This window comes from Curvivirga sp., assembly GCF_965219885.1.
Lineage (GTDB): Bacteria > Pseudomonadota > Alphaproteobacteria > UBA8366 > Aestuariispiraceae > Curvivirga.
Genome location: NZ_CBDCOT010000008.1, coordinates 115,344 through 173,014, shown reverse-complemented (window position 1 = coordinate 173,014; position 57,671 = coordinate 115,344). Strand labels below are relative to the sequence as shown.

General features: G+C 41.6%; 53 protein-coding genes (1 of these 53 only partly in view). 39 read left to right on the top strand and 14 right to left on the bottom strand.

All coding sequences use genetic code 11. The features are described from left to right. Positions 1-129: 129 nt before the first annotated feature. The 17 genes from ACOQOA_RS03425 to lpxB all read left to right on the top strand — a co-directional run bounded on the left by ACOQOA_RS03425 (position 130) and on the right by lpxB (position 19,188). On the top strand, positions 130-810 hold the full coding sequence (locus tag ACOQOA_RS03425; protein WP_420547252.1) for an ABC transporter ATP-binding protein: 681 nt from the start codon (positions 130-132) through the stop codon (positions 808-810). A 43-nt stretch (positions 811-853) separates the two neighbouring features. Continuing rightward, positions 854-4,348: a DNA polymerase III subunit alpha gene (dnaE, locus tag ACOQOA_RS03420; protein ID WP_420547251.1), complete on the top strand. Its 3,495-nt coding sequence runs from the start codon at positions 854-856 to the stop codon at positions 4,346-4,348. A gap of 223 nt (positions 4,349-4,571) precedes the next feature. Then, positions 4,572-5,351 carry a 30S ribosomal protein S2 gene (gene rpsB / locus ACOQOA_RS03415; protein WP_420547250.1) on the top strand — a complete coding sequence of 260 codons (780 nt, stop codon included), beginning with the start codon at positions 4,572-4,574 and terminating at the stop codon, positions 5,349-5,351. Between the two features lie 137 nt (positions 5,352-5,488). After that, positions 5,489-6,409, top strand: coding sequence for a translation elongation factor Ts (gene tsf, locus ACOQOA_RS03410; RefSeq protein ID WP_420547249.1), 921 nt, complete (start codon positions 5,489-5,491; stop codon positions 6,407-6,409). Between the two features lie 167 nt (positions 6,410-6,576). Further along, positions 6,577-7,308 carry a UMP kinase gene (gene pyrH / locus ACOQOA_RS03405; RefSeq protein ID WP_420547248.1) on the top strand — a complete coding sequence of 244 codons (732 nt, stop codon included), beginning with the start codon at positions 6,577-6,579 and terminating at the stop codon, positions 7,306-7,308. 91 nt (positions 7,309-7,399) lie between these two features. Then, the gene (gene frr, locus ACOQOA_RS03400) at positions 7,400-7,954 is read left to right on the top strand and encodes a ribosome recycling factor (RefSeq protein ID WP_155153544.1); all 555 of its coding nucleotides are present in this window, start codon (positions 7,400-7,402) and stop codon (positions 7,952-7,954) included. 25 nt (positions 7,955-7,979) lie between these two features. After that, entirely contained in the window at positions 7,980-8,711 is a 732-nt protein-coding gene (locus ACOQOA_RS03395) for an isoprenyl transferase (protein ID WP_420547247.1), read from the top strand. Continuing rightward, complete coding sequence (locus tag ACOQOA_RS03390) at positions 8,683-9,495, top strand: phosphatidate cytidylyltransferase (RefSeq protein ID WP_420547246.1); 813 nt, start codon at positions 8,683-8,685, stop codon at positions 9,493-9,495. The genes ACOQOA_RS03395 and ACOQOA_RS03390 overlap by 29 nt, the downstream gene beginning before the upstream one ends. 18 nt (positions 9,496-9,513) lie before the next feature. Next, positions 9,514-10,674: a 1-deoxy-D-xylulose-5-phosphate reductoisomerase gene (locus tag ACOQOA_RS03385; protein ID WP_420547245.1), complete on the top strand. Its 1,161-nt coding sequence runs from the start codon at positions 9,514-9,516 to the stop codon at positions 10,672-10,674. A 42-nt stretch (positions 10,675-10,716) separates the two neighbouring features. After that, entirely contained in the window at positions 10,717-11,841 is a 1,125-nt protein-coding gene (rseP, locus tag ACOQOA_RS03380; protein WP_420547244.1) for an RIP metalloprotease RseP, read from the top strand. Between the two features lie 111 nt (positions 11,842-11,952). Next, positions 11,953-14,307 carry an outer membrane protein assembly factor BamA gene (gene bamA / locus ACOQOA_RS03375; RefSeq protein WP_420547243.1) on the top strand — a complete coding sequence of 785 codons (2,355 nt, stop codon included), beginning with the start codon at positions 11,953-11,955 and terminating at the stop codon, positions 14,305-14,307. An 18-nt stretch (positions 14,308-14,325) separates the two neighbouring features. Then, positions 14,326-14,895 (top strand): OmpH family outer membrane protein, encoded by a 570-nt coding sequence (locus ACOQOA_RS03370; RefSeq protein ID WP_420547242.1) that lies wholly within the window; start codon positions 14,326-14,328, stop codon positions 14,893-14,895. Then, positions 14,895-15,908 carry a UDP-3-O-(3-hydroxymyristoyl)glucosamine N-acyltransferase gene (gene lpxD / locus ACOQOA_RS03365; protein ID WP_420547241.1) on the top strand — a complete coding sequence of 338 codons (1,014 nt, stop codon included), beginning with the start codon at positions 14,895-14,897 and terminating at the stop codon, positions 15,906-15,908. Before ACOQOA_RS03370 ends, lpxD begins: the two co-directional genes overlap by 1 nt. A 3-nt stretch (positions 15,909-15,911) precedes the next feature. Next, entirely contained in the window at positions 15,912-16,376 is a 465-nt protein-coding gene (fabZ, locus tag ACOQOA_RS03360; RefSeq protein ID WP_420547240.1) for a 3-hydroxyacyl-ACP dehydratase FabZ, read from the top strand. A gap of 1 nt (position 16,377) precedes the next feature. Continuing rightward, positions 16,378-17,178 carry an acyl-ACP--UDP-N-acetylglucosamine O-acyltransferase gene (gene lpxA, locus ACOQOA_RS03355; RefSeq protein WP_420547239.1) on the top strand — a complete coding sequence of 267 codons (801 nt, stop codon included), beginning with the start codon at positions 16,378-16,380 and terminating at the stop codon, positions 17,176-17,178. A gap of 3 nt (positions 17,179-17,181) precedes the next feature. After that, complete coding sequence (locus ACOQOA_RS03350) at positions 17,182-18,024, top strand: LpxI family protein (RefSeq protein WP_420547238.1); 843 nt, start codon at positions 17,182-17,184, stop codon at positions 18,022-18,024. Between the two features lie 3 nt (positions 18,025-18,027). Then, entirely contained in the window at positions 18,028-19,188 is a 1,161-nt protein-coding gene (gene lpxB, locus ACOQOA_RS03345; protein WP_420547237.1) for a lipid-A-disaccharide synthase, read from the top strand. A gap of 4 nt (positions 19,189-19,192) precedes the next feature. Here lpxB and ACOQOA_RS03340 read toward each other — a convergent pair whose 3' ends face one another. From ACOQOA_RS03340 to gltX, 3 genes are all read right to left on the bottom strand, one after another. Further along, positions 19,193-20,500, bottom strand: a complete 1,308-nt coding sequence (locus tag ACOQOA_RS03340) for an NAD(P)/FAD-dependent oxidoreductase (protein ID WP_420547236.1) — start codon at positions 20,498-20,500, stop codon at positions 19,193-19,195. A 95-nt stretch (positions 20,501-20,595) separates the two neighbouring features. Beyond that, positions 20,596-21,903 (bottom strand): citrate synthase, encoded by a 1,308-nt coding sequence (gltA, locus tag ACOQOA_RS03335; protein ID WP_420547235.1) that lies wholly within the window; start codon positions 21,901-21,903, stop codon positions 20,596-20,598. A 195-nt stretch (positions 21,904-22,098) separates the two neighbouring features. Further along, entirely contained in the window at positions 22,099-23,484 is a 1,386-nt protein-coding gene (gene gltX, locus ACOQOA_RS03330; protein WP_420547234.1) for a glutamate--tRNA ligase, read from the bottom strand. A gap of 165 nt (positions 23,485-23,649) precedes the next feature. Here gltX and ACOQOA_RS03325 point away from each other — a divergent pair, with 165 nt between their 5' ends. After that, on the top strand, positions 23,650-25,842 hold the full coding sequence (locus ACOQOA_RS03325) for a ComEC/Rec2 family competence protein (protein WP_420547233.1): 2,193 nt from the start codon (positions 23,650-23,652) through the stop codon (positions 25,840-25,842). 16 nt (positions 25,843-25,858) lie between these two features. On the opposite strand, the gene lexA is transcribed toward ACOQOA_RS03325, so the two are convergent. The 6 genes from lexA to ACOQOA_RS03295 form a co-directional block, all read right to left on the bottom strand. Beyond that, on the bottom strand, positions 25,859-26,554 hold the full coding sequence (gene lexA / locus ACOQOA_RS03320; protein WP_420547232.1) for a transcriptional repressor LexA: 696 nt from the start codon (positions 26,552-26,554) through the stop codon (positions 25,859-25,861). A 204-nt stretch (positions 26,555-26,758) separates the two neighbouring features. After that, a complete protein-coding gene (gene glp, locus ACOQOA_RS03315) occupies positions 26,759-27,976 on the bottom strand; it encodes a gephyrin-like molybdotransferase Glp (protein ID WP_420547231.1) in 1,218 nt (405 codons plus the stop codon). Positions 27,977-27,991: 15 nt separating this feature from the next. Next, positions 27,992-28,468 (bottom strand): cyclic pyranopterin monophosphate synthase MoaC, encoded by a 477-nt coding sequence (gene moaC, locus ACOQOA_RS03310; protein WP_420547230.1) that lies wholly within the window; start codon positions 28,466-28,468, stop codon positions 27,992-27,994. Between the two features lie 10 nt (positions 28,469-28,478). After that, positions 28,479-29,276, bottom strand: a complete 798-nt coding sequence (trpC, locus tag ACOQOA_RS03305; protein WP_420547229.1) for an indole-3-glycerol phosphate synthase TrpC — start codon at positions 29,274-29,276, stop codon at positions 28,479-28,481. Continuing rightward, a complete protein-coding gene (gene trpD / locus ACOQOA_RS03300) occupies positions 29,276-30,298 on the bottom strand; it encodes an anthranilate phosphoribosyltransferase (RefSeq protein ID WP_420547228.1) in 1,023 nt (340 codons plus the stop codon). Before trpD ends, trpC begins: the two co-directional genes overlap by 1 nt. 37 nt (positions 30,299-30,335) lie before the next feature. Next, the gene (locus ACOQOA_RS03295; RefSeq protein ID WP_420547227.1) at positions 30,336-30,908 is read right to left on the bottom strand and encodes an anthranilate synthase component II; all 573 of its coding nucleotides are present in this window, start codon (positions 30,906-30,908) and stop codon (positions 30,336-30,338) included. A gap of 183 nt (positions 30,909-31,091) precedes the next feature. Between ACOQOA_RS03295 and ACOQOA_RS03290 the strand changes: the two genes are divergently transcribed. After that, positions 31,092-32,132, top strand: coding sequence for a divergent polysaccharide deacetylase family protein (locus ACOQOA_RS03290; RefSeq protein ID WP_420547226.1), 1,041 nt, complete (start codon positions 31,092-31,094; stop codon positions 32,130-32,132). 20 nt (positions 32,133-32,152) lie between these two features. Here the strand turns inward: ACOQOA_RS03290 and trpE are convergent, their stop codons facing one another. Beyond that, positions 32,153-33,664 (bottom strand): anthranilate synthase component I, encoded by a 1,512-nt coding sequence (gene trpE, locus ACOQOA_RS03285; protein ID WP_420547225.1) that lies wholly within the window; start codon positions 33,662-33,664, stop codon positions 32,153-32,155. A gap of 29 nt (positions 33,665-33,693) precedes the next feature. Further along, complete coding sequence (locus ACOQOA_RS03280; RefSeq protein ID WP_420547224.1) at positions 33,694-35,574, bottom strand: SurA N-terminal domain-containing protein; 1,881 nt, start codon at positions 35,572-35,574, stop codon at positions 33,694-33,696. Positions 35,575-35,861: 287 nt separating this feature from the next. On the opposite strand from ACOQOA_RS03280, the gene tpiA reads away from it, so the two are divergent. The 15 genes from tpiA (at position 35,862) to ACOQOA_RS03205 (ending at position 50,200) form a co-directional block, all read left to right on the top strand. Continuing rightward, positions 35,862-36,620: a triose-phosphate isomerase gene (gene tpiA / locus ACOQOA_RS03275; protein ID WP_420547223.1), complete on the top strand. Its 759-nt coding sequence runs from the start codon at positions 35,862-35,864 to the stop codon at positions 36,618-36,620. A 145-nt stretch (positions 36,621-36,765) separates the two neighbouring features. Beyond that, a complete protein-coding gene (secG, locus tag ACOQOA_RS03270) occupies positions 36,766-37,083 on the top strand; it encodes a preprotein translocase subunit SecG (RefSeq protein WP_420547222.1) in 318 nt (105 codons plus the stop codon). 169 nt (positions 37,084-37,252) lie between these two features. After that, positions 37,253-38,893, top strand: coding sequence for a CTP synthase (locus tag ACOQOA_RS03265; protein WP_420547221.1), 1,641 nt, complete (start codon positions 37,253-37,255; stop codon positions 38,891-38,893). A 72-nt stretch (positions 38,894-38,965) separates the two neighbouring features. Further along, positions 38,966-39,811 carry a 3-deoxy-8-phosphooctulonate synthase gene (gene kdsA / locus ACOQOA_RS03260; protein ID WP_420547220.1) on the top strand — a complete coding sequence of 282 codons (846 nt, stop codon included), beginning with the start codon at positions 38,966-38,968 and terminating at the stop codon, positions 39,809-39,811. A 45-nt stretch (positions 39,812-39,856) separates the two neighbouring features. After that, positions 39,857-41,125: a phosphopyruvate hydratase gene (eno, locus tag ACOQOA_RS03255; RefSeq protein WP_420547219.1), complete on the top strand. Its 1,269-nt coding sequence runs from the start codon at positions 39,857-39,859 to the stop codon at positions 41,123-41,125. A 143-nt stretch (positions 41,126-41,268) separates the two neighbouring features. Further along, positions 41,269-41,583, top strand: coding sequence for an FtsB family cell division protein (locus ACOQOA_RS03250; protein WP_155153442.1), 315 nt, complete (start codon positions 41,269-41,271; stop codon positions 41,581-41,583). Positions 41,584-41,888: 305 nt separating this feature from the next. Continuing rightward, complete coding sequence (pdhA, locus tag ACOQOA_RS03245) at positions 41,889-42,917, top strand: pyruvate dehydrogenase (acetyl-transferring) E1 component subunit alpha (RefSeq protein WP_155153115.1); 1,029 nt, start codon at positions 41,889-41,891, stop codon at positions 42,915-42,917. 23 nt (positions 42,918-42,940) lie between these two features. Further along, positions 42,941-44,311 carry a pyruvate dehydrogenase complex E1 component subunit beta gene (locus ACOQOA_RS03240; RefSeq protein ID WP_420547218.1) on the top strand — a complete coding sequence of 457 codons (1,371 nt, stop codon included), beginning with the start codon at positions 42,941-42,943 and terminating at the stop codon, positions 44,309-44,311. A 22-nt stretch (positions 44,312-44,333) separates the two neighbouring features. Beyond that, complete coding sequence (locus ACOQOA_RS03235) at positions 44,334-45,617, top strand: pyruvate dehydrogenase complex dihydrolipoamide acetyltransferase (RefSeq protein WP_420547217.1); 1,284 nt, start codon at positions 44,334-44,336, stop codon at positions 45,615-45,617. 13 nt (positions 45,618-45,630) lie between these two features. Then, on the top strand, positions 45,631-45,996 hold the full coding sequence (locus ACOQOA_RS03230; protein WP_420547216.1) for a cupin domain-containing protein: 366 nt from the start codon (positions 45,631-45,633) through the stop codon (positions 45,994-45,996). 33 nt (positions 45,997-46,029) lie between these two features. After that, positions 46,030-47,442, top strand: a complete 1,413-nt coding sequence (gene lpdA / locus ACOQOA_RS03225; protein WP_420547215.1) for a dihydrolipoyl dehydrogenase — start codon at positions 46,030-46,032, stop codon at positions 47,440-47,442. A 151-nt stretch (positions 47,443-47,593) separates the two neighbouring features. Then, positions 47,594-47,815, top strand: coding sequence for a hypothetical protein (locus ACOQOA_RS03220; RefSeq protein WP_420547214.1), 222 nt, complete (start codon positions 47,594-47,596; stop codon positions 47,813-47,815). A 117-nt stretch (positions 47,816-47,932) separates the two neighbouring features. Continuing rightward, positions 47,933-48,910 carry a lipoyl synthase gene (gene lipA / locus ACOQOA_RS03215; protein ID WP_420547213.1) on the top strand — a complete coding sequence of 326 codons (978 nt, stop codon included), beginning with the start codon at positions 47,933-47,935 and terminating at the stop codon, positions 48,908-48,910. Between the two features lie 33 nt (positions 48,911-48,943). Beyond that, positions 48,944-49,378, top strand: a complete 435-nt coding sequence (locus tag ACOQOA_RS03210) for a type II toxin-antitoxin system RatA family toxin (protein ID WP_420547212.1) — start codon at positions 48,944-48,946, stop codon at positions 49,376-49,378. A 93-nt stretch (positions 49,379-49,471) separates the two neighbouring features. Then, positions 49,472-50,200, top strand: a complete 729-nt coding sequence (locus ACOQOA_RS03205; RefSeq protein WP_420547211.1) for a helix-turn-helix domain-containing protein — start codon at positions 49,472-49,474, stop codon at positions 50,198-50,200. On the opposite strand, the gene ACOQOA_RS03200 is transcribed toward ACOQOA_RS03205, so the two are convergent. From ACOQOA_RS03200 to ACOQOA_RS03190, 3 genes are read right to left on the bottom strand one after another with little or no spacing between them, the layout of a single operon-like run. Beyond that, positions 50,184-50,678 carry a CinA family protein gene (locus ACOQOA_RS03200; protein WP_420547210.1) on the bottom strand — a complete coding sequence of 165 codons (495 nt, stop codon included), beginning with the start codon at positions 50,676-50,678 and terminating at the stop codon, positions 50,184-50,186. The two genes, ACOQOA_RS03205 and ACOQOA_RS03200, sit on opposite strands and share 17 nt — an antisense overlap. Next, positions 50,668-51,162, bottom strand: a complete 495-nt coding sequence (locus ACOQOA_RS03195; RefSeq protein WP_420547209.1) for a phosphatidylglycerophosphatase A — start codon at positions 51,160-51,162, stop codon at positions 50,668-50,670. Before ACOQOA_RS03195 ends, ACOQOA_RS03200 begins: the two co-directional genes overlap by 11 nt. Before the next feature lie 12 nt (positions 51,163-51,174). Continuing rightward, positions 51,175-52,353 carry a bifunctional 2-C-methyl-D-erythritol 4-phosphate cytidylyltransferase/2-C-methyl-D-erythritol 2,4-cyclodiphosphate synthase gene (locus tag ACOQOA_RS03190; protein WP_420547208.1) on the bottom strand — a complete coding sequence of 393 codons (1,179 nt, stop codon included), beginning with the start codon at positions 52,351-52,353 and terminating at the stop codon, positions 51,175-51,177. Positions 52,354-52,427: 74 nt separating this feature from the next. On the opposite strand from ACOQOA_RS03190, the gene ccsA reads away from it, so the two are divergent. The 5 genes from ccsA to ACOQOA_RS03165 all read left to right on the top strand — a co-directional run. Further along, positions 52,428-53,222 carry a cytochrome c biogenesis protein CcsA gene (gene ccsA / locus ACOQOA_RS03185; protein ID WP_420547207.1) on the top strand — a complete coding sequence of 265 codons (795 nt, stop codon included), beginning with the start codon at positions 52,428-52,430 and terminating at the stop codon, positions 53,220-53,222. Positions 53,223-53,325: 103 nt separating this feature from the next. Beyond that, entirely contained in the window at positions 53,326-54,333 is a 1,008-nt protein-coding gene (dusB, locus tag ACOQOA_RS03180) for a tRNA dihydrouridine synthase DusB (protein WP_420547206.1), read from the top strand. After that, the gene (locus ACOQOA_RS03175) at positions 54,330-55,388 is read left to right on the top strand and encodes a two-component system sensor histidine kinase NtrB (protein WP_420547205.1); all 1,059 of its coding nucleotides are present in this window, start codon (positions 54,330-54,332) and stop codon (positions 55,386-55,388) included. Before dusB ends, ACOQOA_RS03175 begins: the two co-directional genes overlap by 4 nt. Before the next feature lie 14 nt (positions 55,389-55,402). Further along, positions 55,403-56,857 (top strand): nitrogen regulation protein NR(I), encoded by a 1,455-nt coding sequence (gene ntrC / locus ACOQOA_RS03170; RefSeq protein WP_420547651.1) that lies wholly within the window; start codon positions 55,403-55,405, stop codon positions 56,855-56,857. 17 nt (positions 56,858-56,874) lie between these two features. Then, a protein-coding gene (locus ACOQOA_RS03165) for an ATP-binding protein (protein ID WP_420547204.1) crosses the window boundary here: on the top strand, positions 56,875-57,671 show its start. Its footprint extends 1,435 nt past the window's final position; only the first 797 of its 2,232 coding nucleotides appear in the window; the start codon lies at positions 56,875-56,877; its stop codon lies off the right edge, out of view.

Here is a 57,671-nt window from a genome sequence, read left to right as displayed (position 1 = left end):
ATGATCGGTTGAAAGCCGCTAGGCAAATGCATAAACTCTCCCGCAAACGGGGTAAGTTATAAAAAGCTGTCAAACTCTGGCAGCTTTTTTTATTTCGTATGAAATAAAGTTTTTAAATAGGGTTTGAGAATGTCAGAGAATAATGTTTTGGAACTGCAACAAGTTGCGCGTCATTACAATACAGGCGATGGTGATAAACTTGAAGTTCTAAAAGATATAAATCTCACGGTTGGGAGAGGGGAGCTTGTTGCACTTGTTGCCCCTAGTGGAACTGGTAAATCAACCCTGCTACATGTCGCCGGACTTCTAGAACGTCCTGATGGTGGGGATGTTAAATTAAACGGTATTAACTGTAACAATCTAAATGATAGAAAGCGTACTTTATTGCGTCGTTCTGATGTTGGGTTTGTGTATCAATTTCATCATCTTTTACCCGAATTTACAGCGTTAGAGAACGTGGTGATGCCGCAATTGATTGCAGGTATTTCCAAGAATGAAGCAAAGCGTAAGGCAATGGAGTTATTGGAGAAGGTTGGACTTTCAGATCGCGTTGATCATAGGCCTGCCAAATTGTCGGGAGGGGAGCAGCAACGTGTTGCAATCGCACGTGCAATTGCCAATTCTCCGTCTTTGTTATTAGCAGATGAACCAACAGGTAATCTTGATCCGGAAACTGCAGATATTGTCTTTAATTTATTTATCGATTTGGTACGTGATCAGGGCCTTTCGGCTTTGATTGCAACTCATAACCATGAACTTGCTCAACGCATGGACCGGATGATGGTTCTAGGCAATGGCAAGATTAATTAATCAAAAACTGACTTTTCTTATTTAACGTGATATCAAAATAATTATGAGCTGCGCCGACTTCGTACATCTTCGTTTACATTCTGCCTATTCCTTGGCGGAAGGGGCTATTCGCGTCAAAGATCTTGTATCTATGGCTGCGGATGCCGATATGCCAGCTGTGGCGATTACTGACACGAATAATGTTTTTGGTAGTTTGGAGTTTTCCCAAGCGGCCACAGGCAAAGGTGTGCAGCCTATTATTGGTGCACAGATTGGGTTGCGCAGACCTATTTTAGAGCCACAAAAAAATCCTATCACGCCACCGCCGGATCAATTAGTTCTCTTAGCTCAAAATTATGACGGTTATATGAATTTGATGGATCTGTTAAGTCGTGCCTTTATGACGACTGATGGTGGCGAAGAGCCTCAAATCCGTTGGGAAGATATTGAAGAAATCAACGCAGGCTTGATCTGTTTGACTGGGGGATTACATGGTCCAGTCGGTCGTTTATTACATGAAGAGCAAGAGGATGCAGCTAAAGACAATCTAGCTCGGTTATTTGGTATTTTCGGTGATCGTCTTTACGTGGAAATTCAGCGCCACGGTCTAGTGGCTGAAGATGCTATTGAAGATAAATTAATCGATTTCGCTTATGAAATGGATATCCCTCTTGTCGCCACAAATGAATGTTATTATGCAAAAGCTGACATGTATGAGGCGCATGACGCATTGATTTGTATCGCAGCTGGCGCCTATGTGATGGAAACAGATCGTCGTCGTCTCACAGATCAGCATTATTTTAAATCTGCCGCTGAAATGCGTGAATTGTTTGCAGATCTGCCAGAAGCAATCGATAACACACTCATTATCGCCAAACGCTGTGCTATTTGTGTTGAAGGTATTGATCCGCTTTTACCTCAATATACAAAACTAGATGGTCGTACATCAGAGGAAGCTTTACGCGATTTGTCGCGTGATGGACTTCAGGTACGTTTGGATAATGAAGTCTTCAAAGATGGAATGTCTGACGCGGAAAAAGAAGAAACCGCTAAAGAGTATTGGGATCGCCTTGAATTTGAATTGAGTATTATCAACCAGATGGGGTTCCCAGGGTATTTCCTGATCGTAGCGGACTTTATTCAATGGGCGAAAGACCATGATATCCCTGTTGGACCGGGCCGTGGTTCTGGTGCGGGTTCTGTCGTCGCCTGGGCTTTGACGGTAACGGATCTTGATCCATTGCGTTATAGTTTGCTTTTCGAACGTTTCCTTAATCCTGAACGTGTATCCATGCCCGACTTCGATATTGACTTCTGTCAGGATCGCCGAGAAGAGGTGATCCAGTATGTACAGAAAGAATATGGACGTGATCGTGTGGCACAGATTATTACCTTTGGTAAGCTGCAAGCGAAAGCGGTAGTGCGTGATGTTGGGCGCGTATTACAAATGCCTTACGGTCAAGTTGATCGCATTTCCAAGCTTATCCCCGCCAATCCTGCCAACCCTATGTCTCTGCCAGAAGCTTTGGAATCAGAAGAAGCGCTTCGTAACGAACGCGATAGTGATCCAGCAGTTGAAAGATTATTGGAAATTGGTATTCAGCTTGAAGGATTATTCCGGCATGCTTCAACCCACGCCGCAGGGGTTGTAATTGGTGATCGACCACTTCATGAGTTGGTTGCGCTTTACCGCGACCCGCGATCCGATATGCCTGTTACTCAATTCAACATGAAGTTTGTGGAACAAGCTGGTCTTGTGAAATTTGACTTCTTAGGATTGAAAACACTCACAGTTATTTCAACTGCAATTAAGTTGATTGAGAAGAACCCGTGCGGTGTCGGAACTATTGATATCTCAAAGATTTCACTTGAGGACCCTGTAACTTACGACATGTTATGTCGCGCTGATTCCACAGGCGTATTCCAGTTGGAGAGTAGCGGTATGCGGAGCGTACTTCGCGATCTGAAACCCGATAGATTGGAAGATTTGATTGCTGTTGTGGCCTTGTATCGTCCGGGACCAATGGAGAATATTCCAACTTATATTGAGCGTAAACATGGTCGTGAAGTCCCGGTATATCCACATGAGAAACTTGAACCGGTACTAGAAGAAACCTTTGGTATTCCAATCTATCAGGAACAAGTGATGCAGATGGCACAGGTTCTTGCTGGCTATACACTTGGTGGTGCGGATTTATTACGTCGTGCGATGGGTAAGAAAATCCAGGCAGAGATGGACAAGCAACGCCAGATTTTTGTTGAAGGTTCAAAAGAAAACTCTGATGTTGAGGCTGATCAAGCCAATAAAATCTTTGATATGATTAATGCGTTTGCGGGATATGGTTTCAACAAATCCCATGCGGCTGCTTATGCGCTTGTTGCATATCAAACAGCCTGGCTAAAAGCGAATTATCAGGTTGAATTTTTAGCCGCGTCCATGACGCTTGATAAAACCAATACAGATAAGTTAGCGATCTTTAAGGCAGAGTTAGAGACGCAAAAGATCGATATCTTGCCTCCGGACGTAAATATGTCTGAGGTTGATTTTTCTGTTGAATATGATGAAGAGGGGGAAGGATCTCTTCGTTATGCGCTTGCTGCAATTAAATCTGTTGGTGAGGCGGCAATGGAGGCCGTAGTTAGTGAACGTAAGGCTAACGGCAAATTCAAAAATATGTATGATTTTGTTGAGCGTGTTGACTATAAATCAATCAATAAACGTGTGATGGAAAATTTAATAAAATCAGGTGCTTTTGATAGTTTAGTTAATAATCGACGCGAAGCTTTTGATAGCATTGAAATTCTCACTCGTCATGGTCAATCTGTTCAGGAAGAGAAGGCTTCAGACCAAGTAAGTTTATTTGGCGGCGGTGGCGTTGAAACAGAGAAACCACGTATGAAACGTGTGCCGGAATGGAATACGACAGAAAAGCTTGAAAACGAACGCACAGCAATTGGTTTTTATCTCTCTGATCATCCATTAAATGCTTATAAAGAGCTTTGTGGGAAGCTCGGTGTTGTGAAATGGACAGATGTCCAGGCAGGTAATATTCGTATTTCAAAAGGTGTTCGTCTGACAGGTATCGTGGGTGCGAAACGTATAATGACCACATCCAAAGGCTCGAAAATGGCCTTTGTTTCGGTATCGGATGCAAGTGGTTCTTATGAAGTTACACTTTTCCAAGAAGTTTTAATGGCGTCTCGCGAGCTTTTGGATTCGGGATCTCCGCTATTGTTCACTGTTGAGGTTCAAAAGCGAGGGGAAGGTGAAGACGCTGAACTGCGTCTGACCGCTCAAGGTGTCTCATCGTTGGAAGATGCCGCTGCTAATGCCGCACGTGGTATGAAGATATTCATTATGGATGATAGCCCGTTAGATAATCTGGCAAAAATCTTTGCGCAGCATGGCAAACCAGGGCGAGGGCGCGTTGAGTTTAATCTTATCTATCCGGATGGTCGCGAGATTGAAATGGAAGATACTAAAACCTATCAAATTGACGGCAAATTCAGGCAGGCTGTTAAATCTGTTAGTGGCGTTACGGATGTTCAGGATTTGTAATTATCTTATCTAACTAAGAAATTGTAGAAAATATCCTGAAACCCCTTGCAAAAGCGGACTAAAAGGCGTATAAGCCGCGCCATCACACACGCGAAACCTGCGGGTGTCCTTTTGTTGTGCCAAAATAGTTGGTGATATCAGCAATGGGAACTACTCGATCCGGTGTCATTTAATTGATGCGAGTTTCGTGGAGGTTTAACCGGTAAAGACAAGGGAAAATATTATGTCCGCACCTACATTTACAATGCGTCAGCTTTTGGAAGCTGGTGTTCACTTCGGTCACAGCACACGTCGCTGGAACCCAAAAATGAAACCATTCTTGTTTGGCGCTCGTAACGGCGTTCACATCATCGATCTAGAACAAACAGTTCCATTGTTGAACCAAGCTCTTGAAGCTGTTCGCAACGTTGCTGCTGGCGGTGGTCGTGTGTTGTTCGTTGGTACAAAACGTCAAGCACAATCCATCATGGCTGATGCTGCTGGTCGTTGTGGTCAATACTACGTAAACCATCGTTGGTTGGGTGGTATGATGACAAACTGGAAAACTGTTTCCAATTCCATCAAACGCTTGAAAGACTTGGACGAAAAGTTGTCTGACGAAAGCTTGGTAATCACCAAGAAAGAACGTCTTACAATGGAACGTCAACGTAACAAACTTGAACTGTCTTTGGGCGGTATTAAGGAAATGGGTAACTTGCCAGACATTTTGTTTGTTGTTGATACAAACAAAGAGCAAATTGCAATTCAAGAAGCGAACACATTGGGTATTCCAGTTGTTGCTATTCTTGATTCTAACTCTACACCTGAAGGCGTTGATTTCCCAATTCCAGGTAACGATGATGCGATGCGTGCAATCAACTTGTACTCTGACTTAATTGTTGGTTCTGTACTTGCTGGTTTGCAACAATCCATGACGGACGCCGGCGAAGACGTTGGTGAAGCTGTTGAGCCTGTTGCTGAAGAGCTACCTGCTGAAGAAGCTACAGAAGCTGCTGCTTCCTAATCGGATTTTTCCGAAATTAATTGACAGGGGCGGCATTTATAATAAATGTCGCCCACTGTCATATTTATGAAATCAAGGACAGGTATTTCACGTCTTTGATTAAAAGTTACTACAGTAAAATCTAAAGGATTTTAAAAATGGCTATTACTGCTGCATTGGTTAAAGAGCTGCGCGACAAATCTGGCGCAGGTATGATGGACTGCAAAAAAGCTTTGTCTGAGACAGACGGTGATATTGACGCTGCTGTTGATTGGTTGCGTACAAAAGGTTTGTCCAAAGCTGCTAAAAAATCTGGTCGTGTTGCGGCTGAAGGTCTTGTTGCTGTTGTTTCTGCCGGCACAAAAGGTGCTGTTGTAGAAATCAACGCTGAGACAGACTTCGTATCCCGTAACGAAACATTCCAAGGTTTCGTTGAGGAAGTTGCGAAAATCGCTCTAGATAAAGATGCGGATCAAGAAGCTATCATGGCTGCTGATTATCCAGGTGCTGGTCGTTCTGTTCAAGATCAATTGACAGACAATATTGCGACAATCGGTGAGAACCAATCTTTCCGCCGTGCAAAAGTATTGTCCGTATCTAACGGTGTTGTGTCTTCTTATGTTCACTCCGCTTTGAAGCCCGGCTTGGGCAAAATCGGTGTGTTGGTTGCATTAGAATCTGATGCTGATGCTGCTGTTTTAGAAGGTTTAGGTAAGCAAATTGCAATGCATGTTGCTGCTGCACGCCCTGACTTCTTGGGCAAAGACGATGTTGATCCAGAAGTTTTGGATCGTGAGCGTCAAGTACAAATCGAAACAGCGCGTGAATCTGGTAAGCCAGAAAACATCATTGAGAAAATGGTCGAAGGCCGTATTCGTAAATATTACGAAGAGATTTGCTTGGTTGAGCAAACATTCGTTATGGATACAGATAAAAAAGTTGGTCAAGTTGTTGCTGATGCTGCAAAAGATGCAGGTACAGACATCAAATTGACAGGCTTTGCTCGTTTCGAATTGGGCGACGGTATCGAAAAGAAAGAAGACGACTTCGCTGCTGAAGTTGCGGCAATGGCTGGTTAATCTGCCCTTTGCGACTGGATTTGCAATAATTCCAAGTCTTGGGAATTGAGTACTAAAGACTAAAAAAGATTGTAAGCAATGCGGTCGCTACCTATAAAGGTAGCGGCCTTTTGTTTGCCCGATTGTAAGATTAAGATAAGATTTTCCATTGTCAGGAGCATGTAGACATGAGTAACGAGGCATCCGACCTAAAATACAAACGCGTTTTATTAAAAATTTCGGGGGAAGCCCTGATGGGAAGCCGCGATTTTGGTCTGGACCCAGAAACAATCAGTCGTGTGGCCGCAGAAGTAAAAGAAGCGCGCGATAAAGGGACTGAAATCTGCCTTGTTATTGGCGGGGGTAATATTTTCCGGGGTATTTCCGGTGCTGCACAAGGTATGGAGCGCACGACCGCCGATTATATGGGGATGCTAGCCACAGTGATGAATGCATTGGCGATGCAGGGCGCATTGGAAGAATTGGGTGTTTATACGCGTGTTATGTCAGCGATCCCAATGCAAACAGTTTGCGAACCATATATTCGTCGTCGTGCTGTGCGCCATATGGAAAAGGGACGAGTTGTGATCTTTGCGGCTGGTACTGGCAACCCGTTTTTTACAACCGATACCGCCGCAGCGCTTCGTGCATCAGAAATGGATTGTGATGCGATGATCAAAGGCACCAAAGTTGATGGTGTCTATGACAGTGATCCGGTGAAAAACCCTGATGCAAAACGGTATGATACATTATCTTACCGTCGTGTTCTGACCGATGATTTAAAGGTTATGGATGCATCTGCCATCACCTTGAGTCGCGATAATCAAATTCCGATCCTTGTTTTCTCTATTCATAAGCAAGGTGAATTCGCGCGCGTAATGCAAGGTGATGGCACATTCACCGTTGTAGAAGGTGATTAAGAAGTTTCTTATTGAAAAAATTGGTCCGAATCCGGTTAAAAGAATACAGAATATGTGAGCCTTATTACGAAGGGGCATTAGGAGAGAACAGATGACTGTCGATGTAAATGATTTAAAACGCCGTATGGATGGCGCTGTGGAAGCTTTAAAAACTGAATTTGCAGGCCTACGTACAGGTCGAGCCTCTGCAAACTTATTGGATCCAATTCAAGTTGACGCATATGGTAGCATGATGCCTTTAAACCAATGTGCTGCTGTTTCTGTTCCTGAAGCACGTATGCTTTCGGTTACCGTTTGGGACGGTTCGGTTATCAAAGCAGTTGAGAAGGCTATTCGCGAATCTGATTTGGGTCTAAACCCGATGACTGAAGGCAATGTAATTCGTATTCCTATTCCAGAACTTAATGAAGAACGTCGTGGTGAGTTGGTTAAAGTTGCAGGTAAATATGCTGAACAAGCACGTATAGCTATTCGTAACGTACGTCGTGATGGTATGGATGAAGCTAAAAAAGCAGAAAAAGATGGTGATATCAGTGAGGATGACTCTCGTCGTCTATCTGACCAGATTCAAAAAGTAACTGATGAGCACGTAAAATCTGTTGATGACATGCTTGTAGCTAAAGAAAAAGATATTATGCAAATTTAATAATTTGCCTCTTTTAGGTTTAGTTATGTCGGATACCCAGCTTTCAAATTGTCCAACTCATGTGGCCATTATCATGGATGGTAATGGTCGATGGGCCAAAAAACGTGGCTTACCACGTGTGGCAGGGCATAAAAAGGGCGCAGAATCTGTACGGAAGGTTATCAAGGCTTCTGCAGAGCTTGGTGTTAAGTTTTTAACACTCTATAGTTTTTCCTCTGAGAATTGGAAAAGACCAGAAGATGAAGTATCTGCCCTTATGGGGTTGCTTGGTAGATATCTGAAATCTGAAATCGTTGAATTGCATTCAAACAATATTCGTTTTCGCGTTATTGGTGACCGAGAACGTTTACCAGAGAATATTCAACGATTGATTTCGGATTCAGAACGAATGACCGAACAAAATTCAGGAATGACATTAATTCTGGCTTTAAGTTATGGGGCACGTGCAGAAATAGCGGAAGCAGCGAAGAAAATTGCAAAATCTGCAAAGCTTGGATTAATCCAGCCAGATGCAATTGATGAAGATGTATTTGCTGCACATCTGTCTACCGCGGGAATCCCTGATCCTGATTTAGTTATTAGATCAAGTGGTGAAAAACGTATTAGTAACTTCTTGCTATGGCAGTTAGCTTATTCTGAGTTTTACTTTACTGACACACTTTGGCCAAATTTTGATAAGAAAGATCTTATCGAAGCGTTTCAAGAATTTAACAAGAGAGATCGCAGATATGGAGCAATCGCCAGCGAGTCCAAATAATCGATGGGCGGATTTGCCGACACGTATTGTGTCTGCGCTTGTGATCTTGCCAGTTTCCCTAGCCTGTATTTGGGTCGGTGGGGAAGTCTTTTTAATTTTCCTTACAGTATTATCACTGTTTTGTGCATATGAATGGTGTCGTATTTCTGGATTGGGTGTATCTGTCCGCACGACCTTTGTTTTTTGGTTCGGTATTTTATTAAGCTTTTTAACCTTTGAAAGTGAATATAGTTTTTTAGGCTATATTGCGATCGCGGCATCTACAGCGATTGTTTTGGCTGGAAATTGGGATCGGGGTAAAGGTAATGCTATTATGGCTGCTATGGGTGTACCATATTTGGTCCTTGCATTTATAACCTGCTTTATTCTTCGCGACTCCTATAACGGTGTTATGCATTTAGCATGGCTGGTAGGGATGGTGGTTGCCACTGATATCGGTGCTTATGCTTCTGGCCGCACATTTGGCGGACCAAAAATTGCGCCTAAAATCAGCCCTAAAAAAACATGGGCTGGCTTAGTTGGTGGCATTATTGCCTCCGTTATCGTTACTATCTTCTTCTACGAAACAGGTAATGCATTGGTTGATGTGTTGTATAGTTATGGTATAGCTGTTCTCATCCCGATTGTTGCTCAATCAGGCGACTTTCTAGAATCTTGGATGAAACGTCGCGCAGATGTTAAAGATTCGAGTTCACTTATTCCAGGGCATGGCGGGTTCTTGGATCGTTTAGATGGTTTTTTAGCTGCATTGCCAGTGTTTACGCTAATTAAATCTTTGATTTAGTTTGTTTTAGGATTTCGCATGAAAAAATCTGTGACCATCCTTGGTGCAACAGGATCTGTTGGTACCAGCACAATGGATTTAGTTCGTCGCAATCGCGATCTCTATAAAGTAGTTGCGTTAACGGCTAATTCTAATGTCGAGGAATTAATTAAACTTGCGACCGAATTCTCGCCCCAATTCGTGGCATTGGGTGACGACAGCAAATTTAGTTTATTAAAAGAAGCACTTGCAAACACCAATATTGAAATTGCTGCAGGACGCGATGCTGTTATCCATGCAGCTAACTTGCAATCAGATTGGGTTATGTCTTCTATTATGGGAGCCGCAGGGCTTGAACCAACTCTTTGCGCCATTCGACGAGGAGCCCAAGTTGCATTTGCAAATAAAGAGACACTGGTATGTGCCGGCGATTTAATGATGAAAGAAGTTCATCGTTCAGATGCCAAATTGTTGCCCGTAGATTCTGAACATAATGCAATTTATCAAGTTTTCGAAAATCATCAAAAACAGGCTATCGACAAGATACATCTGACTGGATCTGGAGGCCCTTTTAGAACTTGGTCTACCGATGATATGACGAATGCAACACCTAAACAGGCTATAAATCATCCAAATTGGTCGATGGGAGCAAAGATTTCTGTGGATTCTGCAACCATGATGAATAAGGGTTTAGAGTTAATTGAGGCTTGTTACTTATTTGATATGCCTGAAGACAAGATCGATATTCTCGTGCATCCTCAATCTGTTATCCATTCCATGGTTGAATATCGTGACGGTTCGGTTTTAGCCCAACTTGGGTCGCCTGATATGCGTACACCTATTGCTTATTGTCTGTCCTGGCCAAATCGTATGAACGCACCCGTCGAACAATTAGATTTTATAAAGCTATCTCGTCTTGATTTTGAAGCACCTGATTATGACAAGTTTCCTTCATTGCGCTTAGCTCGTAATGCTGCATCCGAAGGTAGAGGAGCTCCCACAATTTTGAGTGCAGCAAATGAAGTGGCTGTAGATGCGTTTCTAAAAAATAAGATTGGTTTTTTGGATATAGCAACTCTGGTGGAAGAGGTGCTCACTCAATCTTCTCGATATGTTTTAAATAATATTGAAGAAGTGATAGAACTTGATCAAAATTCTCGCAGATTAGCTCAAGAACATCTCTTGAAATTTTCTGCATAAAACTTAGTTAATAGCCATATATATTTGAATTAGGGCATAAAGATGGATTCTTTTTTTTCTTCGTTAGGTTATGGTAATTTCATCATTGTATTAGGTGTTCTAATTTTTGTGCATGAAATGGGACATTATCTTGTTGCAAGGTGGTGTGGTGTTCGTATCGAAACGTTTTCTATTGGTTTTGGTAAAGAAATTTTCGGATGGACAGATAAGCAAGGAACACGATGGAAAGTCGCCCTGATTCCTCTCGGCGGATATGTAAAAATGTTCGGGGAAAAAGAAGGTGCAAATCCTGGTGATCATGCTGAAAGCCATTCAACAAACTTAAGTGATGAAGAGAAGAAAGTATCTTTTGCCTATAAAACTTTACCTCAACGAGCGGCTATTGTTGCTGCAGGACCATTAATTAATTTTGCATTTGCAATTGTTATCTTTGCCGGATTGTTCATGTTTATTGGTAAACCTGTACAATCAGACTTTATGGTTGATGGTATCGGAGATGTGGTTGTTGGGTCTGCAGCTGATATAGCCGGTTTTGAAAAAGGTGATGTCATTTTATCCGGAAACGGGGTTGAAATTAATGAATTTCGGGATCTTGTGTCAATTGTACAAGAAAGCGAAGGTTCACCCGTAACATATACAATCTCTCGTAACGGACTTAATAAGGAACTGATTGCGGAAGCTCAAGAGACGATAATCGGCGAACAAGGTGGTGAAGAAATCAAAGCATATCGGCTTGGAATTATGGGTGTATCTGCGAAAATGGTTTCTCTAGGTTTTGTGGGCTCTTTGATAGAAGCAACTACCTATACATGGGATATCACAGTCATGACATTCCAAGAAATCGGCCGATTGTTTATTGGCCAAGGAGATGTAGATAATCTTGGAGGACCAATTAAGATAGCACAAATGTCTAGCGAAGTTGGTGATCTAGGAGCATTGGCAATAGTTAACTTTATTGCATTGCTTTCCATTAATCTTGGTTTGCTAAATTTGTTGCCGATTCCCATGCTAGATGGAGGACATCTGTTGTTTTATGCAATTGAAGGTGTTTTACGTAGACCAATATCTGAAAAAGTCCAAGAGATAAGCTTAAGATTTGGCTTGGCTTTCCTATTATCTTTGATGGTATTTGTGATGGGGAACGATATTCTGAATATTACTCTTTGACTTTCTCCCTAAATAGGGTATCTATCCCTTTGGTATAAATCGCTTTATTTTGAATGAAACTGTGAGATTCTTATCGTCGATGAGATCTTGGTTGGTTAGATTTGGGTTGAAATGAAATCAATTTTGAAATCCTCCGTTTTATCTGTGTCTTTGTTATGTGGGACTGTTTTAACGACAACGCTTGCTAATGCTCAGTCGGTGCCCTTGGTTCCGCCCACCAATTCTCAAGGTGGGGATGAGGTTGTTGAAGAAAACGTGAGCGGTCCGATTCTTCAAGAGATCGTAATTTCTGGGCTTCAACGTATTGAAGAAGAAACCATTCTTACTTACTTGAGTCTGCGCGAAGGAAAGCCTTATACAGCAAATACAATCAACCAATCACTAAAAAAACTATATGCAACAGGTTTGTTTGCAGATGTATCGATTTCTCAGATTGGTCAAAATGCTTTAGAAATTAAAGTTGTTGAGAACCCAATTATTAACCGTGTGGCTTATGAAGGCAATTTACGTGTTAAAGATGAAATCTTAGAATCTGAAACTCAATTACGCCCACGCATCGTCTATACAAGAACACGGGTTCAGAATGATGTAAAACGTATATTGGATGTGTATCGCCGTCGTGGGCGTTATGCTGCTAAAGTCGTACCAAAAATTATCCAATTGGATCAAAATCGTGTCGATCTTGCTTTTGAGATTGAAGAAGGACCAGATTCTGGTGTCCATAAAATTAGCTTTGTTGGGAATGATTACTTTGATGATGATGCGCTTGCAAGCGAGTTATTAACAAGGCAAACACGCTGGTATAGCTTCTTATCCGATGCGGATACTTATGATCCTGATAAGTTAACCTTCGATCGTGAATTGCTTCGTCGTTATTATCTTAAAAGTGGTTTTGCTGACTTCCGTGTTGTATCTGCCGTTGCCGAGTTAAGTGAAGATCGCACAGGGTTCTTTATTACATTCACTGTTGAAGAGGGGGATCGTTACTCTTTCGGTGATTATGAAATCTCATCTTCTTTAAAAGGTGTTGATGTTGAATCGTTATACGAATTCGTAGATATTGATGTTGGTGATTGGTATAATGCTAACATTCTTGAAGATAATGTTGATGCAATTACTGAAGAGTTGAATCGTCAAGGATTTGCATTCGTAGATGTATATCCTGAAATTAACAGAAATACAGAAGACGATATCATCAATATTAATTTCAAAATTGCTGAAGCACCGAAAGTATATGTAGACCGTATTGAAATTCGAGGCAATGTACGTACAAAAGATGAGGTGATACGTAGAGAGTTCCGTTTAGTTGAAGGTGATGCCTTTAATACTTCAAAATTGAGACGCTCTCGTCAGCGTATAACCGACTTAGGGTATTTTAAAAACGTTGAGGTAAACAATGTTCCCGGTCAATCACCAAATCATACAGTAATTCAAGTTGATGTAGAAGAGCAATCTACAGGCGAGTTGAGCCTTGGTGGTGGTTTTTCTACGACTGCAGGGTTGTTGGCTGAGGTCGCCGTAGAAGAACGCAATCTCCTTGGTAGAGGTCAGCATTTGCGTGTCGCGACACAATTGGGACAGGACGAATCCAAGGTTGATATTTCTTTTACAGAACCATATTTCCTTGATAGAGAAGGTTTAGCGGCAGGCGTCGATTTATTCTTGGTCGAAGAAGATAACCAAGATACATCATCTTCTGACAATAGTGAAAAGGGTTTCCGTTTACGTACAGGCTATGATTTAACTCAATATTGGCGTCAGAATCTTAATCTTCGTGTGGCCAATGAGGAAGTAACAAATGTTGCTTCTGATGCGTCTATTTACGTTAAAGCTGATGAAGGGGAACGTACTGTCGTTAGTATAGGGCATACAACTGCCTATGATCGACTGAATAGTAGAATTAGCCCAACAGATGGTTATATTTTCTCTTTTAGCAATGATTTTGCTGGATTAGCTGGCGATGTAGATTATTTTAGCTCTACAGTAAAGGCTTCTAATTACGTTTCCTTTATGGAAGAAGATTTTGTGTTAGAACTATCTGCATCTGCTTCTAATATTGTTGGCCTGAATGACCAAGATGTACGTTTGAATGATCGTTTTTATGCTGGTGGTTCAAATTTCCGAGGTTTTGATAATGCAGGTGTTGGTCCAAGAGATACAGCAACGGATGATGCTTTGGGCGGGAAAAATAGATGGCTTGCAACGGCAGAGTTGGATTTCCCTATTGGTGTTCCAAGAGAATTTGGGCTAACCGCATCTGTCTTTACAGATTTTGGATCTGTATGGTCTACGGAAGAAAGTGGTACAAACGTGGCTGATGATACATCTATTCGTAGTTCCGTTGGCGTTGGATTTAACTGGGAATCTCCTCTTGGGCCTATGCGTTTCGATTTTGCACAAGCCATCCAGAAAGAAGATTATGATGATACAGAAATCTTCCGCTTCAGTTTTGGTACACGCTTCTAAGGAAAAAATGGTTTACCCATGATTAAAATCGTTAAAAATATCTTTATTGGACTTTCCCTTTATGTGCTATTTGCGTCCTCTGTCTTTGCGCAGGGAATGTCGAATCCCAAAGTTGCTGTGATTAATATTGAACGTGTTGAGAGAAGTAGTGATGCGTGGAAGTCGCTAAGCGAGCAAGTTGAAGCACAACGTCTTGCGTTTCAACAGGAAGTTAGTTCAATTCAAGCTGAATTACAGAATAAAGCTAGGGAGCTTGAAGGGCAGCGCACGATCTTATCTCCTGATGTATTTGCTCAGAAGGAACAGGCTTTTTTGCAAGAACGCGTTACTTTAGAGCGTCAAATTAATCAGCGTAAAAAGATTCTGGATCAGTCATTTGCCAAAGGTCGACAACAAATTCGTTCTGCATTGAATAAAGTTTTAGTTAAGTATTCAAACGATAATCAACTTGACTTAGTATTAAGCCGTGGGCGCACTCAAGGAGTTGTATATTTTGCAAATCTTGAAAAGCTTGATATAAGCGAAGCCATTCTTAAGTTACTGAATGCAGAAGTGTCTACTGTTGATCTAAGCACTGGACAGCAATAATGACTGGAAATCGCTTTTTCGTACCAGAAGGGCCTTTTTCTATCGACTCCTTTGCAGAAGATATAAAGGTAACTTTTTCTTCTGTGACAGATAAAATGTTTACGGATGTTGCACCATTGTCGACAGCGGAGAATGATCAAGTTAGCTTTCTTGATAATTCTAAATATGTGAAAGATTTAGAAAATACGAAAGCTGGTGCTATTATTCTAAAAGAGGAATACGCGGATAAAATTCCTAATAAATGCATAGCTCTTGTTTCTAAAAACCCTCATTTAAGTTTTGCTTTGCTATCACAAAAATTCTATCCACTTCCCGAAGTGAAAAATGCGATTTCAGAGCAAGCCTATGTCGATCCAACGGCGAAGATTAGTACTGGATGTCAAATCGACGCTGGTGCTTGGATAGGCCCAAATGTCGAGATCGGTACAGGGTGCCATATTGGGCCAAATGTCGTTATTCAAGAATCTGTTGTCATTGGTGCACATTGTCGTATCGGAAATAATGCGAGTTTGGAATGTTGTGAGATTGGTATGTTTACCAATATTCACCCTGGTGTGAGAGTTGGAACTCGAGGGTTTGGGTTCGCTATCGATCCTTCAGGTTTCGAAGATGTCCCACAAACGGGCCGTGTGATTATTGGAAATCGTGTGGAAATTGGTGCGAATAGTACTATAGATCGGGGAATGGGACCTGATACTGTTATTGGCGATGGTTGTAAAATTGATAATCTGATTCATATTGCCCATAATGTAAAGCTTGGAAGAGGTTGCGTTATGGCGGCTATGTCTGGTATTGCAGGCAGCACAGAACTTGGTGATTTTGTAGTCTGTGGTGCGCAAGCAGGTTTAAGCGGACATTTAAAAATTGGTTCTGGCGTTCAAATTGCGGCACGTGCCGGTGTGACAAAAGATCTGGAAGCAGGGAGTATCGTAGGTGGTTTCCCTGCTGAACCTATCAACACATGGCGTAAAAGACATGCCATGATAACACGATTAATGAAGAAAAAGGGGTAACCCATGTCTGAGACAGACAACGAATATTTGAAGGATATCGACGTTTTAAAAATTATGGATCGAATTCCACATCGTTATCCATTCTTGTTAGTTGATAAAATTGAAGCCATCGAACCTTATGAATGGGCTATTGGGGTGAAGGGTGTCACTGCATCTGAACCACATTTTCAAGGACACTTTCCACAAAAACCAATCATGCCGGGTGTTTTAATCGTTGAAGCGATGGCACAAACAGCTGGTGTTATGGTTGTCTCAAGTTTGGGGCAAGAATCCGAAGGAAAGTTGGTTTATTTCATGTCAATTGATGAGGCCAAATTCCGTCGTCCTGTTGTACCTGGTGATCTTTTAAAACTGCATGTTACTAAGAAACAGCAACGTGGTCCTGTGTGGAAATTCGAAGCAAAGGCAACTGTTGATGATCAGGTTGTAGCCGAAGCTAGCTTTGCTGCAATGATCCGGGACGCATAAAATGACCAACATTCATCCAACCGCTGTTATTGACTCAAATGCAGAACTGGATAGTGAGGTAACTGTCGGGCCATTTTGTGTTATTGGTCCAGATGTTAAGCTTGATAAAGGTGTGAAACTACATTCACATGTCGTTGTGGATGGAATTACATCAATTGGCGAAGGTACTGAGATCTTTCCTTTTGCTTCCATTGGTACTGTACCACAAGATTTAAAATTTGGTGGCGAGCGTGTAGAACTCGTTATTGGCAAGAATAACAAAATTCGCGAACATGCTACAATGAATCCTGGAACTGAAGGTGGCGGCTCTATCACGCGCGTGGGCGATAACGGCCTATTTATGATTGGTACTCATGTTGCGCATGATTGCATTATTGGAAATAATGTGATCCTAGCAAATAATGCTACATTAGCAGGTCATGTTGAGTTAGGTGATTTTGCGATTGTTGGTGGATTATCTGCTGTACATCAATTTGTTCGTATTGGTGAACATGCGATGATTGGGGGGATGTCTGGTGTCGAGAGTGATGTTATTCCTTACGGTTCCGTAACTGGTGAACGCGCTAATTTATCCGGTTTAAATTTGATCGGATTGAAGCGTCGCGGTTTCGCAAAAGCAGACATCCATGCGATCCGTGCAACATATAAGTTATTATTCGGTGAGGGAGAGGGCGTATTAAAAGAGCGCGTATCTCAGATTGACGAGGAATTAAAATCTGTCTCGGCTGTAAAAGATATTCTTGATTTTTTGACTGAAGAAACCTCACGAGGATTTACAACTCCCTCTAGCCAAGGCGATTAAACTATGACGACCACTCCGAAGGCGAAACTTGGTATTATCGCAGGTAGTGGTCGGTTGCCTTTGCGGCTTATAGATGCCTGCATAAAAGTAAATAGACCTTATTTTGTTATTGCTTTAGAAGGTCAGGCAAATCCTGAAGATTATCGTAATCACCCTTATGAGATCGTTCGCATTGGGGCCGCTGGTAAATCTATAAAATTATTCAAAAAACATGATGTGAAAGATATCATTATGGCTGGACCAGTAAGGCGGCCAAGTATTGCTGCTTTACGACCAGACGGAACAGCGTTGAAGTTTATGATGAAAACGGGTGCAATGAAACAGGGAGACGACGGCCTTTTGTCAGCACTCATTAAGTTTCTTGAAAAAGATCATGGCTTTAGGGTGGTTGGTGTTGAAGATATTTTACAAGATACCATGCATGGTGAGGGGGCATTGGGAAAACATCGCCCAGATAAAGATGCTTGGGATGATATTAATAAAGCAGTTAGAACCTTAAAAGTGCTTGCTTCTGCAGATGTTGGACAGGGGTTGGTAATACAAGATGGGCTGGTTCTAGCTGTAGAGGCAATTGAGGGCACCGATGCGATGATCCGTCGGGTTAAAGATTTAAAAAGACCTGGTGCATACCCGATATTGGTCAAGCTTCGCAAAGTTGGGCAAGAAACGCGAGCTGATCTACCAACAATTGGGATTGATACAATCGTAAACGCCTATAAAAGTGGTATTCGAGGGATCGCATTTGACGGTGGTGGTATGATCATCATGGACAAAAAAGATGTGATCGATAAGGCGAACGAGTTAGGTTTGTTTTTACAAGCGATAGATCAAGAGGCTATAGAGTAATTTATGCGTGAGAAGTCGCTTATTTTTATTGTTGCTGGAGAAGCATCAGGAGATGCATTAGGCGCACGCCTTATGAAATCAATGAAGCATCAGTCAGCTAATAAAGTCGAATTTATTGGTATTGGTGGTCCGATGATGACCGAAGAAGGATTAAAAAGCCTTTTTCCCATGGAAGAGTTATCACTTATGGGAGTATTTGAAATTCTTCCGCACATTCGCCAATTAAGAAAACGTGTCTTACAAGCGGCTTCGGCCGTGAATGATAAAAAACCGGATGCTGTTATAACAATTGATTCTCCTGGATTTGCGCATGCATTTATTAAACGCGTTGACGTTGAAACCATTAAAATTCATTATGTAGCACCTTCGGTTTGGGCCTGGAAACCCAAGAGAGTATTCAAGTTCAAAGAGCATTATGACCACTTACTCGCGTTATTACCTTTTGAGCCTCCTTATTTTGAAAAAGTTGGACTTCCTTGTCATTTTGTTGGGCATTCAATTCTTGAAAGCGGTGCTGATCAAGGTAATGGTCCAGATTTTCGAAGAAAGTTTAGCATCCCTGAGAAAGCAAAACTTCTTTCTGTTTTGCCCGGAAGTCGAAAAGGTGAGGTAACTAGGTTGTTACCTGTATTTGCCGAAACAGTTTCAAAGTTAGCAGAAGATATCCCTAATCTACATTGTGTCATTCCAGCTGTTCCTCACTTGCATGATCATATTATTGAATCCACAACTGAATGGCCATGCCCGGTTTTGGTAATTCCTGCGAAAGATCAGGAAATGAAATATAATTCTATGGCTGCCTCTAATGCTGCTCTCGCTGCATCAGGTACGGTCGCTTTAGAAATGGCCATGGCAGAGGTGCCGACAGTAATCGCTTATAAAATATCACCTTTAACTCATTTTTTAGTGCGTAGATTTATTAAAGTAGATTTCGGTCATCTGCTTAATATTCTGGCAAATCATATGATCGTTCCAGAGTTTATTCAGCGTCATTGTAAGGCAAAAAACCTGGTGCGTGCTTTAAATGAAATACTGGAAGATGGAAAAGGTAAACTTCAAATTATTGAATTAAAACAAGAGCTAAAAAAGCTTTCCGTAGATGGAAGTTTACCAAGCGAAGAAGCTGCAAGAGTAGTATTATCTATTCTTGATAAGGCGAAATAAGGATTTACTTTTTTGAGTTTAACTTATAACGCGTAAGCATATCTAGGCTATTTGTAAAAAACTTATAGGCTAGCACTGCAGGGATACGTAATTTTGTGCCACCAATAATATTTCTATGTTTTACTCTAGCAAGAAAATCAAATTTGTCGCTTGTACCATTAATTTTTTCAGCAATTAATTTTCCAAGTAAAGGGGCTAAGCCGACGCCATGACCGGTGAAAGCTTGTGCAAAGAAAATGTTTTCGGATAGCTGACCCACATCTGGTAAACTTTCATGATTACCACCTAATGTACCGCCCCAGATGTAATCCAGTTTCACATCTGTTAGATGAGGATAGACATATTCAAGATGTTTACGACATTCTCTTTCAAGGTTTCTAGGCTTTCTATTTGGTATTCCAATCGCGCAGCCCATTGTTAGGCGTCGATCTGGTGTTATACGGAAATAATGAACGCTTCTAGCCATATCCCATGCACATGCACCATTATTGATAACTGATTTTAAAATATGATCATCTAATGGTTCAGTCGCTGCTTGATAGTTATCAACTGGAAGAATTCTCTTAGCTAAGGTTTTGTTTAAATTTCCGATATACCCGTTACAACCGAGTACAATTTTGTCAGCGAATATTTGTCCATCGTGAAATGTAACTTGTGCTGGAATTCCATCCGAAATCGCCAATGCAGGGCTTTCTTCATATATATCGACCCCAAGTTTTTGCGCTGCTTTCGCTAAGCCTAATACGTATTTCAGTGGATTGATATGGCCAGCTCTGTGCGACAAAATAGAGCCTTTATAAATGGGGCTACCTGTTTGCCTAACTGTTTCTTCCTGATCGAGTATTTCAAATATTTGCCGCCCATAACCATTTACGATATTCGCATGTTTCACTAAATAATCCATATGAGCTGTCGTTAGTCCACATGCCATATTTCCGCTTTGGAAATCGCAATCAATTTCATATTCTTCACATAATTGATGGAACAGCTCAACAGATTCAACGGATATATCCCAGAATATTCGGGTTTTTTCGGCTGTGTATTGTTCTATTAAGTCCGGTTGCAACTTAGTCATACCATATCCGAGTTGACCGCCATTTCGTCCGGAAGCTCCCCAACCAACACGTTTTGCTTCGACAAGACATACTTTGTATCCGAGTTTAGCAAGGTGTATAGATGTGGAACACCCCATAAAACCAGCACCAACAACACAAACATCATATTTTTTTGCCCCATTTAGCCGTGAAAAAGGGACAAGCTGTTTCGTTACTGATGTATGATAAGAAACGGGATATTGGGTATTTTTAAACATAACCTTACTATTAAATATTTATTTAATAAAATCAATATCAAAAAAAACGGGACTGAGTCAAACTCAATCCCGTCTTGGTTCGTAATCGTAAAATCTTAACGATCCTTACTGTCAACAAATGGACGACGATCATGACCTTTGAACAACTGACGTGGTCGACCAATTTTCTGATTGGGATCAGTAATCATTTCATTCCATTGCGCAACCCAACCAACTGTGCGTGCCAAAGCAAATAGCACTGTGAACATACTTGTCGGGAAGCCAATTGCTTTCAAAATAATACCGGAATAGAAATCTACATTCGGGAATAATTTACGTTGTACGAAATATTCATCCTCAAGTGCGATTTTCTCCAATTCCATTGCGAGTTCTAGAAGCGGGTCATCAACGCCAAGTTCTTCGAGAACTTCATGACAAGATTGTTTCAACACACCTGCACGTGGGTCGGTGTTTTTATAAACACGATGACCAAAACCCATAAGACGGAATGGATCATTCTTATCTTTTGCGCGCGCAATGAATTCTGGAATATTATCTTTGTGACCAATCTGGTTCAGCATATTTAATACAGCTTCATTTGCACCACCATGTGCAGGTCCCCAGAGAGAAGAAATACCCGCAGCGATACACGCAAATGGGTTAGCGCCAGAAGAACCAGCAATACGCACAGTAGATGTAGATGCGTTTTGCTCATGATCGGCATGCAGGATGAAGATACGATCCATGGCACGTTCAACAGCCGGAGAGATTTTATATTCCTCTGCCGGTACAGAGAAGGTCATATTCAAGAAGTTTGCTGCATAGCTCAACTCGTTCTTCGGATATACAAAAGGTTGCCCAATTGAATATTTATATGCCATTGCCGCAATGGTCGGCATCTTCGCGATCATACGATAGGATGCAACCATACGCTGATGCGGGTCGTTAACATCTGTACTATCATGATAGAAAGAGGATAGGGCGCCTACAACGCCAACCATAATTGCCATAGGATGCGCATCACGACGGAAACCGCGATAGAAGTTCATCATCTGCTCATGCAACATAGAGTGATATGTTACAGTATGTTCAAACTCTTTTTTCTGATCCACATTTGGCAATTCGCCATTCAATAGAAGATAGCACACTTCCATAAAACTGGATTTTTCGGCTAAATCTTCAATGGAATATCCACGATGTAATAGCACGCCTTCATCGCCATCGATATAAGTGATCGCGGAATCACAGGAACCAGTAGATGTAAAACCTGGATCATATGTGAAATAGCCTGTATCCGCATATAAACGGCGGATATCAATAACATCTGGACCAACAGTACCGCTTAGTACTGGTAAGTCATAGCTTTTCCCTGTTGCGTGGTCTGTAAGTGTGACAAATTTCTTATCAGAAGTATCCTGACTCATCGTCTCGGGCCTCCTCAGCTTTGTTTATGTTCATCGCAAAAATGCGGCCAGGGATGGTCGCATTTAAAGTTTGCAATGTCGTTAGTTGCATATTTTATATAATAAAATTTTGCGCTGCACAATGGGCCAAGGCTATGAAATTGATTAAATATTTCTTAATCAATTCAAAATGTCAGGATTTCTGCAGGTTTCAGCTTATAGGCTTCTTAGACGTTCAATGGTCTCTTTTTTGCCAAATACATACATTACTTCAAACATACTTGGCGAAGAATTAGAACCTGTAAGAATTGCACGGATGGGTTGCATTACTTTTCCGAGTCCTAATTCTTTAGTTTCCGAAAATGCTTTTAAAGCGTCTTCGAGACTTTCAACGGTCCAGTTTTCTAGGCCTTCAAGCAAATTAGAAACTTCGGACATAAGTGCCGGAGTTTCTTCTTTAATAAGTTTAGCTGCCTTTGGGTTTTCTAATGGGAATGTAGGGCGTGTTGCATAAAACTTGGCTGAATCTGCAAGTTCCAAAATGTTTTTTGCACGGGATTTCAGGCCTTCCATTCCATTTAAAATCCAATCTTTTGCTTCATTAGATATTTCTCCGAGATGAGGAAGGATCAGTTCTAACAAACGTTCTTCGCTCGCTTCACGAATATAATGACCGTTGAGATTTTCTAGCTTGGCAAAGTCAAAACGTGAAGCACCTTTACCAACCGCATCAAGATCAAACCATTCGATTGCTTTGTCTTGGGGAATGATTTCTTCATCTCCATGGCTCCAGCCAAGACGAAGAAGGTAATTATTAAGGGCTTCAGGTAGATACCCCATTTCATCGCGATATGCTTCTACGCCTAAAGCTCCATGGCGTTTAGACAGTTTTGCACCATCTGGACCGTGAATAAGGGGGATATGCCCAAATGTCGGTACATCCCAGCCCATAGCTTGATATAACTGATATTGACGGAAAGCGTTGGTGAGATGGTCATCACCTCGAATAATATGAGTTACACCCATATCATGATCATCTACAACCACGGATAACATATAAGTTGGCGTACCATCTGCACGTAAAAGGACGAAGTCATCTAGTTGTTCATTTTTTATGATAACGGAGCCTTGAACGGCATCTGTTATTGTTGTTTCGCCTTCACGCGGCATTTTTATACGCACGACTGGATCCACGCCTTCAGGCGCTTCAGAAGCGGCACGATCACGCCATCGACCATCATATCCTACAGGACGACCTTCTTCTTTGGCTTTTTCACGCATTTCCGCTAATTCTTCAGGAGAGCAATAACAGTTATATGCTTTACCTTCCGCCAATAGTCGCTTTGCTACTTCTACGTGGCGATCAGCATTTTGAGTTTGAAAAACTGGCTTATCATCTGCACCTAACCCTAGCCAATCTAAGCCATCAAGGATGGCGTCAATTGCCTCATCTGTTGAGCGTTTTTTATCTGTATCCTCAATTCGTAGAAGGTATTTGCCGCCATGGTGACGTGCGAAAAGCCAGTTAAACAAGGCTGTACGGGCGCCGCCGATATGAAGAAAACCGGTTGGGGAAGGGGCAAAACGTGTGACTACAGACATAATGTTTTCCTGAAAGAAGAAGGATTTAAATGATTAAAATAATTTCTAGAGCGGGGTTTAGCATATTTATCTAGTAAAATGCAAAAGGGGAATTCTATAATCTCTAGGTCTTCCTTCATTATTTCTCTTGATGTAGTGTAAAGTTAACTAAACGGGGGAAGATAATTGTTGCAGGCAAATAAGTATATTACAGATATACTCGACTTTAGGATGTTTTCATCGCTGCATGAACATGTATCTAACGTCATTACTATTGAAATAAACCGAGTTAGTCTTTGGCGTCCAGTTTTTCTTGGGATTGGTATCTTACTTTATTTTAACGCGAATTTATCCGGTGATTTAGGTTGGAAAAGTATTTTGGTTATTTTTCCTGTGATCCTACTTATTTATTTAACTTATAAAAAATCGCATTCTCTTTTAAGATTAGGGTTATCTAGTATATTATTGATAATAATCGGTTTTTTATTGACTGAGTTTCGTAGTTATATGGTCGCTGCACCTGTTGTTCAAAAGCAAATTAAACATGTGAGTATTCAAGGAAATATACAAAACATCGAATTGTATGAGAATAAGTATCGTTTAATTATAGCAGATATTGTTAGTGAAGAATTTATATCCAATCAAACACCACATAAAATAAGAGTTTCTATTCCTTCCTCCCATATGGAGAATGATTTACAGATTGGGGATAGGATCTCCCTGAAAGTGAGCTTACGGCCGCCACCTAATCCTTCGACGCCTGGTAGTTATGATTTTGCTAGAGCCATGTGGTTCAAAGGTATTGGTGGTATAGGTTATAGCACTAGCAAAATTACCTTGTTAGAACATCAAAGAAACCAAGGTTTATGGGATGTTTTCACTTCTAAGTTAACTGGTTTTAGATATTATGTTACTCAACAATTTTTAAAACCGAGTCAGTTTCAGAATAGTAATTTACCAGGGGTAAGGGCGGCTTTAGTCACAGGTGAACGTAGCCAGATAACTTCCCATACATATGATGTTATACGTGATGCTGGATTAGCTCACTTATTAGCGATCTCAGGATTACATCTTGGCTTGATAGCTGTTTTGGTTTTTGGCGGATTGCGACTGTTATGGTCTTGTATTCCATTAATAGTATTGAATTTTAATACAAAAAAATATGCGGCTATATGTGCAATTTTTGTGTGTTTTGGATATATGCTTTTATCGGGTTTAACTATTCCAAGTCAGCGTGCATTCCTAATGTTAAGTGTGGCTTTTCTTGGAGTTGTTTTAGATCGTAATGTTATCTCATTACGTCTTGTTTCATTTGCGGCCTTGATTGTTCTGCTTATACATCCAGAAGCAATATTAACGGCTAGTTTCCAATTGTCATTTGCTGCGGTTATCGGGTTGGTTTCAGTTTATGAAGTGAGTTATATGAAAGACTTATATACTTATCTTCAACAAAATTATTTTAAAAGAATGATGGGGTATTTTCTGTTTCTATGTATAACAACCATCATAGCGACATTGGCAACGGCACCTTTATCTACCTATCATTTTGGACAATTGGCGAGTTACGGTATTTTAAGTAATTTGATTGCAGTTCCATTAATGGGGATGATTGTAATGCCCTCCGCGTTAATGGCATTTATTCTTATGCCATTTGGTTTGGAGGCTGTCGGGCTATATGGAATGGACTTTGGTCTATCTATTATTTTGGAAATAGCAATATGGGTTTCTCAGCTTGAAGGCGCTGTTATTCATATCAGCCGCTATAATCCCGCAATTTTAACTATTATTATAGTATCATGCCTTTGGTTATGTTTATGGAAAAGTATAATCCGTTTCCTGGCAATACCTTTCGCCATATTTTCATCCTTGATTCTGTATTTACCTATCGACAAAGAAATACTTATTTCGTCTCAGGAGCAATTATTCGGAGTTTATTTAAATGGATCAGATGCCTATATAACAACTTCCAACCGACATCAGTTCATCAAAGATCAATGGAAGGACCGGTGGGCTATTGATGAATTTCAACCTCTATCTGCATTAGGTAAGAAAATTGAGTATATACTTATTGGTTTTAATGAAGATATATGCACAAAGAATGGCTGTCGATTATTCTTAGATGATCATTTAGTCTTCTATACAATATCAAAATCGAACGCATTAGAAGCTTGTGACATTCCAAATAGTATCGTGATTTATCCTGTTGGTTTTATCAATTGCGACGATAAAGATGTCATAGTTATTGATCGCGGAGATATAATTAGAAACGGCGGGTATAAGATTTCGTCTGTTAATGGAGAACTTGATATTCAAAGTGTTCTTGAAGATAGATCTAACTACCCGTGGCAGCTAGTCAGAAATAAAAAAGGGAGCAGTTGAAGCTCCCTTAAAAATCTTAATATTTACGTAGCAAACCAACAAGCCGACCCTGAACATCAACCTGGTCCGGTCCGTAAATCTGTGTGCGATATTTAGCGTTGGCAGGTTCCAATTCAATTTGACCTGCATTTTTGATGAAACGCTTTAATGTCACCTCTTCATGCTCGACAAGAGCAACAACAATATCGCCATTTACAGCTGTTTCTGTGCGTTCAATGATAACTGTATCACCATCAAGGATACCTGCCTCAATCATTGAATCACCATCAACTTCCAGCGCATAATGATCACCCTTACCAAGCAAGGTCACAGGTACTTCAACAAGCATAGATTGATCGCGTAAGGCTTCAATAGGTGTGCCTGCAGCAATACGTCCATATAATTGTAACTGAACGGAGTTACCGCTGCCGCGCAACATGGACTTACGTGTCCCTAATTCTTGACGGCGAATACTTTCCACACGACGGTTACGGACAGGTAGCTCTTCAGGAGAGGTGTTTTCAGGGAGTTTAATAACTTCCAGAGCGCGAGCACGGTGGGGAAGACGGCGTAGAAAACCACGTTCTTCCAAACCTGTAATCAAACGATGAATACCGGATTTAGATTTTAGTTCAAGTGCATCTTTCATTTCATCAAAAGATGGGGACACACCAGAATCCTGAAGTCGTTCATGAATGAATAGCAATAAATCATATTGTTTGCGCGTCAGCATTTTATTTTCTCCTGACTACCAAATTCTTTACGATTTTGTTCTTTTAATGAATTGAAATGGTAATCAATTTAAATGTAAAGAATAGGTAGTTATGTAGAACAAACTGTAAACTAATACTGTTCTACTTGTGTTCGCATATACTGTCAAGCGCTTGTTGATATTTTGGTTTCGTAATGAAAAGTTGTATTTTAATATCAATCTCTTCTATAGAGAAAGTAAGCTATTTGGTAACTCTAACACTTCAACCATATCACCTTTTTTTATCGCCTTTGCGAAAGGTGGGCGAATAACTAGTGCTTGGGCTTTGGCTAATTTTGCAAGCATGGCACTATCTTGCTTTGAATATGGTGTTGCAATTAATTCACCATTGTCTCCAACATCAACGACTGAACGAAGGTAATCTTCACGTTGATCATTTTCATCAAGATCACAACCAATTTTCGCTATTTTCTTTGAATGAAAGATTTCCGCATGTAGTCCAAGCATTTTTGCAAGAGCAGGGGCAACAAACATCACTGAACAAACAAGTGTTGATACGGGATTTCCTGGTAAACCCAACATTGGCGTGCCATTTAGCTGACCAAAAATTAGTGGTTTTCCTGGGCGCATAGCAATTTTATAAAAATTAATATCTAGGCCATTTTTACCTAAAACGGATCGAATAAGATCGTGATCTCCAACGGATGCACCACCTGTCGTTATTAACAAATCAGCTGAAGCTGCACCTGCTGCCATATTTTTCAAACTTTCAGGGGTGTCCTTTGCAACGCCCAGCAAGATTGGTTTCCCGCCAAGGGTTTTGATTGCAGCAGCTAAACCCAAACTATTTGAGCTTACAACCTGATTAGGGCCGACAGGGTCACCTGGCATTACCACTTCATCACCTGTGGCAAGAATAGCAACAGTGGGTTTCTTATGGACCATGATCCATGGTCGATTCATAGCAGCAGCAAGGGCCACATCACGGGCGGTTAACAAACGCCCTTTTTGCAATAGTATATCACCTTCAGCAAAGTCGAGGCCGGCTGGGCGAATAAAACGTCCTTCCGGTTCTGATTGAAGGATAGTTACTTGCTCACCCTCACGTTCAGTATTCTCTTGTATTACGATACAATCAGCACCTTTGGGGACGGGCCCGCCTGTAAAGATACGTATAGCTTCACCGGATTTTACTTCAGCATTGTAAGAGCCACCTGCTGGCGCTTCGCCAGCAACAGAAAGGGTTGTCGGTACAGATTGAATATCAGTATGTTTAACAGCGTATCCATCCATCGCAGAAACATCCATGGGTGGCTGGGTGCGACGTGCGCTCAAATCTTCTGCTAGAACACGACCAACGGCTTCTGTTAACGGAATTTGCTCCGCGGGCATGGTTTCAATATTGTTAAGAATATTAGATTGAGCGTCTTTTACTGAGAGCATGAATATATCCGATAACTATTGAGCCGTATAATCGCCCGACTTACCGCCCGCCTTGTGAACGAGACGAATATTAGTAATTTGCATTGATTTTTCAGCGGCTTTCAACATGTCATATACAGTTAAAGCAGCTACAGAAACTGCTGTTAAGGCTTCCATCTCAACACCTGTGCGCCCTTTAAGCTTACAAGTTGCCTCAATATCAACAGCATAATCTTGCTCATTAAGCTCCAACGTGACTTTTACAGATGTTAGGGCGAGGGGATGGCATAAAGGAATAAGATCCGGTGTTTTCTTTGCCCCCATGATGCCGGCAAGTTGGGCAACTGTTAAAGGGTCTCCTTTTTTTACATCACCGACCTTAATTAAGTTTAATGTTTCTGGTGACATCGAGACCTGACCACGTGCAGTTGCAATACGTTCTGTAACCTCTTTTGGTGAAACATCCACCATTACAGCATTACCATCTTGATCAATATGCGTTAAATTTGACATATAACTTCCTTTAAGCCGCACCAAGTAAGGCTTTAGTTGCTGATGTAACATCTTCTTTTCGCATTAAAGATTCACCAACTAAGAAACAGCTTGCGCCAATTTTCGACATGCGTAAAAGATCATCATGTGAATAGAGGCCACTTTCAGCGACTAAAAGACGGCCATCATCCAATACGGTGGAAGCCAATTCTTCGGTTGTTGCTAAATCAATATCCAGAGTTTTCAAATTGCGATTGTTTACGCCCATTAATGGGGACTTTAACTTCATCGCACGTTCCAATTCCTCAGCATTATGAACTTCAATTAACACATCCATATTTAGGTCATGTGCAACTGTTTCTAGCTCCAATGCTTGACTATCAGATAAGCAGGCCATAATCAGCAATATACAATCAGCGTTGATCGCGCGGGCTTCATATATTTGATAAGGATCCAACATAAAGTCTTTGCGAAGAACGGGGAGTTGACATGCCTCGCGTGCAGATTTCAAAAAATCTTCGTGACCTTGGAAGTATGGTTGATCAGTTAAGATAGATAAACAAGTCGCACCGCCTGCTTCATACGCTTGAGCGAGTTCAGCTGGATGAAAATCTTCACGGATCAACCCTTTGGATGGGGACGCTTTCTTAATCTCGGCTATCAATCCATATTCATCACTATCTGCTTTTGCTTTTAATGCATTGTAAAAGCCACGCACAGGTAAGGCAGTTTTTGACAATTGCATCATCTCATTTTCTGAGATTTTACTTTTACAAGATGTTATATGTTTTTGTTTTTCTACACAAATATTTGCGAGTACGTCGCTCATTATTTTAATCCTGCGATTTCTACGAGTTTTGCTAAAGCAGCTTTTGCCTGACCATTGTCAATGGAGGCAGAGGCAATTGAGATACCGTTTTTCATGTCATCTGCCTTACCAGCAACAACCAAAGATGCTGCCGCGTTATATAGAACAACGTCGCGATATGCACCATTTTCACCATCTAACAATCGGGTGATCGCAGCGGCATTTTCCTCAGGCGTCCCACCACGTAGGTCTTCAAGTGTAACTTCATTCAAACCAACATCAGAAGGATGCATTTCAAACCTGTTTAATCTACCATCTTTGTATTCACAAATCTGGGATGTTCCAGTTGTGCTTAATTCATCCAAGCCATCCGCACCATGAACAACCCATGCATGTTCTGCCCCTAAATCACCAAGCGTTTGCGCCATTAGATCAATAGTATCAGCGCGATAAGTACCAATCATATAGCGTTTTACAAGAGCTGGGTTTGATAATGGGCCAAGTAAATTAAAGATTGTGGGCACGCCCATTTCAATGCGGGTTGGTCCCACGTTACGCATTGCTCCATGATGACGTTGTGCCATCAAGAAACCAATATTGGCTTCGCGCATTGCTTTTTCAACATTCTCAAAATCTGTATCTAAGTCCAAGCCAAGGCAAGCCAAAGCATCAGCTGTGCCGGATTTTGATGAAGAGGCACGATTACCATGTTTTGCGACGGTCACACCAGAACCAGCTACCACAATGGCCGTAGCGGTTGAGATATTAAGGGTGTGAGCCATATCACCACCAGTGCCTACAATGTCAATTGCACCGTCAGGAGCTGACACAATATGAGCCTTCGCACGCATGGTTTTTACTGCGCCTGTGATTTCATCTTGCGTTTCACCGCGAAGCTTTAAACCCATGAGAAAAGCGCCCATTTGTGAAGGTGTCGCATCACCAGACATCATAATATCAAAAGCTTGGGCAGCCTCATCAACATTAAGGGTCTCATTGTTCGCAATCTTTTTCACAAAATGTTTGAAATCAGGCATATCCATTTTCTGATCCGATCTCTCTATTACTATATAACGATTTTTATTGTTTCGTAATGTTAATGAAGTTTTGCAAAATTGTATGCCCACCTTCAGAGGCAATGCTTTCCGGATGAAATTGAACGCCATGCAACTCGTAATCACGATGTTGAAGCCCCATAATAACTCCATCTTCAGTCTCTGCCGTAATTTCCAGACAATCGGGCAGGGTTTCTTTTTCCACCACCAAACTATGATAGCGTGTACATGGAACACTACTATTCACGCCTTTAAATACACCTTTATTATCATGCAAAACCGTTGAAACTTTACCATGCATTGGAGGTGATAAACGGATGATCTTACCCCCGAAAGCCTGACCTATTGATTGGAGCCCAAGACAAACTCCCATTAAAGGGATTTTACCTGCAGCTGCCTTGATCAAATCCAAACAGATACCTGCACGTTCTGGATCACAGGGACCAGGAGAAATGACAATTCCATCAGGCTGAAGAGCCATAGCCTCATCAACGGTAAGGGCATCATTACGATGAACTACTGTTTCTGCACCTAAATCGCCCAGATAATGAACCAAGTTATACGTAAAGCTATCGTAATTATCGATCATCAAAAGCATGATTTTACCCTGTAAGAATAGTCAAACTCATATTTCTTAAAGGAATTTATAGCAGTCTTCATCGACCAAACAAGCTGACATCCACACAAGTGAGCTTTTTTTCTATATAATTTGCGAAATGGTTTTAGAATCGCGTAATTTTGTATTGATCTTGTTTCTATCTTTAAGGTTTAAAATTTCATCATGAAGCTACGAATGTTTTCTATCATTCTCGTAATACTCATACTCGGTGCAGCCAGCGGCTTACTCCTTGGTGAATTATTGGTTAATGATAATGAGAATGGAAGCGAACAGGCACAGATACCGACTAAAGAACAATCAAAGGTAAGCGAAGATATCCTCGAAGAGCCTATCTCCACCTATGAAGATGTTTTACCAAGTAATATTCCGGAGATTGATCACGATTTGGAAATAGCAATATTGCCCGATGAAGTTATTTTGCCAGAACCTGTCGAAGAGCCGGAACAAAAAGCATGGGAAATTAATGCCTTACCTTTTGACATGCATAAGATTGATGGTCGTCCAGCCATAGCAATTGTTATTGATGATGTTGGCGTGGCCCAGTCATGGACGAGGAAAGCAATCCAAATGCCTGCACCAATGACCATGTCCTTTATTCCTTATGGCCGCAATCTAGATGAACATGTTGCTAATGCCCGTGCGATTGGCCATGAAATTATGCTGCATTTACCAATGGAACCTAAAAATCCTGATGTAAACCCAGGTGATAATGCGCTAATGACCAGCCTTGATGGTATCGAACTGGTGGATAGAATGCTTTGGAATCTTGAGCAATTTGAAGGGTATATGGGTGTAAACAATCATATGGGGAGTAAATTCACCGCAAATGCAGAGGGTATGGGGATTGTTTTAAATGAGATGAAATTGCGGGGATTATCATTCATTGACTCCGTAACTTCTGGAGATACTGTAGGATATAAGATTGCTCAAGCCATTGGTGTTCCAACAACAACCCGCGATATCTTTCTCGATCATGTCAGAACGGAAGAAGCCATATGGAAGCAGCTAACTAAGGTTGAAACTCTGGCGCAAGAAAAAGGAACCGTATTGGCTATCGGGCACCCTCATAAAGAAACCATTAAAGTGTTGAGTGAATGGGCTCAGGACTTGGAGGCACGTGGTTTTATCATGGTACCTGCAAGTGTAATTCTTAAAATAAGAAACGGCTACCCATCTAAAGATGTTGTAGCCGTTCAAGATTAAATTAATTAATAATTCGAATCTTAATTACTGCTATTAGAAGCAAAACGAACTGCTTCTTGGGCTGCACGTACCAGTGCCTTAGATTTGTGATGACATTCCATATATTCTGATTCCGGATCAGAATCAGCAACAATACCTGCACCTGCTTGAACAAACATCTTTCCATCTTTTACAACGGCCGTGCGAAGGGCGATACAAGTGTCCATATCCCCATCTGCACCAAAATAACCAATGCAACCTGCGTAAATACCACGTTTTTCTTTTTCTAGTTCATCAATGATTTCCATTGCTCGAACTTTTGGGGCACCAGAGACGGTTCCTGCAGGAAAGCCTGCCATTAAGGCTTCCAAGGCATCCATATCGTCACGAATTTCACCTTCAACATTGGAGACGATATGCATGACGTGACTGTAATTTTCGATAAAGAATTTATCTGTTACGTTTACTGAGCCAATCTTTGAAACACGCCCTACATCGTTACGACCCAAATCCAATAACATCAAATGTTCAGCACATTCTTTTTCATCAGCTAATAAATCTGCTGCTAATGCTTTGTCTTCAGCAGGTGTCGCACCGCGCGGACGTGTACCAGCAATTGGGCGAATAGTTACTTTGTCATCCCTTACACGTACCAAAATTTCAGGGCTCGACCCAACAATGGAGAAATCTTTGAAATTTAAATAGAAAAGGAAAGGGGATGGATTTGTGCGACGCAAAGCGCGATATAAAGCGAAAGGCGGCAATTCAAACGGTGTTTCAAAACGTTGGCTTAAAACTACCTGAAAAATATCGCCAGCCAAAATATACTCTTTGGCCTTGGCAACCATATCAAAGAATTCTTCACGACTAGTATTAGAAGCAGCTTCAGGTAAATCCATATCTTTACTGATTGCATAGTTACCATGAGGGATAGCACGTGTGAAATCACCGCGAATTTCTTCTAGACGCTCATGTGCTAGCTCATAGGCAGCATTCGCAGAAATACCATCTTCCGGCCGCACGGGGGTAACAACTGTCACCATATCTTCAATGCTATCGAAAACTGCCATTACGGTTGGACGTACAAAAATACCATCCGGGGTATTCATACTATCAGGATTTACATCGGGTAGCTTTTCAACCAAGCGAACAGAATCATATGACATGTAACCTACCAGACCAGCTGCCATCGGTGGAAGGTTTTCCGGTAATTCAATACGAGACTCTTCTGCAAGAGAATCTAATGATTCTAATGTTGGTTTTTCTTCAGGGAGGAAACTATGAGCATCGATCCGGGCTTTACGATTGATTTCTGCTTTGTTTCCAAAACAACGCCAGATGATATCAGGTTTCATACCGATAAAGGAATAGCGGCCACGAATCGCACCACCTTCAACAGATTCAAGGAGGAAACTGTTCGGGCGGCTTTCTGCTAGTTTTAAAAAAGCAGAAACTGGTGTTTCCAAATCCGCAACAAGTGTTGTCCATACCAGTTGAGGCTGACCAGCATTATATTTTGCCTCAAACTCGTTAAAGGAAGGATAGGAGTCCATTGGTCGTATTCCTGTATATCTTATATTTATCAGTATTGAAGGTTAGTTAAATTATTCACTAGGCCTTGATTAACGGTCACGGAATGACGTTCACGAAGAGCTGAGCTGTATTGTTGGATAAGGTCTGTTGTCATACCTGCTAATGTTGCCTCATCAATCTCTTTGATTGTTGCACTATCCGCAGAGAAGGTCGGCACATTGATTTGATCTAATTGACCAACGTAATATGCGTTTCCTGCAAGACCTGTTGCAGCGGAGCCAACTGCTTCGCCAAACAATGTCTGGATAAGGGACGCTGGCAATTCATCATGACGTGTGGAGGCTGCAGGGCGTGCTACGTCAGTAGCAAATTTAACATCATTTGAAATACTGTTAAGTTTTGCGCCTTCATTAAGTTGTGCAAGAACAGCATCAGCTTTTTCTTGAGCTTTCAATCGACGTTGCTCAGCAATCCAAAGAGCGATGGCTTCATCTTTAACTTCGTCTAATGTCTTGATGCGAGTCGGAGTTAATCCATCAACACGCAAGATAAAGAAACCATCATTTCCATCATCTTGTAACAAGCTATCAAGGCCTTCTTCTGTATCAAATGTAAATCTGATAAAAGATGCAGGATTAGGAAGATCAGTCAGGAAGTTACCAGACATGTCTTTACCGGATTCATCAATACCTTCTATAGTAACTAAAGTAAGACCTGCTTGGTCAGCTGCTTCTTCCAACGTCGCCCCACCGCCAATCGCATCATCTAATTGATTAGATAGCTCATAAGCTTCGTTCACAGCTTGTTCACGTGCAAGATCATTACGAATGTCGGTTTCTACATCCGCTAGAGGTGTGGCTGTTGCATCTTTAATCTCTGTTACAGTAACCAAATGCCATCCAAATGGGCTTTCAACCGGGGCTGAAACTGCACCTAATGCAAGATCAAATGCGACATTTCCCAAATTTTCATCAGGCACTTCTGCACGGGTCATTGTGCCAAGGTTGATTTCGTCTTCGCCTTGATTTGCAGCTTCAATAGCTACTTCAGCAAAGGATTTTCCTGCTTCTATTGATTCTTTTGCAGCTAAGGCCGCTGCTTCATCACTTAGCAACATGAGCTGAATTGTACGTTGCTCTGCATCGGTGAATTGATCTAGGCGTTGCTCATAGCTTTCAAGTATAGCAGCGTCTGAAATTTGAATATCCGCCGCAATCATATCAGGGTCAATTGCAATGTAACTGACTTTACGATAATCAGGCGCACGAAAACGTTCTTTGTTAGTCTCATAATAGCTATTTAAAGCATCTACGGATGGTTCAGAGATTGCTTCATTTTCATCAATCGCGATTGAGATATAGGAAATATCGCGTGTTTCTTTTTGGAATTTATATAGGGCTTTTGTTGCAATGTCAGACGTGGCAACACCTGCGCTCACAGAATCAAGCAACATATTTGCAACGACATCTTTGGAAACAAGATTTTCAAAGTAAGCAGGGTTATAACCTTGATTTGCCAAAGAAAATTCGTAACGGTTACGATCAAAATTACCTGCGGCATCTTGGAAATCAGGAGTATCACGAATTGTACGACCAATAACTTCCGCTGTTGGAACCAAATTCATCTGACGTGCTTCTTCTTCGTAAGTAGCGCGCGTCACCAATTGATCGACGACAACGGCAGGAAGATTAATATTGCCCAGCATTTCTTGGCTAAACCCACGTGCACGAAGGCTTGCTTCCTGCTGACGGAGCTGAACAAGGAATTCTTGCTGTGTAACTTCGGTCTTACCTGCATTTGCAACAGATTGCCCAGCAGAGTTTGGAGAGAAAATGTCACCTATTCCCCATGCTGCGAAACTGAGTACCAAAAGGCCCATCAAAACTTTGACGACAATTGAGCCGCCCTTGTCACGAAGCTGCTTTAACATTGAAATTCCTATATTCGAATATGTAAAACCAAAAAGAATAACTATTACAGAGAGTAATTCTATATATTTATAGTTCACTCTAAATAAAAGAGGAGCGCATATTAAAAGGGGAAAGCAGGGCGGGCAATAGCCAATTCCCTATTGCAGGTCAGAATCACACCTAATTTACTAAATTACTGCTCTGAAAAGATGATATTGGACATGACTTGGCGAAAGCTAAAGCACATGTTATGCAATTGCTACTATGTGATTCGTGAGGCGAACATCTAATCATTAAGAGGTTATTTATGACTTTTAAGCGTAAACCAGTTGTGGCTGGGAACTGGAAAATGAACGGTTTGAAAGAAGAGGGCATTGAGTTGGCGCGTAGTGTCGTCGATGGTTCTTCCAATCTGAGCTGTGAGATTATTGTTTGCCCATCTTTTCCGCTGTTACATCCAGTTTCTGAAGTTTTAGAGAATGATATAAAGCTTGGTGCCCAGGATTGTCATTTTGAGCCAGGTGGTGCGCATACTGGGGATGTAGCAGTTTCTATGCTTGTGGATGCCAATTGCAGTCATGTAATTCTTGGGCATTCCGAACGTCGTGCTGATCATGGTGAAACTGATAATATCGTAAAAGCAAAAGCTGAAGCGGCTTATGCAGCAGGCCTTGTTGCGATCATTTGTGTTGGTGAAACACAAGAGCAACGTGATCAGGGCTTAACGATGGCTACGATTTCAACGCAGTTAGATGCATCTGTTCCCAATGATGCGACAGCTGATAATACCATTATTGCATATGAGCCAGTTTGGGCAATTGGTACAGGCCTAACAGCCACCCCAGAAGATGCACAAGATGTCCACGACCATATACGGACATATTTAAAAACCAGCCATTCTTACGAAGTAACGGAAGGTATGCGCATTCTTTATGGTGGTTCGATGAAGCCTGAAAATGCTGCAGACCTTTTAGCTCAGCCAGATATTGACGGCGGTCTGATTGGCGGCGCTGCATTAAATGCTGATTCTTTCCTTGCGATCGCCAAGGCAGCATCTGATTCATAAAGTTTTATACAAAACAATCATTTTCTGCTGGTAATATAAGATAACTACCTGTAGAAACATACGGACCGTCGTTAGGCGCCTTATTTTCTTTTGCGCTATCTACATCGGTTCATCTGAAATTTAGATTAAGACAGGATGCGATTCCATGGAAACGGTTTTGCTGGTAATTCATTTATTGATTGCTATTGCTTTGGTAGCTGTTGTTCTCGCTCAACGTAGTGAGGGCGGTGCTCTTGGTATTGGTGGTGGCGGTGCAGGCGGCGGTATGATGTCCGCACGCGGCGCAGCGAATCTTTTGACACGTACAACGGCAATTCTAGCTGCAGCGTTTTTTATCAGCAGTATTGGACTTGCAATCTTGGCGAACCAAACTCGTGAGCCATCCTCAGTGTTGGATGTTGTTCCGGCTGCGACCGAGGCGGTTGAAGAAATTACAACCCCACAGGTTCCAGACTCACAATAAGAGTTATCATAAAGGCGGCGTTACAAAACAGCCGCCTTTTTTGAGATTGATGCAGAATAACTTTGTTAAGTTTTTCTGTGTTTTAACTATTTAAAACTAGATTATGAACGCTGTTTGATGTTTCATATCGGCAAACGTAATTTTAAGGGATCAAGGTAGATATTCTTCCATGGCGGCTAAATATATTTTCATCACTGGCGGTGTTGTTTCTTCTCTTGGTAAAGGGCTTGCTTCGGCAGCTCTTGGTGCGATTCTTCAGGCGCGCGGTTACAAAGTACGTCTTCGTAAACTGGATCCGTATATTAACGTCGATCCAGGTACGATGAGCCCATATCAACATGGCGAGTGCTATGTAACCGATGACGGTGCGGAAACTGACTTGGATTTGGGACATTACGAACGTTTTACAGGTGTTTCTTCTCGTCAATCTGACAACGTGACAACAGGTCGTATTTATTCTGAAGTTCTCGCGAAAGAACGTCGTGGTGACTATTTAGGCGGGACAGTTCAAGTTATTCCGCATATCACTGATGCAATTAAAGAATTTGTTCAGTCTGATGTAACGGATGAAGATTTTATTCTCTGTGAAGTAGGCGGCACTGTAGGTGATATTGAAAGCCTACCTTTCCTAGAAGCCATTCGTCAGGTTCGTAACGATTTGGGGCGCGCTAATACCTGTTATTTGCATGTAACTCTTTTACCTTACATTTCTGTCGCGGGTGAGTTGAAGACAAAACCCACACAGCATAGTGTGAAAGAATTGCTTTCAGTTGGTATTCAGCCTGATATCCTTCTTTGTCGTGCGGATACAGAGATTCCAAAAGGCGAAAAACGTAAGATTGCGCTTTTCTGTAACGTTAAAGAAGAATGTGTGATTCCTGCCTTAAACGTTGATACGATTTATGACGTTCCAAATGCATATCATAAAGAAGGTTTGGATGTAGAAATCCTGCGTCATTTTGACATGTTGGAAGCTGGCAAAGAAGACGATGTGGATCTGAGCCGCTGGGATAACATCGTTGATCGTGTACGTAATCCAGAAGGTGAAGTGAATATTGCCGTTATCGGTAAATATGTAGAACTTCTTGATGCTTATAAATCTTTGAATGAATCTTTAATTCACGGTGGCATTGCAAATAATGTTCGCGTGAATATTAATTGGATTGAATCTGGCCGTTTTGAAGATCAAGACCCTGCTGATCATTTGGGGGATATGGATGCGATTCTTGTTCCTGGTGGTTTTGGAGAGCGTGGTGCGGAAGGTAAGATTGCGGCTGTAAAATATGCTCGTGAAAACAAAGTGCCTTATTTTGGAATTTGTTTTGGCATGCAAATGGCCGTGATCGAAGCTGCACGCAATTTGGCAGGTATTACTGATGCAGGTTCCTCTGAATTCTCTGACTGTAAAGAACCAATCGTCGGTCTACTAACGGAGTGGAAAAAGGGGAACCGTGTCGAAACACGTGCTGATAACTCAGACATGGGTGGTACGATGCGTCTTGGTGCATATCCATGTGCCCTTGTTGAAGGAACAAAAGCACACGAAATTTATGGTGGCTCTTACGTAGAAGAACGCCATCGTCATCGTTATGAAGTGAACGTGGCGTATAAAGATCGTCTGGAAGCGGCAGGTATGAAATTCTCTGGCCTATCTCCAGATGGTGTATTGCCTGAAATCGTTGAGATTCCCGATCACCCTTGGTTTGTTGCTGTTCAGTATCATCCTGAACTTAAATCCCGTCCGTTTGAGCCACATCCATTATTTAGCAGCTTTGTTCAAGCTGCGATGGAAAAATCTCGTCTGGTGTAGGATTGAAAATCGAAAAGCGGGTCTTATGTCTAAAGCCCGCTTTTTATTTATTATTTTAAAGAGGATAGAGCCATGACTGCCCCTCATCATATTAAACTAGGTGATATTACTATTGGTAATGATTTGCCGTTTGTTTTATTTGCTGGCCCATGCCAAATGGAAAGTCGCGAACATGCTTTCGATATGGCGGGTAAATTAAAAGAAATTACAGATAAGCTTGATATTGGTTTTGTTTATAAAAGCTCTTTTGATAAAGCAAACCGTACATCTTTAAATACCAAGCGCGGTCTTGGTCTTGATGCGGCGTTGAATATTTTTTCTGATATTAAAAAAGAACTTGGCGTGCCAGTCCTAACAGATGTGCATGAAGCGTCTCAATGTGCAGAGGTAGCTGATATTATTGATATTATTCAAATACCCGCATTTCTGTGTCGCCAGACAGATTTACTGATTGCTGCAGCTCAAACCGGTAAGGTTATCAATGTCAAGAAAGGTCAATTTCTTGCACCTTGGGATATGAAGAACGTCCTTGATAAAGTGATCCAGTCAGGCAACGAAAATGTCATGGCATGTGATCGTGGCACAAGCTTTGGCTATAACACATTGGTTACTGACTTCAGAGGTTTACCTGAAATGGGGCGCACTGGACAACCTGTTGTATTTGATGCGACTCATTCTGTGCAACAACCTGGTGGTCAAGGTGGTACATCTGGCGGACAACGTCAGTTCGTACCAGTTCTTGCACGTGCTGCGATGGCTGTTGGTGTTGCTGCTGTGTTTATGGAAACGCATCAAGATCCAGATAATGCACCATCTGACGGCCCAAATATGGTTCCAGTAGATCAAATGGAAGAACTACTTTCAATTATGAAGCAGTTTGACACAATTACGAAATCAAACCCGGTCTATATTGGCTGAGTTAACTCACTTTCCTAAACCTAAGCGAAGAAAAGGTATTAGTCGATGGCTACAATTCTAGACATTCAAGCTCGTGAAATTTTAGACAGTCGCGGTAATCCAACTGTTGAAGTTGATGTGGTATTGGAAGATGGCTCAATGGGCCGTGCTGCTGTACCAAGTGGCGCGTCCACTGGCGCCCATGAAGCTCATGAACTTCGCGATGGTGGCGAACGCTATCTTGGTAAAGGTGTTCAAAACGCTGTTGATAACGTGAATGGTGAGATCTTTGATGCGTTGATCGGTTTTGATGCAACTGAGCAAGTTGAGCTTGATTATAAATTAATCGAATTAGATGGCACAGAGAATAAAAGTCGTTTAGGCGCCAATGCAATTTTAGGTACATCTTTGGCACTAGCGAAAGCAGCAGCAGAATCCACAGGCATGCCATTATACCGTTATGTTGGTGGAGCTTTTGCGAAAACATTGCCTATCCCAATGATGAATATCATCAATGGTGGTGAGCATGCGGATAACCCAATCGACATTCAGGAATTCATGATCATGCCTGTATCTGCAGGTAGCATGGCAGAAGCAATTCGTATGGGTGCAGAAACATTCCATGCATTGAAATCTGGTTTAAAAGCAGCTGGTCATAATACAAATGTTGGCGATGAGGGGGGCTTTGCACCAAATTTAGGTAGTGCAACAGAAGCACTTGAATTTATCACACGCTCTATCGAAGCTGCTGGGTATAAGCCTGGTGATGATATCGTTCTTGCATTAGATTGTGCAGCGACTGAATATTATGAAAACGGTAAATACAATTTGAAAGGTGAGGGTAAAGTCCTCGACGCTGCTCAGAATGTTGATTACTTAAAAGGCTTGTGTGATGCATTCCCAATCGTATCTATCGAGGACGGAATGTCCGAAGATGATTGGGAAGGTTGGAAAGCCCTTACAGATACATTAGGTAATGACGTTCAATTGGTTGGTGATGATCTATTTGTAACAAACCCAGCACGTTTGGCGGACGGTATTGAACAAGGTGTTGCGAATTCTATTCTGATCAAAGTGAACCAGATTGGTACATTGACTGAGACCTTGGAAGCCGTTGATATGGCACATCGCGCAGGTTACACAGCTGTTATGTCTCATCGTTCCGGTGAAACAGAAGATAGTACAATTGCAGATCTTGCTGTTGCTACAAATTGTGGTCAGATCAAAACTGGTTCTCTTAGTCGTTCCGATCGTATTGCCAAATATAACCAATTAATTCGCATCGAAGAAGAACTAGGTGATGCAGCTGAATATGCTGGCGGCCCAGCTGAATAAATCAGTTGTAAATAAAGTATAGTAGGTGAGGGCGTTGTATATTTGCAACGCCCTTATTTTTTGGGAAAAAAGTCCTGTTTTAGGATTCACAAATAAAACGAACACCCTTATGATAGCGTCATCAATTAAGAACAGGGTAAAAAATGTCCATTTTAGTGCGTGAAATCAAACATCGCTCCCGCCAGATTATCTTTCCGGTAGTCGGTATCGGGCTTATTGGGTATTTTGTATATCACTCTGTGCAAGGTGATCGTGGTGTAATGTCCTATATGCGTATTGCAGCTGAGGTGTCTCGTACCGAATTGAAGTTAGAGAAGCTGCAAACAACACGTGAAGATCTAGAACATCGTGTTTCTTTATTACATCCAAAAAGTTTGGATCGCGATATGCTTGAAGAACAAGCACGCTATACCCTAAACTATGCTAATCCAAATGATGTGATTATTATCGACCGATAGAAATGTATTAATATATCGCTTATCTTGTTTTGAGCTGGCAATTTTTTTGTCAGCTTTTTTTATATTTCAATTTAATAATTCTTTCTCAATTCTCGTTATATGATTGTTTTTAAATAAGAATATAAAATTATCCAAAAATTGATATTAACCATTTTATAGTTAATATCAATAATATTGTTATTTTTCAATAATTTAATGACCATTGACATGAAAGCATGTTTCGGTTTAACACTAAAGCAGAAATAAGAAGGCTAAATTTGTAGTTAAAAATGCAAAATAGTCAGAACCATCAAAGGGAAAACATCATGGTCAAAAAAGCCGCTGCCAAGCGCAAACCTGCACGCAGTTCTGCTGCGAAAGGTGCGAATGTAGATCCTGAACAACTAAAATCTGATTATCGCGAGATGCTTTTAATTCGCCGCTTTGAAGAAAAAGCCGGTCAATTATATGGTATGGGCCTAATCGGTGGTTTTTGTCACTTATATATTGGTCAGGAAGCTGTGGTAACAGGAATGCAATCCTGTATCACACCGGATGACGCTGTTATCACAAGTTATCGTGATCACGGTCATATGCTTGCATGTGGTATGGATGCACGCGGGGTGATGGCAGAACTTACCGGACGAGAAGGTGGCTATTCAAAAGGTAAGGGTGGCTCCATGCATATGTTCTCCAAAGAAAAGAACTTCTATGGAGGCCATGGTATCGTAGGAGCACAAATTCCACTAGGAACAGGTATCGCATTCGCCATGAAATATAACGAGACAGATAATGTATGTCTTGCTTATATGGGGGACGGCGCGGTTAACCAAGGTCAGGTCTACGAAGCCTTTAATATGGCAGCTCTATGGAAACTTCCCGTGATTTATATCATTGAAAATAATAAATACGGTATGGGGACATCGGTTGAACGTTCTTCTGCCAGCGGTGCTGATCTCCATAACCGTGGTAAGGCGTATGGTATTCCCGGGATTTCCGTTGATGGTATGAAGGTAGAAGAAGTACGTGAAGCAGGGCAAAAAGCTGTTGCGCATTGTCGCGCCGGTAAAGGCCCAATCATTCTTGAAATGAATACATATCGTTATCGCGGCCATTCCATGTCAGATCCTGCAAAATATCGTTCGAAAGAAGAGGTGACTAAGGTGAAAAGCCAAAGTGATCCTATCGAACATGTGCGTGAAATGATCCTTACAGGTGGTCATATGTCTGAAGACGAGTTGAAGGTGATTGATAAAGAAGTAAAAGCAATCGTTTCCGATTCTGCAGATTTCGCACAAACAAGCCCAGAGCCGGAAGCATCCGAGCTATGGACAGATATTTTGGTAGACGCTTAAGCGCAAAGATAAGGATCTAGATTATGACAGTTCAAATTCTTATGCCGGCGCTTTCGCCGACTATGACAGAGGGTACTTTGGCTAAATGGCTGGTCAAAGAAGGTGATGAAGTCAATGCAGGTGACGTGATCGCTGAAATCGAAACAGATAAAGCAACTATGGAAGTTGAAGCTGTTGATGAAGGCGTTATGGGGAAAATCCTTATCGCAGAAGGCTCTGAGGAAGTTGCTGTAAATACACCAATCGCAATTTTGCTGGAAGACGGTGAAGATGCATCGGCAATTGATGCAGCATCAACATCTGTTGCACCATCCACCGCGCCAGCTGTTGAGGAAACAGCATCTGCACCAGCGGCAACATCAGCACCTACAGTTGAAATTGTTGAAGCGGAAAAAGAATGGGATGGCCCTGTTAAAACATTGACCGTTCGTGAAGCACTTCGTGATGCTATGGCAGAAGAAATGCGTAATGATGAAGGTGTCTTCCTCATGGGGGAAGAAGTTGCTGAATATCAAGGCGCTTATAAAGTATCCCAAGGCTTATTGGATGAGTTTGGAGCCAAGCGTGTGATAGATACACCAATTACCGAGATTGGTTTTGCAGGTGTTGGTACAGGCGCAGCTTATATGGGACTAAAGCCAATTGTTGAATTTATGACATTCAACTTCGCGATGCAGGCAATGGACCATATTATCAACTCCGCTGCGAAGACATTATATATGTCTGGTGGTCAGATGGGGGCACCAATGGTGTTCCGTGGTGCCAACGGTGCTGCGTCACGTGTGGGCGCGCAACATTCGCAATGCTATGCTGCCTGGTATGGTAGTGTACCTGGTCTTAAAGTCGTTGCACCATATAGTGCTGCTGACGCTAAAGGCTTGTTGAAATCTGCTATTCGTGATCCAAACCCAATTGTTTTCTTGGAAAATGAGTTGATGTATGGCGTAAGTTTCGACGATGTTCCTGATAGCGAAGACTGGACTGTGCCAATTGGTAAGGCAAAAGTTGTTCGCTCTGGTACAGATGTGACAATTACCGCTTTCTCAATCATGGTTGGTAAAGCTCTTCAAGCTGCTGACGCTTTGGCAGAGCAGGGGATTAGCGCAGAAGTTATTGACTTGCGTACAATTCGCCCATTGGACACAGCAACAATTGTAAATTCCGTTAAAAAGACAAATCGTTTGGTAAGTGTTGAAGAAGGTTGGCCAACATTTGGTATGGGTGCGGAATTAGCAGCGACAATGATGGAACAAGCATTTGATTGGTTAGACGCACCTGTAACACGTGTAACAGGTAAAGATGTTCCACTACCTTATGCGGCTAATCTTGAAAAACTCGCATTACCGCAACCGGAAGAAATCGTCGAAGCAGCCAAAGCTGTTTGTTATAAATAATTGGTGAAGAAGGAGAATTATCATGCCGATTAAGGTTCTAATGCCTGCACTTTCACCAACAATGACCGAAGGCACATTAGCCAACTGGCTTGTGAAGGTTGGAGACGAAGTTTCTGCGGGGGATGTGATTGCCGAGATTGAGACAGACAAAGCGACAATGGAAGTTGAAGCTGTTGATGAAGGTACTGTTGCAAAGCTGCTTGTTGACGCTGGGACGGAGGGCGTTCCCGTAAATGAACTTATCGCTGTTCTTGTCGAGGAAGATGAAGATATGTCAGCTGCTGAAGGTGTAACCGGTGGTAGTGTATCTGCACCAGCTGCAGTACCCGCGGAAGAAACACAGTCAGCTGCAGTTCCACCAAGTGCGGCACCAGCTACCGTTGTGTCTACAACAAGTAGTGGCGACCGCATCTTCGCATCACCATTAGCAAAACGTATTGCATCTCAAGAGGGGTTGGATCTGTCAAAAATTTCAGGTTCTGGTCCACATGGCCGTATTGTAAAAGCTGATGTAGAAACAGCCTTGGCTTCCGGTTCTGCAAAAGCGGGTGCTGAAGCACCTGCGGCTACGGCGACTAAATCGGCTCCGGCACCTGTGTCTACAGACAATCCGTTTGAGCCGGAATTTGAATTGGTATCCATGAACAGCATGCGTAAAACAATTGCGCGTCGTTTGACGGAATCCAAGCAGAATGTTCCTCATTTCTATCTTTCTGTCGATTGTGAAATCGATAAACTTCTTGCTTTGCGTAAAGAATTAAACGATCAGGCTGATGGCAAATTCAAGTTATCTGTAAACGATATTGTGATTAAAGCTGCGGCTGTTGCACTTCGTAAAGTGCCTGCGGCAAACGCGTCATGGTCTGATGAAGGGTTAAAACTTTATAAGCAAGCTGATATCTCTGTTGCTGTTGCGATTGATGGTGGTCTGATTACACCAGTTATTCGTGATGCAGGAAATATTGGACTAGAGAAAATCTCTAGCGATATGAAAGAACTTGCAAGCAAAGCCCGCGAAGGCAGATTGATGCCAGAAGAATTCCAAGGTGGAACATTCTCTATTTCCAATCTGGGTATGTTTGGTATTGATAACTTCCAAGCCGTTATTAATCCGCCGCAGGCGTGTATCTTGGCAATTGGTGCTGGTAAGCAACAACCAATCGTTAAAGATGGTGAATTGACAATTGGTACAGTGATGACAGCAACCTTATCTGTAGATCATCGTGCAGTTGATGGCGCTGTAGGTGCTGAATATTTGAAAGTCTTCAAATCCCTCATCGAAACACCGATGGGTATGATGCTTTAAGCGGTAATATATAATGTCTGGTGCAATTTCTCTTCAAGGTAAGCTGGCACAATTCGCTGATCATTGGTCACCGAAGCGTATTGCGCAGGTCAATGATTTTGACGTGAAGATTGTCAAAATTGAAGGGGAGTTCACCTGGCATAAACATGACGATGAAGACGAATTGTTTCTGGTGGTTGATGGCGAGATGACCATTCAATATCAGGATCGTGAAGATGTAACTCTTAAAGCTGGTGAATTACATGTGATCCCGAAAGGGGTGTTGCATTGTCCAATCGCAAAATCTGAATGTTCTGTTCTATTACTAGAGAAATCTGGCGTAGTTAACACAGGTGATGCAGAACAAAGCGACCTCACCAATGCTGTAGAAGACATTTAAGGCAATGCCTTGCCTCTATCAGGAGATGAAAAAATGGCAGATCAAAATTTTGACGTCGTAATTGTGGGTGCTGGTCCAGGTGGATATGTAACAGCGATCCGTGCGGCCCAGTTAGGCCTAAAAACAGCAGTCGTAGAAGCCAATCACTTAGGGGGTATTTGTTTGAACTGGGGCTGTATTCCAACAAAAGCGTTGCTTCGTTCTGCAGAGATATTCCGTTTTATGGGACATGCGGGTGAATATGGCCTTTCCGTTGAAAAGGCTGGCTTTGATTTAGAGAAAATCGTTGCTCGTAGTCGCTCAGTGTCCAAACAACTTTCTCAAGGTGTTGCACATCTTCTAAAGAAGAACAAAGTTACTGTGATTGATGGCTGGGGTAAGCTTGCAGGCGGTGTCGCTGGTGCGCGCAAAGTAACTGTTGAGAAAGACGGTAAAGTTTTTGATACGTTAACTGCAAAGAATGTAATTTTGGCCACAGGCGCACGTGCACGCGAATTGCCGGGCCTTGAAGCAGATGGAAAGCTTGTATGGACCTATAAAGACGCGTTGGTACCAAAAGAAATGCCAAAGTCTTTGCTTGTTATGGGATCCGGTGCGATTGGTATTGAATTCGCAAGTTTCTTCCACACATTAGGCGCTGATGTAACTGTTGTTGAAGTTATGGACCGTATTATGCCTGTTGAAGATAAAGAAATCTCAAAGATGGCCGAGAAGTCCCTAACTAAGCAGGGTATGAAGATTAAAACAGGTGCGACTGTCAAAGGTTTTAAAAAATCAGCAAATAACGTCACTGTCACAGTTGAGAAAAATGGTAAGACTGAAGATATCATCGTGGACCGCGTGATTTCGGCTGTTGGTATTGTTGGTAATGTCGAAAATATCGGTATTGATGGAACCAAAATTAAAGTTGATCGCACCCATGTTGAAGTTAATCAATGGTCAGAAACAGCAGAAAAAGGCGTTTATGCAATTGGTGATTTAGCGGGCCCTCCATGGCTTGCCCATAAAGCTGAGCATGAAGGTGTGATCTGCGTTGAAAAGATCGCAGGCGTTAAAGGTGTTCACCCACTAAACACAAAGCGTATTCCTGGCTGTACATATTGCCACCCGCAAGTGGCATCCGTTGGTTATACTGAAGATGCAGCCAAAGAGGCCGGTTATGATATCAAAGTTGGACGTTTTCCATTCATTGGGAATGGTAAAGCAATCGCGCTTGGGGAGCCGGAAGGTTTAATCAAGACAGTGTTTGATGCCAAGACAGGTGAATTACTAGGTGCACATATGATTGGCGCGGAAGTAACTGAGTTAATTCAAGGTTATAGTATCGCTCAAACACTTGAAACGACTGAAGAAGATTTGATGCATACGGTCTTTCCGCATCCAACATTATCAGAAATGATGCATGAATCTGTTTTAGATGCATTTGATCGTGTAGTGCATATGTAATTGATTTTATTGTGAAGAGGGGAGTTTATAGGTGATTTCCCCTCTTCAAGATAAAATATAAATAAAACAAAGATAAAATTTGATCTTTTGTAAATTGAGTAATAGTAATATATAGATAGAGAAATGGAATTGGCGCGAATGGGATAGCGACATGATGAAAATTGATGTTCCTCATATTATTTCCACGAAAAAACAAATGGAGTGGAGTAACAATAAGTGGACGCATGTCTTAATTGTGAAAACCGATTTGGCTTTGGATAATGATTCCGAAGACTATAATGCAGGTGATTTACAGTTATTACTGAAAAATATCAGTACTGCACTGAAATCACGTAAAACCGGTTTTGACAAAATTAAGCTTGAAGAGATTTAAGCTTAAAGCTTTCTCAGCCTTTAGATATCTATAGTTTACTTTACTTACGCTGCATGTGGAGATATACCTTCTTTGTTGTGGGGATTTCGCATACAATAAAAAGTAAAGGGCGCAGAAATGTCTGATAGTCTAATAAAGCCAGTTGAAAAACCAAAACACCGACATCCCGAAAAAAGAAACCGTCCAGATAATCCTATTCAGCGTAAACCCGAATGGATCAGGGTAAAAGCGCCTGTTAGCAAGGATTATCGTAAAACTGCGTCTTTGGTACGGGAAAATAACCTTGTCACCGTCTGTGAAGAAGCCGCATGCCCAAATATAGGCGAATGTTGGGCAAAAAAGCATGCTACATTTATGATTATGGGCGAGATTTGCACGCGCGCTTGTGCTTTCTGCAATGTAACAACGGGTAAACCAAACGGTTTGGATATTTTTGAACCTTATCGAGTTGCAGATTCAACCGCGAAATTAGGCCTGGAACATGTGGTGGTTACATCTGTTGATCGTGATGATCTTGATGACGGTGGCGCACAGCATTTTGCTGAAACTATTAAAGCGATTAGAGAACGTGCCCCCAATACAACTATTGAAATTCTGACACCTGACTTTAAAGATAAAAAAGGTGCATTGGAGATCGTTGTCGAAGCCCGTCCAGATGTATTTAATCATAATCTTGAAACTGTGCCGCGCCTCTATCCAACCATTCGTCCTGGCGCACGTTATTATACATCCTTAAACTTGTTAGATCGTGTAAAACAACTAGATCCATCAATTTTTACAAAATCTGGTATCATGGTCGGCCTTGGAGAGACCAAAATCGAAATCCAACAAATGATGGATGATTATCGGGCTGCAGATGTGGATTTCTTGACGGTCGGTCAATATTTACAACCAACTCCTAAACATGCGGCTATCGACAAATTTGTTACGCCAGAAGAATTTGAAAATTATGCCACAATGGCACGCGCAAAAGGGTTTTTGATGGTGTCCTCATCTCCATTGACACGTTCAAGCTATCTGGCCGGTGATGATTTTGCAGAGTTGCGCAAAGCACGTAATGAACAGCTTGCAAAAACAGCGGAATCTTCAAAATAGTTCATATATCATTTTCATTGAAGGAGGGCCCTTATGCCAAGGCATGAGGAGAAACATTTTATCGCGCATACCCCTAAGGATATGTATGACCTTGTTTGCGACGTGGAAAAATATCCTGAATTCTTGCCTTGGTGCCAGAATGTCAGAATCCGTAAGCGTATGGATAATGTTATTCTTGCGGACTTGATGGCAGGCTTTAAGAACTTCAATGAAAAATATACTAGCCGAGTTACATTTTACGATGACAACCTTATTGTCGATGTAAAATATGAAACAGGACCTTTTAAACATCTCTTAAACGAATGGAAGTTCTCTGAGGTAGATGGCGGTTGTGAAGTCAATTTTATGATCGATTTTGAATTTAAGTCACGCATTCTGCAAGGGGTTGCGAATATGTTCTTTAAAGAAGTCTTTCATAAAATGGTGGAAGCCTTCTCTAAAAGAGCTGACTCGGTTTATGGCAAGTAACAATTACATTTTGCCTCGAATCGATATATTTAGTCCTATAACTAGATAATGGATCTGTTTTAATAGGTTTTATACCTACTTTATGGGACAAATATGATTTCACCAGAGCAAATCAGAGCTGGGCGCGCCTTAATCAATGCCAAGCAATCAGAATTGGCAAAGGCCGCAGGTGTATCTTTGGCGACATTGAATAATATAGAACGCGGATTAGGGGATCCACGCGCCAGTACATTGAAAGCTATTGAAGATGCTTTATCGCTTGCAGGTGTTTTAGTCGAAAACGACACTTATTCCGAAACGATTATCTTGAAAAAATACGCAAGACCAACAGCTTATGATGGTTTTACGGCAAGTCAGCGAGTTATGGAGATCTTAGGAAATGATCCATTAACTAAAACTCAATCCGTCTTGTTTTTTATTCGTGAAAATACAACAAGTGGACCCGGCAGTAATCTGGATGATCATAGGGTTTGTTTGTTAATCACCGGAAAAGTACGTAAGATCCTTTTTGATCAAGTTGGTTTTAATCTTGAAAATTCGGCACGAATTGCAGAGGTTGCCGGTGTCGTATTAGCGTCGCTTGTAACGTTTCCGAAAAATGTATTCTTTGTAAGAAGTAAGATTGAAGACACAACGATTTCGCCTATTGATGAAGCAATCACACAACTTTCAAATCTTGAAAAACATCCCTTATCGGATCCAAAAGAATTCTTTTCCATTGTGGGAAATTGGGATGATATCTTTGCTACCTGTATGAAAACCGAAGGACATCCGTTACTTGATCTTATTCAGTATACAGATCATGTTAGTCCTTTTGAGTAACCGATAAAGCTAGAAACAGTGCTGTTCGAACTGTACTGCTCCTTACTTCAGAGCGGTTTCCTTCGAAGTTTACCTTCGTAACAACAGGTTTATCCAGATTATCTGCAGCGATTCCAATATAAACTAATCCAGCTGGCTTGTTTTCGGAGGCTCCTGGACCGGCAACACCTGTGACGGCTATTGCCAGGTTGGTTTTTGCCTCTTTAACGGCGCCCATTGCCATTTGTTCAGCGACTTCAGGGCTTACCGCACCATGTTTTTTGATCGTATCTGAGTTAACACCAATCAATTCGTTCTTAGCTTCATTTGAATAGGTGATAAAACCACGGTCTACCACATTAGAGGAACCAGCTATTTCTGTTAAAGCCCCTGCAATTAACCCGCCAGTACAAGATTCTGCGGTTGAAACCGTCCAATCTTTTGCGCGGCACTCTAATAACAACCGTGTAGCAAGATCTTGTATTTCTTTAGAAAACATTCGGTACGATTCCCCATTCATGTAAAACAAGCAAACATATACCTGCAAAGGCACCGGCAACCATATCATCAAGCATAATGCCTGCACCACCTTTAACATTCTTATCAATGAAGCTAATCGGAAACGGTTTCAAAATGTCAAAGAGACGGAACAGTAAAAAGCCGATTATCAAGTTTTCTCCTGTCATAGGGGCCATTGCCAATGTCACCCAAACACCAGCTACTTCATCGATAACGATTTCAGATGCATCATGACTTTGTGTTCTGCCTGAATATTGTCCTGCCGACCAAACACCTAGAAAATAAGCCACAATCGCAGCGATAGCTAATGCAATAGGCCCGAGATGAATATGAATGGCCACAGCAAATGGCAGGGCGCATATGGTTCCCCATGTGCCCGGTGCAGGCTTTATATATCCACTGCCAAACCAGGTGGCTATGATCACATCAAGGTTTCTGAGAGAAGGGCGGTTCGCATTAGTCATTTATGAATTCTCTTATGCCAATATAGTTGCAGCTGCTTGAGCAGCGATACCTTCTTGGCGTCCTGTGAAGCCAAGCTTTTCTGTGGTCGTTGCTTTCACACTAACTCTTTTCACATCCAACATCAGTAATTCGGCTAGTTTTTCACGCATAGCTTCTTTGTGTTTTCCCACTTTGGGTGCTTCACAGATAATAGTAACATCTACATGTTGAATCTCACCGCCTTCTTTGATGATCAAGTCTCTCGCATGTTCTAAAAAGATATGAGATGCAGCACCTTTCCATTGCGCTTCACTTGGTGGGAAATGCGTACCTATATCACCTGCAGCAATACATCCCAGCAAAGCATCTGTTAGGGCATGCATGGCCACATCTGCATCTGAATGTCCTTTTAACTTCTGAGTATGAGGAATATTCACCCCGCATAACGTAACGTAATCACCTTCTTCAAAAGCATGTACATCAAAGCCTGTAGCCATTCGTGGTGTTTTCATTTGTGCTTCACTCAATTTTCTTTCCGCAGTGATAAAATCTTCAGGGCGTGTAACTTTGAAATTGCCTATATCGCCCGGAATACATCTTATTTTCAAACCAGCAACTTCAGCGACTGATGCATCATCTGTTAGCTTTTGTCCTTCAGCTTTTATATGAGCATCTAAGATTTTAGATAATGAGAATACCTGCGGGGTTTGCACGTTTCTTAAAACAGATCGATCAACCGTTTGATTTATGAAATTTTGATTATCTACTTGCTTAACAGTGTCAACGATTTCCAGAGTAGGAACCACTCCATCTACTGCGTTATTATTTAGCGCCTGAACGCAATCTAATATTAATTCTTCCGATAAAAAAGGGCGGGCGGCATCATGAATAAAAACCAAATCGTCTGATGCATATTTTTTAGAAATCGCTTTTAAGCCTAGTCTGACAGAATCCTGCCGCTCACTGCCACCTGAAATTGCTGTATAGCTTAATCCGTTAAGAGCGTCTGTATATAAACTTTCATCATTTGGATGTATTACAATATAAAGATCGTCGATCTCGGCTGAATGCGTAAATACTTCTACAGCATAACGAATAAGCGGCTTTTGTGCGACTAACCGATATTGTTTTGGAATATCGCCGCCAGCACGATATCCGCGTCCAGCAGCAACAATCAGGGCAATTTTTTTTATATCTGATGAATTTTTCATTTAAATTCTGGAATTATTTGTTTCTGATACATAAATATCTGGAATACCCTTAAAGAGATGATATAACTCGCAACATGTCTGAATATTCTACCATCCTATCTTGGGCGCCAGCTTTCGCTTTTTTACCAATCAGCATACTTTCCTTCAGAAAGATGCAGAATGACGCGATTTTATTTTATCTACTCATCTTCGCAACCCTGATTTCGGGAATTTCTTTTTATTATGTCTGGCATCATCACTGGGAACGTAGTTTTTCCTCAACTATATCTGCAACAATATTTGGTAGTTGTTTGATATATATATTATTTTCTCTTATCGAGCCTGTTGCAAAAAAACTCACAAGCTTGATTTCATTTTATATGGTGTATCTTGCAATATTAGCAGCTATATCAAATACAAGCGGAAATACGGGAGAACCTATTGCCGAAAGTAGCTGGCTGATTCTGCATATTTTATTCGCCGTATTGACCTATGCATTGTTAACTTTAGCTGCTATCACAGCCTTAGCAGTAGCGATAAAAGAAACATCCTTGAAACGTCGAGTGAAATCAAAAATCGCGGACATGCTTCCATCAGTTTATGATGCCAATCATTTGCAGTTCCTTTTTATGGCCTTTGCGGAGTTATTATTGGCGGTAGATTTAGTAACGGGTATCGCCGTGAATATTATCTATCACGATAGCTGGTTTACCTTTGACCATAAAACAACACTGACCACGATCGCTTTCTTTGGCATTGCCATTTTGCTTTACATGCATCGGAGGATGGGATTGCGTGGACGCCGTGCATCTCATTGGATTCTGCTTGCTTATTTGTTGGTTACAGCAGGTTATCCTGGCGTTAAATTCATTTCAGATATTCTTCTTTGAAGTGATCGCAGATAATTAAACATAATTATTTTCTGGCCTATCTTTTAAGCATAACTTATATATGCTTAAATTTTGTGCATACGATCATTTGAGGCATCATTACATGCTAAAACCTATTCATATTGGGGACATCCGCTTGGATACACCTGTTGTGTTAGCACCTATGTCAGGTGTCACCGATCTTCCTTTCCGCCGAACAGTTAAAAAGTTCGGGGCGGGGATGGTTGTATCTGAAATGGTTGCATCAAATGAAGCCTTACGTGAAACCGAAGGCACCATGAAAAGATTATCTAAATCTGAAATAGATCAACCTCAAGTCATACAATTGGTTGGTCACGACCCAGAAACGATGGGTAAAGCTGCGAAATTCTGTCAGGATTTAGGTGCGGATATTGTGGACATCAATTTTGGATGCCCAGCAAAAAAGGTGACAAATAAAGCCTGTGGTTCAGCATTAATGAAGGATGAGGATCAAGCCTGCCGTATTATGGATTCTGTACTAAATAGTGTCTCAATTCCGGTAACAGTTAAAATGCGGATGGGGTGGGACCATGATGATTTAAATGCGCCAAACTTGGCCGGAAAATCTGAAAAACTTGGAATTAAACTCGTCACAGTGCATGGACGTACTAGGGAGCAGAAATATACAGGTCATGCGGATTGGTCTTTTGTAAAGAAAGTTAAAGACGTTGTCTCAATTCCAGTTCTTGTCAATGGGGATATCAATACGGTTTATGACGCCCGTGAAGCTCTAGAGAAGTCGAACGCTGATGGCATTATGATTGGACGTGGCGCCCAAGGTAAACCATGGTTTTTATCTCAAGTTATGGCTTATTTAAACGATAATCAGATTGTTGAGGCACCAGATTTTCTTATTCAACGAGATACGCTATTAGGACATTATGATGAAATGCTGCATCATCATGGTGAATATATGGGGGTTCGCATGTCACGTAAGCATTTGACCTGGTATGTGAAATCGGTTCCAGGCGCAGCCAGTTTCCGTGATTATTTGATGAAATTAACGGAGCCGGAAGAAGTCAAAAAAGCAATCATAGAATTTTATGACCCTCTTATTAAAGACCACATGGGTAATCAGGAAAATTCATGACACCAGATATCATACTAAATTCAATGCCTGATCCTGTTTTAGTGGTTAATCATAAGGACGATATTTCCTTTTTGAACCTTGCCGCTGAAGGCTTTTTACAAGGAAGTCGTGACCAATTAATAGGTCAGAATCTTCAAGATTTAATCCCCCAAGACAGTCCGGTTTTATTCTTACTGTCAAAAGTGCGGCGCCATGGTACGAGTTATACAGAGCATGGAATTATATTAGCTTCACCAAAAATTGGCTCTCATCAAGTATCCATATCAGCTGCCCCAGTTATTGATGATCCATCGGCAATAACATTGGTGTTTCAACATGAATCAATTGCTGAAAAATTAAATGATAATTTATCGCAAAAGGGCGCTGCCAGATCGGTCTCAGCGCTTGCTGCAATGCTATCTCATGAAATTAAGAATCCATTGTCAGGCATTCGTGGTGCTGCTCAATTACTTGAAATGATTATAGAACCAAATGACCGGGAATTGACAACTCTTATCAAAGATGAAACCGATCGAATTGTTAAACTTTTGGACCGAATGGAAGTTTTTACAGATAATCCTTTACTGGATCGTTCGGCTGTGAACATTCATGAGGTTCTTGATCATGTTGTGCGCTCGGCGAAATCCGGTTTTGCATCCAAATTCAAGATAATAGAGAATTATGATCCATCATTACCTTCTGTATTTGGCGATCGTGATCAATTGGTTCAGATATTTATGAATTTAGTAAAAAACGCAGCAGAGGTTTTAGAGGATCAAGATGGGAGAATTACCATCAAAACGTCTTATCGTCATGGGGTACGCCTTGCATTACCCGGTGGAGGAGCCCCTCAATATCTTCCTCTAATGGTCACGATCGAAGATAATGGGCCAGGTATTCCAGATGATATCCGCGATCACCTTTTTGATCCATTTATTACCACTAAGCATAATGGTTCTGGCTTAGGTTTGGCTCTTGTTGCTAAGCTTGTTGGGGACCATGGCGGCGCTATCGAGCTTGATAGCAAGCCCGAAACAACCAAATTTAATGTCTTACTTCCAATGATGAAGAACTAAGAAGGAACGGAATGATGGCTGGTGAAACTATTCTCGTCGCAGATGATGATCGTGCGATCCGTACTGTACTTGGTCAGGCTTTAAATAGGCAGGGTTATGATGTGCGTCTCACCGGAAATACTGCAACTCTATGGAGCTGGGTTGAATCTGGACTTGGGGAATTGGTGATTACTGATGTTATTATGCCGGATGGGAACGGGCTGGATCTTCTGCCCCAAATTAGAAAACGTCGCCCTGACTTACGTGTCATTGTCATGTCTGCGCAAAACACTCTGCTAACCGCAGTCAAAGCAACAGAAAAAGGGGCATTCGAATATCTACCTAAGCCATTTGATCTATCCGAAGTTATAGATTGTGTTGGTCGCGCCTTGGCATTTTCGCCGGAAAGCGCGACACAATCGGATCACCAGAATGAGAGTGAAAAACTACCTCTCATTGGGCGAACGCCAGCAATGCAAGAAGTCTATCGCGTAATTGCACGCCTAACGGCAACAGATTTATCAGCTCTGATTACTGGTGAATCTGGAACCGGTAAAGAGTTGATTGCCCGCGCGTTACATGACTTTTCAAAACGAAAAAATGGCCCATTCGTTGCAGTAAATATGGCGGCTATTCCAAAAGATTTGATAGAAAGCGAATTGTTTGGCCATGAGAAAGGGGCTTTTACCGGTGCAACATCCCGTTATGCTGGGCGCTTTGAACAAGCTCAGGGAGGGACGCTATTTCTCGATGAAATTGGCGACATGCCAATGGAGGCCCAAACACGTCTGTTACGTGTTCTTCAAGAAGGTGAATATATGACGGTAGGTGGAAGACAGCCAATCAAGACAGATATTCGAATTGTTGCTGCTACTCATCGTGACATCAAACGAATGGTTCAATCTGGCCATTTCCGAGAAGATTTATTTTATCGATTGAATGTAGTTCCTATCCGCGTACCTTCACTAAGAGAACGTAAAGATGATATTCCTGATCTGGTAAATCATTTTTTATCTCATGCTGTTGATCAAGGACTACCTTCCAAAACAATTACACCTTCGGCTATGCAAAACTTAAAAAATGCCCGATGGCCAGGCAATGTTCGTGAATTGGAAAATCTTGTACATCGACTTGCTGCTCTTTATGCCCAAGATGACATCGATGTGGATGTGATTGAAGCTGAACTATCTGATCAGCAAAACACTATACCGGATCGCAATACACCTGCCGAAGGCGAAAGTATGTCCGAAGCGATAGAAAGGCATCTAAGAAAATATTTCGAAGCACATGGAGATGATCTACCTGCATCAGGTTTATATGCCCAAATGTTAAAGGAGTTTGAGCAACCTTTGATCAATCTATGTTTGGAATATACAGACGGAAATCAAATTAAATCTGCTGACATTTTAGGCCTGAATCGTAATACCCTGCGCAAGAAAATTCGAGAGCTCGGTATCCCTGTGATACGCGGCACCTCTAAGCGCTTATAATCTAAGGCATGGTTGAAATGGCAAATGCAGAAATTAATATAATGGAAGAAAATGAAAGAAAGCGAAAAATACGCCGTCTGAACAGATCTGTTGCGATTGCGCTTGCTTTTACTTCAATTCTGTTTGGTGTCGCGACGTTCGTTGTAATGAGTGGCGCACTACCTTATGAGGTTACTGCCGATCAAATATTGCTTATGATATATATCGATGGAGCTTTATTACTTGCGACTTCAGTTATTTTGACACACCGCCTAGTTCAAATTTGGTCTGCAAGACGTAGAGGATCGGCTGGCGCGCAAATCCATTCAACATTAGTTTTATATTTTGCGGCATTGGCAGCAGTACCTGCTATTTTGATTTCAATTTTTTCTTTGATCTTTTTCGACCTTGGTTTGGACTCTTGGTTTAGTCAACGTGTACGCACAGCTGTAGTAGAAAGTCAGGCAATTGCAGAAGCCTATCTCGCAGAACATAATAAAATTCTACAAGCTGATGCATTACGTATCGCACGTGATATTTCCAAAGACTCACATATCATGATTAACAATGATGCATTACTGGAACGCGCGTTAAAGATTCATGCTGATCTTCGTAATGTAACTGAAGCTCTAATTTTTCATCCAACTGATGGTGTTAAAGCAAGAGCTGGTTTTACCTATGTGTTGGAATTTGAACCTATCCCGCAATCTGCCTTTGAAGAAGCTAGTAGAGGGGAGGTCGCTCTTTTATCGACTGCGCAAGAAGATCGTGTACGTGCATTGGTAAAGCTTGATGGCTTTATCGGTGATATTTATTTACTTGCAGGGCGCTATAT

Bases quoted from the DNA above. Each gene is read 5' to 3' on its own strand.
- ACOQOA_RS03235 (WP_420547217.1), top strand. From the start codon at position 44,334: ATGCCGATTAAGGTTCTAATGCCTGCACTTTCACCAACAATGACCGAA.
- ACOQOA_RS03385 (WP_420547245.1), top strand. From the start codon at position 9,514: ATGAAAAAATCTGTGACCATCCTTGGTGCAACAGGATCTGTTGGTACC.
- rseP (WP_420547244.1), top strand. From the start codon at position 10,717: ATGGATTCTTTTTTTTCTTCGTTAGGTTATGGTAATTTCATCATTGTA.
- ccsA (WP_420547207.1), top strand. From the start codon at position 52,428: ATGTCTGAATATTCTACCATCCTATCTTGGGCGCCAGCTTTCGCTTTT.
- fabZ (WP_420547240.1), top strand. From the start codon at position 15,912: ATGTCTGAGACAGACAACGAATATTTGAAGGATATCGACGTTTTAAAA.
- rpsB (WP_420547250.1), top strand. From the start codon at position 4,572: ATGTCCGCACCTACATTTACAATGCGTCAGCTTTTGGAAGCTGGTGTT.
- ACOQOA_RS03220 (WP_420547214.1), top strand. From the start codon at position 47,594: ATGATGAAAATTGATGTTCCTCATATTATTTCCACGAAAAAACAAATG.
- secG (WP_420547222.1), top strand. From the start codon at position 36,766: ATGGAAACGGTTTTGCTGGTAATTCATTTATTGATTGCTATTGCTTTG.
- ACOQOA_RS03340 (WP_420547236.1), bottom strand. From the start codon at position 20,500: ATGTTTAAAAATACCCAATATCCCGTTTCTTATCATACATCAGTAACG.
- ACOQOA_RS03250 (WP_155153442.1), top strand. From the start codon at position 41,269: ATGTCCATTTTAGTGCGTGAAATCAAACATCGCTCCCGCCAGATTATC.
- trpE (WP_420547225.1), bottom strand. From the start codon at position 33,664: ATGGACTCCTATCCTTCCTTTAACGAGTTTGAGGCAAAATATAATGCT.
- lpxB (WP_420547237.1), top strand. From the start codon at position 18,028: ATGCGTGAGAAGTCGCTTATTTTTATTGTTGCTGGAGAAGCATCAGGA.
- ACOQOA_RS03265 (WP_420547221.1), top strand. From the start codon at position 37,253: ATGGCGGCTAAATATATTTTCATCACTGGCGGTGTTGTTTCTTCTCTT.
- lipA (WP_420547213.1), top strand. From the start codon at position 47,933: ATGTCTGATAGTCTAATAAAGCCAGTTGAAAAACCAAAACACCGACAT.
- gltA (WP_420547235.1), bottom strand. From the start codon at position 21,903: ATGAGTCAGGATACTTCTGATAAGAAATTTGTCACACTTACAGACCAC.
- ntrC (WP_420547651.1), top strand. From the start codon at position 55,403: ATGGCTGGTGAAACTATTCTCGTCGCAGATGATGATCGTGCGATCCGT.
- dusB (WP_420547206.1), top strand. From the start codon at position 53,326: ATGCTAAAACCTATTCATATTGGGGACATCCGCTTGGATACACCTGTT.
- ACOQOA_RS03195 (WP_420547209.1), bottom strand. From the start codon at position 51,162: ATGACTAATGCGAACCGCCCTTCTCTCAGAAACCTTGATGTGATCATA.
- ACOQOA_RS03395 (WP_420547247.1), top strand. From the start codon at position 7,980: ATGTCGGATACCCAGCTTTCAAATTGTCCAACTCATGTGGCCATTATC.
- lpxD (WP_420547241.1), top strand. From the start codon at position 14,895: ATGACTGGAAATCGCTTTTTCGTACCAGAAGGGCCTTTTTCTATCGAC.
- eno (WP_420547219.1), top strand. From the start codon at position 39,857: ATGGCTACAATTCTAGACATTCAAGCTCGTGAAATTTTAGACAGTCGC.
- ACOQOA_RS03175 (WP_420547205.1), top strand. From the start codon at position 54,330: ATGACACCAGATATCATACTAAATTCAATGCCTGATCCTGTTTTAGTG.
- lpdA (WP_420547215.1), top strand. From the start codon at position 46,030: ATGGCAGATCAAAATTTTGACGTCGTAATTGTGGGTGCTGGTCCAGGT.
- ACOQOA_RS03290 (WP_420547226.1), top strand. From the start codon at position 31,092: ATGAAGCTACGAATGTTTTCTATCATTCTCGTAATACTCATACTCGGT.
- ACOQOA_RS03205 (WP_420547211.1), top strand. From the start codon at position 49,472: ATGATTTCACCAGAGCAAATCAGAGCTGGGCGCGCCTTAATCAATGCC.
- ACOQOA_RS03390 (WP_420547246.1), top strand. From the start codon at position 8,683: ATGGAGCAATCGCCAGCGAGTCCAAATAATCGATGGGCGGATTTGCCG.
- ACOQOA_RS03350 (WP_420547238.1), top strand. From the start codon at position 17,182: ATGACGACCACTCCGAAGGCGAAACTTGGTATTATCGCAGGTAGTGGT.
- ACOQOA_RS03210 (WP_420547212.1), top strand. From the start codon at position 48,944: ATGCCAAGGCATGAGGAGAAACATTTTATCGCGCATACCCCTAAGGAT.
- ACOQOA_RS03370 (WP_420547242.1), top strand. From the start codon at position 14,326: ATGATTAAAATCGTTAAAAATATCTTTATTGGACTTTCCCTTTATGTG.
- trpC (WP_420547229.1), bottom strand. From the start codon at position 29,276: ATGAGCGACGTACTCGCAAATATTTGTGTAGAAAAACAAAAACATATA.
- dnaE (WP_420547251.1), top strand. From the start codon at position 854: ATGAGCTGCGCCGACTTCGTACATCTTCGTTTACATTCTGCCTATTCC.
- bamA (WP_420547243.1), top strand. From the start codon at position 11,953: ATGAAATCAATTTTGAAATCCTCCGTTTTATCTGTGTCTTTGTTATGT.
- tsf (WP_420547249.1), top strand. From the start codon at position 5,489: ATGGCTATTACTGCTGCATTGGTTAAAGAGCTGCGCGACAAATCTGGC.
- glp (WP_420547231.1), bottom strand. From the start codon at position 27,976: ATGCTCTCAGTAAAAGACGCTCAATCTAATATTCTTAACAATATTGAA.
- frr (WP_155153544.1), top strand. From the start codon at position 7,400: ATGACTGTCGATGTAAATGATTTAAAACGCCGTATGGATGGCGCTGTG.
- ACOQOA_RS03280 (WP_420547224.1), bottom strand. From the start codon at position 35,574: ATGTTAAAGCAGCTTCGTGACAAGGGCGGCTCAATTGTCGTCAAAGTT.
- lexA (WP_420547232.1), bottom strand. From the start codon at position 26,554: ATGCTGACGCGCAAACAATATGATTTATTGCTATTCATTCATGAACGA.
- trpD (WP_420547228.1), bottom strand. From the start codon at position 30,298: ATGGATATGCCTGATTTCAAACATTTTGTGAAAAAGATTGCGAACAAT.
- lpxA (WP_420547239.1), top strand. From the start codon at position 16,378: ATGACCAACATTCATCCAACCGCTGTTATTGACTCAAATGCAGAACTG.
- moaC (WP_420547230.1), bottom strand. From the start codon at position 28,468: ATGTCAAATTTAACGCATATTGATCAAGATGGTAATGCTGTAATGGTG.
- ACOQOA_RS03200 (WP_420547210.1), bottom strand. From the start codon at position 50,678: ATGTTTTCTAAAGAAATACAAGATCTTGCTACACGGTTGTTATTAGAG.
- ACOQOA_RS03230 (WP_420547216.1), top strand. From the start codon at position 45,631: ATGTCTGGTGCAATTTCTCTTCAAGGTAAGCTGGCACAATTCGCTGAT.
- ACOQOA_RS03190 (WP_420547208.1), bottom strand. From the start codon at position 52,353: ATGAAAAATTCATCAGATATAAAAAAAATTGCCCTGATTGTTGCTGCT.
- kdsA (WP_420547220.1), top strand. From the start codon at position 38,966: ATGACTGCCCCTCATCATATTAAACTAGGTGATATTACTATTGGTAAT.
- gltX (WP_420547234.1), bottom strand. From the start codon at position 23,484: ATGTCTGTAGTCACACGTTTTGCCCCTTCCCCAACCGGTTTTCTTCAT.
- ACOQOA_RS03240 (WP_420547218.1), top strand. From the start codon at position 42,941: ATGACAGTTCAAATTCTTATGCCGGCGCTTTCGCCGACTATGACAGAG.
- ACOQOA_RS03425 (WP_420547252.1), top strand. From the start codon at position 130: ATGTCAGAGAATAATGTTTTGGAACTGCAACAAGTTGCGCGTCATTAC.
- pdhA (WP_155153115.1), top strand. From the start codon at position 41,889: ATGGTCAAAAAAGCCGCTGCCAAGCGCAAACCTGCACGCAGTTCTGCT.
- pyrH (WP_420547248.1), top strand. From the start codon at position 6,577: ATGAGTAACGAGGCATCCGACCTAAAATACAAACGCGTTTTATTAAAA.
- ACOQOA_RS03295 (WP_420547227.1), bottom strand. From the start codon at position 30,908: ATGCTTTTGATGATCGATAATTACGATAGCTTTACGTATAACTTGGTT.
- tpiA (WP_420547223.1), top strand. From the start codon at position 35,862: ATGACTTTTAAGCGTAAACCAGTTGTGGCTGGGAACTGGAAAATGAAC.